The organism is Vibrio sp. LaRot3 (genome assembly GCF_027587025.1).
GTDB lineage: Bacteria > Pseudomonadota > Gammaproteobacteria > Enterobacterales > Vibrionaceae > Vibrio.
This window is the reverse complement of record NZ_JAPPTI010000005.1, coordinates 115,344-173,014: the sequence shown is the minus strand read 5'-3', so window position 1 is coordinate 173,014 and position 57,671 is coordinate 115,344. Positions and strand designations below refer to the sequence as shown.

General features: G+C 45.1%; 56 protein-coding genes, 1 other RNA gene and 2 pseudogenes (2 of these 59 cut by a window edge). 21 read left to right on the top strand and 38 right to left on the bottom strand.

What is annotated here, in order from left to right; translation table 11 throughout:
• A protein-coding gene (locus OH461_RS12675) for a uracil-xanthine permease family protein (RefSeq protein WP_270020979.1) crosses the window boundary here: on the top strand, positions 1-226 show its 3' portion. Its footprint begins 1,016 nt before the window's first position; 226 of the gene's 1,242 nt are visible here — the last part of the coding sequence; the start codon falls outside the window, past its left edge; its stop codon occupies positions 224-226.
• A 159-nt stretch (positions 227-385) separates the two neighbouring features.
• Here OH461_RS12675 and purL read toward each other — a convergent pair whose 3' ends face one another.
• Positions 386-4,282 carry a phosphoribosylformylglycinamidine synthase gene (gene purL / locus OH461_RS12670; RefSeq protein ID WP_270020978.1) on the bottom strand — a complete coding sequence of 1,299 codons (3,897 nt, stop codon included), beginning with the start codon at positions 4,280-4,282 and terminating at the stop codon, positions 386-388.
• A gap of 328 nt (positions 4,283-4,610) precedes the next feature.
• Here purL and mltF point away from each other — a divergent pair, with 328 nt between their 5' ends.
• Both mltF and OH461_RS12660 read left to right on the top strand, forming a co-directional pair.
• A complete protein-coding gene (mltF, locus tag OH461_RS12665) occupies positions 4,611-6,149 on the top strand; it encodes a membrane-bound lytic murein transglycosylase MltF (RefSeq protein WP_270020977.1) in 1,539 nt (512 codons plus the stop codon).
• A gap of 174 nt (positions 6,150-6,323) precedes the next feature.
• On the top strand, positions 6,324-6,458 hold the full coding sequence (locus tag OH461_RS12660) for a hypothetical protein (protein ID WP_270020976.1): 135 nt from the start codon (positions 6,324-6,326) through the stop codon (positions 6,456-6,458).
• A 38-nt stretch (positions 6,459-6,496) separates the two neighbouring features.
• Here OH461_RS12660 and tadA read toward each other — a convergent pair whose 3' ends face one another.
• The 7 genes from tadA to OH461_RS12625 all read right to left on the bottom strand — a co-directional run bounded on the left by tadA (position 6,497) and on the right by OH461_RS12625 (position 13,311).
• Complete coding sequence (gene tadA, locus OH461_RS12655; RefSeq protein WP_443088460.1) at positions 6,497-7,012, bottom strand: tRNA adenosine(34) deaminase TadA; 516 nt, start codon at positions 7,010-7,012, stop codon at positions 6,497-6,499.
• A gap of 108 nt (positions 7,013-7,120) precedes the next feature.
• The gene (locus tag OH461_RS12650) at positions 7,121-8,401 is read right to left on the bottom strand and encodes a hemolysin family protein (protein WP_270020974.1); all 1,281 of its coding nucleotides are present in this window, start codon (positions 8,399-8,401) and stop codon (positions 7,121-7,123) included.
• 233 nt (positions 8,402-8,634) lie between these two features.
• Positions 8,635-10,194 (bottom strand): AbgT family transporter, encoded by a 1,560-nt coding sequence (locus tag OH461_RS12645; RefSeq protein WP_270020973.1) that lies wholly within the window; start codon positions 10,192-10,194, stop codon positions 8,635-8,637.
• A gap of 338 nt (positions 10,195-10,532) precedes the next feature.
• A complete protein-coding gene (locus OH461_RS12640; protein ID WP_270020972.1) occupies positions 10,533-10,985 on the bottom strand; it encodes a prepilin-type N-terminal cleavage/methylation domain-containing protein in 453 nt (150 codons plus the stop codon).
• The gene (locus OH461_RS12635; RefSeq protein WP_270020971.1) at positions 10,975-12,216 is read right to left on the bottom strand and encodes a hypothetical protein; all 1,242 of its coding nucleotides are present in this window, start codon (positions 12,214-12,216) and stop codon (positions 10,975-10,977) included. Before OH461_RS12635 ends, OH461_RS12640 begins: the two co-directional genes overlap by 11 nt.
• Entirely contained in the window at positions 12,213-12,818 is a 606-nt protein-coding gene (locus OH461_RS12630; RefSeq protein ID WP_270020970.1) for a PulJ/GspJ family protein, read from the bottom strand. Before OH461_RS12630 ends, OH461_RS12635 begins: the two co-directional genes overlap by 4 nt.
• Positions 12,805-13,311 carry a GspH/FimT family pseudopilin gene (locus tag OH461_RS12625; protein WP_270020969.1) on the bottom strand — a complete coding sequence of 169 codons (507 nt, stop codon included), beginning with the start codon at positions 13,309-13,311 and terminating at the stop codon, positions 12,805-12,807. Before OH461_RS12625 ends, OH461_RS12630 begins: the two co-directional genes overlap by 14 nt.
• A 102-nt stretch (positions 13,312-13,413) precedes the next feature.
• On the opposite strand from OH461_RS12625, the gene OH461_RS12620 reads away from it, so the two are divergent.
• Positions 13,414-13,845: a type IV pilin protein gene (locus OH461_RS12620; RefSeq protein ID WP_270020968.1), complete on the top strand. Its 432-nt coding sequence runs from the start codon at positions 13,414-13,416 to the stop codon at positions 13,843-13,845.
• A gap of 77 nt (positions 13,846-13,922) precedes the next feature.
• Here OH461_RS12620 and dnaJ read toward each other — a convergent pair whose 3' ends face one another.
• The 4 genes from dnaJ to grpE form a co-directional block, all read right to left on the bottom strand.
• Complete coding sequence (gene dnaJ / locus OH461_RS12615; protein ID WP_270020967.1) at positions 13,923-15,074, bottom strand: molecular chaperone DnaJ; 1,152 nt, start codon at positions 15,072-15,074, stop codon at positions 13,923-13,925.
• Between the two features lie 247 nt (positions 15,075-15,321).
• Positions 15,322-17,238, bottom strand: coding sequence for a molecular chaperone DnaK (gene dnaK, locus OH461_RS12610; protein ID WP_260259638.1), 1,917 nt, complete (start codon positions 17,236-17,238; stop codon positions 15,322-15,324).
• Between the two features lie 313 nt (positions 17,239-17,551).
• Positions 17,552-18,829, bottom strand: a complete 1,278-nt coding sequence (locus OH461_RS12605) for a dicarboxylate/amino acid:cation symporter (protein WP_270020966.1) — start codon at positions 18,827-18,829, stop codon at positions 17,552-17,554.
• Positions 18,830-19,225: 396 nt separating this feature from the next.
• Positions 19,226-19,831 carry a nucleotide exchange factor GrpE gene (grpE, locus tag OH461_RS12600; protein WP_270020965.1) on the bottom strand — a complete coding sequence of 202 codons (606 nt, stop codon included), beginning with the start codon at positions 19,829-19,831 and terminating at the stop codon, positions 19,226-19,228.
• 144 nt (positions 19,832-19,975) lie between these two features.
• Here grpE and nadK point away from each other — a divergent pair, with 144 nt between their 5' ends.
• On the top strand, positions 19,976-20,860 hold the full coding sequence (gene nadK / locus OH461_RS12595) for an NAD(+) kinase (RefSeq protein WP_270020964.1): 885 nt from the start codon (positions 19,976-19,978) through the stop codon (positions 20,858-20,860).
• Between the two features lie 60 nt (positions 20,861-20,920).
• Here nadK and OH461_RS12590 read toward each other — a convergent pair whose 3' ends face one another.
• A complete protein-coding gene (locus OH461_RS12590) occupies positions 20,921-21,307 on the bottom strand; it encodes a YybH family protein (protein ID WP_270020963.1) in 387 nt (128 codons plus the stop codon).
• A 116-nt stretch (positions 21,308-21,423) separates the two neighbouring features.
• Between OH461_RS12590 and OH461_RS12585 the strand changes: the two genes are divergently transcribed.
• The 3 genes from OH461_RS12585 (at position 21,424) to bamE (ending at position 24,677) form a co-directional block, all read left to right on the top strand.
• Positions 21,424-22,293, top strand: a complete 870-nt coding sequence (locus OH461_RS12585) for a LysR family transcriptional regulator (protein ID WP_270020962.1) — start codon at positions 21,424-21,426, stop codon at positions 22,291-22,293.
• A gap of 192 nt (positions 22,294-22,485) precedes the next feature.
• The gene (gene recN / locus OH461_RS12580; protein WP_270020961.1) at positions 22,486-24,150 is read left to right on the top strand and encodes a DNA repair protein RecN; all 1,665 of its coding nucleotides are present in this window, start codon (positions 22,486-22,488) and stop codon (positions 24,148-24,150) included.
• 167 nt (positions 24,151-24,317) lie between these two features.
• On the top strand, positions 24,318-24,677 hold the full coding sequence (bamE, locus tag OH461_RS12575; protein WP_270020960.1) for an outer membrane protein assembly factor BamE: 360 nt from the start codon (positions 24,318-24,320) through the stop codon (positions 24,675-24,677).
• An 85-nt stretch (positions 24,678-24,762) separates the two neighbouring features.
• On the opposite strand, the gene OH461_RS12570 is transcribed toward bamE, so the two are convergent.
• Both OH461_RS12570 and OH461_RS12565 read right to left on the bottom strand, forming a co-directional pair.
• Entirely contained in the window at positions 24,763-25,071 is a 309-nt protein-coding gene (locus tag OH461_RS12570) for an RnfH family protein (RefSeq protein ID WP_270020959.1), read from the bottom strand.
• Positions 25,061-25,504 (bottom strand): SRPBCC family protein, encoded by a 444-nt coding sequence (locus OH461_RS12565; protein ID WP_270020958.1) that lies wholly within the window; start codon positions 25,502-25,504, stop codon positions 25,061-25,063. Before OH461_RS12565 ends, OH461_RS12570 begins: the two co-directional genes overlap by 11 nt.
• 118 nt (positions 25,505-25,622) lie before the next feature.
• Between OH461_RS12565 and smpB the strand changes: the two genes are divergently transcribed.
• The 3 genes from smpB (at position 25,623) to OH461_RS12550 (ending at position 27,946) form a co-directional block, all read left to right on the top strand.
• Positions 25,623-26,108, top strand: coding sequence for an SsrA-binding protein SmpB (gene smpB / locus OH461_RS12560; protein WP_270020957.1), 486 nt, complete (start codon positions 25,623-25,625; stop codon positions 26,106-26,108).
• Positions 26,109-26,174: 66 nt separating this feature from the next.
• Positions 26,175-26,542: a transfer-messenger RNA gene (gene ssrA, locus OH461_RS12555) on the top strand.
• A 165-nt stretch (positions 26,543-26,707) separates the two neighbouring features.
• The gene (locus tag OH461_RS12550) at positions 26,708-27,946 is read left to right on the top strand and encodes an integrase domain-containing protein (RefSeq protein ID WP_270020956.1); all 1,239 of its coding nucleotides are present in this window, start codon (positions 26,708-26,710) and stop codon (positions 27,944-27,946) included.
• Here OH461_RS12550 and OH461_RS12545 read toward each other — a convergent pair.
• The 10 genes from OH461_RS12545 to OH461_RS12500 all read right to left on the bottom strand — a co-directional run bounded on the left by OH461_RS12545 (position 27,943) and on the right by OH461_RS12500 (position 34,827).
• Complete coding sequence (locus OH461_RS12545) at positions 27,943-28,776, bottom strand: ATP F0F1 synthase synthase (RefSeq protein WP_270020955.1); 834 nt, start codon at positions 28,774-28,776, stop codon at positions 27,943-27,945. The genes OH461_RS12550 and OH461_RS12545 overlap by 4 nt on opposite strands.
• Entirely contained in the window at positions 28,751-29,326 is a 576-nt protein-coding gene (locus OH461_RS12540) for a hypothetical protein (RefSeq protein WP_054961245.1), read from the bottom strand. The genes OH461_RS12545 and OH461_RS12540 overlap by 26 nt, the downstream gene beginning before the upstream one ends.
• A gap of 209 nt (positions 29,327-29,535) precedes the next feature.
• Positions 29,536-29,847: a hypothetical protein gene (locus OH461_RS12535; RefSeq protein WP_270020954.1), complete on the bottom strand. Its 312-nt coding sequence runs from the start codon at positions 29,845-29,847 to the stop codon at positions 29,536-29,538.
• A 28-nt stretch (positions 29,848-29,875) separates the two neighbouring features.
• A complete protein-coding gene (locus OH461_RS12530; protein WP_270020953.1) occupies positions 29,876-30,442 on the bottom strand; it encodes a Mov34/MPN/PAD-1 family protein in 567 nt (188 codons plus the stop codon).
• Positions 30,439-31,065, bottom strand: coding sequence for a ubiquitin-conjugating enzyme E2 variant (locus OH461_RS12525; RefSeq protein WP_054961242.1), 627 nt, complete (start codon positions 31,063-31,065; stop codon positions 30,439-30,441). Before OH461_RS12525 ends, OH461_RS12530 begins: the two co-directional genes overlap by 4 nt.
• A gap of 6 nt (positions 31,066-31,071) precedes the next feature.
• Positions 31,072-31,323, bottom strand: a complete 252-nt coding sequence (locus OH461_RS12520; RefSeq protein WP_054961241.1) for a hypothetical protein — start codon at positions 31,321-31,323, stop codon at positions 31,072-31,074.
• Positions 31,323-32,447 carry a HesA/MoeB/ThiF family protein gene (locus OH461_RS12515; RefSeq protein ID WP_270020952.1) on the bottom strand — a complete coding sequence of 375 codons (1,125 nt, stop codon included), beginning with the start codon at positions 32,445-32,447 and terminating at the stop codon, positions 31,323-31,325. Before OH461_RS12515 ends, OH461_RS12520 begins: the two co-directional genes overlap by 1 nt.
• Complete coding sequence (locus OH461_RS12510) at positions 32,437-32,691, bottom strand: J domain-containing protein (RefSeq protein WP_171352580.1); 255 nt, start codon at positions 32,689-32,691, stop codon at positions 32,437-32,439. The genes OH461_RS12515 and OH461_RS12510 overlap by 11 nt, the downstream gene beginning before the upstream one ends.
• Positions 32,691-33,221 (bottom strand): hypothetical protein, encoded by a 531-nt coding sequence (locus tag OH461_RS12505; protein ID WP_270020951.1) that lies wholly within the window; start codon positions 33,219-33,221, stop codon positions 32,691-32,693. Before OH461_RS12505 ends, OH461_RS12510 begins: the two co-directional genes overlap by 1 nt.
• Before the next feature lie 592 nt (positions 33,222-33,813).
• Entirely contained in the window at positions 33,814-34,827 is a 1,014-nt protein-coding gene (locus OH461_RS12500) for a hypothetical protein (protein ID WP_270020950.1), read from the bottom strand.
• Between the two features lie 317 nt (positions 34,828-35,144).
• Between OH461_RS12500 and radC the strand changes: the two genes are divergently transcribed.
• From radC to OH461_RS12460, 8 genes are all read left to right on the top strand, one after another.
• Complete coding sequence (gene radC / locus OH461_RS12495) at positions 35,145-35,618, top strand: RadC family protein (RefSeq protein WP_270020949.1); 474 nt, start codon at positions 35,145-35,147, stop codon at positions 35,616-35,618.
• Positions 35,615-36,052: a DUF2787 domain-containing protein gene (locus tag OH461_RS12490; RefSeq protein ID WP_270020948.1), complete on the top strand. Its 438-nt coding sequence runs from the start codon at positions 35,615-35,617 to the stop codon at positions 36,050-36,052. The genes radC and OH461_RS12490 overlap by 4 nt, the downstream gene beginning before the upstream one ends.
• A 51-nt stretch (positions 36,053-36,103) precedes the next feature.
• A complete protein-coding gene (locus OH461_RS12485) occupies positions 36,104-36,547 on the top strand; it encodes a DUF2787 domain-containing protein (protein WP_270020947.1) in 444 nt (147 codons plus the stop codon).
• 3 nt (positions 36,548-36,550) lie between these two features.
• The gene (locus tag OH461_RS12480; RefSeq protein WP_038156520.1) at positions 36,551-36,727 is read left to right on the top strand and encodes a hypothetical protein; all 177 of its coding nucleotides are present in this window, start codon (positions 36,551-36,553) and stop codon (positions 36,725-36,727) included.
• A gap of 139 nt (positions 36,728-36,866) precedes the next feature.
• Complete coding sequence (locus OH461_RS12475; RefSeq protein ID WP_270020946.1) at positions 36,867-37,607, top strand: transcriptional regulator; 741 nt, start codon at positions 36,867-36,869, stop codon at positions 37,605-37,607.
• A 23-nt stretch (positions 37,608-37,630) separates the two neighbouring features.
• Positions 37,631-37,990: a hypothetical protein gene (locus OH461_RS12470; RefSeq protein WP_270020945.1), complete on the top strand. Its 360-nt coding sequence runs from the start codon at positions 37,631-37,633 to the stop codon at positions 37,988-37,990.
• Between the two features lie 55 nt (positions 37,991-38,045).
• Positions 38,046-38,306 (top strand): hypothetical protein, encoded by a 261-nt coding sequence (locus OH461_RS12465; protein ID WP_270020944.1) that lies wholly within the window; start codon positions 38,046-38,048, stop codon positions 38,304-38,306.
• A 27-nt stretch (positions 38,307-38,333) separates the two neighbouring features.
• Positions 38,334-38,570, top strand: coding sequence for a hypothetical protein (locus tag OH461_RS12460; RefSeq protein ID WP_270020943.1), 237 nt, complete (start codon positions 38,334-38,336; stop codon positions 38,568-38,570).
• Between the two features lie 89 nt (positions 38,571-38,659).
• Here the strand turns inward: OH461_RS12460 and OH461_RS12455 are convergent, their stop codons facing one another.
• Together OH461_RS12455 and OH461_RS12450 are read right to left on the bottom strand one after the other, a co-directional pair.
• Complete coding sequence (locus tag OH461_RS12455; RefSeq protein ID WP_270020942.1) at positions 38,660-39,070, bottom strand: hypothetical protein; 411 nt, start codon at positions 39,068-39,070, stop codon at positions 38,660-38,662.
• Positions 39,071-41,593, bottom strand: coding sequence for a T6SS effector antibacterial DNase (locus tag OH461_RS12450; protein ID WP_270020941.1), 2,523 nt, complete (start codon positions 41,591-41,593; stop codon positions 39,071-39,073).
• Positions 41,594-41,862: 269 nt separating this feature from the next.
• Here OH461_RS12450 and OH461_RS12445 point away from each other — a divergent pair, with 269 nt between their 5' ends.
• Positions 41,863-42,642, top strand: a complete 780-nt coding sequence (locus OH461_RS12445; protein ID WP_270020940.1) for an NYN domain-containing protein — start codon at positions 41,863-41,865, stop codon at positions 42,640-42,642.
• Positions 42,643-42,890: 248 nt separating this feature from the next.
• On the opposite strand, the gene OH461_RS12440 is transcribed toward OH461_RS12445, so the two are convergent.
• The 10 genes and pseudogenes from OH461_RS12440 to OH461_RS12395 all read right to left on the bottom strand — a co-directional run bounded on the left by OH461_RS12440 (position 42,891) and on the right by OH461_RS12395 (position 55,165).
• Complete coding sequence (locus tag OH461_RS12440) at positions 42,891-43,991, bottom strand: hypothetical protein (protein ID WP_270020939.1); 1,101 nt, start codon at positions 43,989-43,991, stop codon at positions 42,891-42,893.
• Positions 43,992-44,115: 124 nt separating this feature from the next.
• Positions 44,116-44,403 (bottom strand): annotated as a pseudogene (locus OH461_RS12435) (RNase H family protein); the annotation flags it as partial.
• A 411-nt stretch (positions 44,404-44,814) separates the two neighbouring features.
• Complete coding sequence (locus OH461_RS12430; RefSeq protein ID WP_270020938.1) at positions 44,815-45,384, bottom strand: DJ-1/PfpI family protein; 570 nt, start codon at positions 45,382-45,384, stop codon at positions 44,815-44,817.
• A gap of 6 nt (positions 45,385-45,390) precedes the next feature.
• Positions 45,391-46,026, bottom strand: coding sequence for a bifunctional 4-hydroxy-2-oxoglutarate aldolase/2-dehydro-3-deoxy-phosphogluconate aldolase (locus OH461_RS12425; protein ID WP_270020937.1), 636 nt, complete (start codon positions 46,024-46,026; stop codon positions 45,391-45,393).
• The gene (locus tag OH461_RS12420) at positions 46,016-47,008 is read right to left on the bottom strand and encodes a sugar kinase (protein ID WP_270020936.1); all 993 of its coding nucleotides are present in this window, start codon (positions 47,006-47,008) and stop codon (positions 46,016-46,018) included. The genes OH461_RS12425 and OH461_RS12420 overlap by 11 nt, the downstream gene beginning before the upstream one ends.
• A gap of 116 nt (positions 47,009-47,124) precedes the next feature.
• Complete coding sequence (locus OH461_RS12415) at positions 47,125-47,979, bottom strand: tagatose bisphosphate family class II aldolase (RefSeq protein WP_270020935.1); 855 nt, start codon at positions 47,977-47,979, stop codon at positions 47,125-47,127.
• A gap of 107 nt (positions 47,980-48,086) precedes the next feature.
• Positions 48,087-49,565, bottom strand: coding sequence for a DUF2264 domain-containing protein (locus tag OH461_RS12410; RefSeq protein WP_270020934.1), 1,479 nt, complete (start codon positions 49,563-49,565; stop codon positions 48,087-48,089).
• Between the two features lie 74 nt (positions 49,566-49,639).
• Complete coding sequence (locus tag OH461_RS12405) at positions 49,640-51,247, bottom strand: sulfatase family protein (RefSeq protein WP_270020933.1); 1,608 nt, start codon at positions 51,245-51,247, stop codon at positions 49,640-49,642.
• A gap of 71 nt (positions 51,248-51,318) precedes the next feature.
• Positions 51,319-52,566: an anaerobic sulfatase maturase gene (locus OH461_RS12400; protein ID WP_270020932.1), complete on the bottom strand. Its 1,248-nt coding sequence runs from the start codon at positions 52,564-52,566 to the stop codon at positions 51,319-51,321.
• Between the two features lie 238 nt (positions 52,567-52,804).
• Positions 52,805-55,165, bottom strand: coding sequence for a polysaccharide lyase 8 family protein (locus OH461_RS12395; RefSeq protein WP_270020931.1), 2,361 nt, complete (start codon positions 55,163-55,165; stop codon positions 52,805-52,807).
• A 400-nt stretch (positions 55,166-55,565) separates the two neighbouring features.
• Between OH461_RS12395 and OH461_RS20125 the strand changes: the two are divergent.
• Positions 55,566-56,521: pseudogene (locus tag OH461_RS20125) on the top strand (chondroitinase family protein).
• 71 nt (positions 56,522-56,592) lie between these two features.
• Here OH461_RS20125 and OH461_RS12380 read toward each other — a convergent pair.
• Positions 56,593-57,671, bottom strand: the 3' portion of a protein-coding gene (locus OH461_RS12380) for a sulfatase-like hydrolase/transferase (RefSeq protein WP_270020928.1). 529 nt of this gene lie beyond the right edge of the window; 1,079 of the gene's 1,608 nt are visible here — the last part of the coding sequence; its start codon lies off the right edge, out of view — the gene reads right to left on this strand; it ends in the stop codon at positions 56,593-56,595.

The window sequence follows — 57,671 nt, the reverse complement described above, 5'->3', positions numbered from 1 at the left end:
TACCCTAATCAAAAACAACGTAGATCTACACCAGTCACGTAACCTTGTCATTGTGGCAATTACCCTAGTATTTGGTATTGGCGGTATGGCATTTGGCGTAGGTGAGTTCAGCCTTCAAGGTGTGAGCCTATGTGGTATCGTAGCGATTCTACTTAACCTTGTGCTTCCTCGTGACCTTGGTGAGAACCACGTAGTGGATAACGCTCAGATGGAAGACGACAAGTAAGCGTCTTTACATCAATAATTTAATGATAAGGCCAGCTTAACGCTGGCCTTTTTATTGGTTTGCATTTTCCGTTTAGCACTAATTAAGCGAAGCGAACAAATACTACGCATAAAAAAGCCGCTCTATATGAGAGCGGCTTTGGCAAGTATAAGTAACTAATTAACCAATGTTCTTACGTGCGTTTTGGAACATGCGCATCCAAGCACCGTTCTCACCCCAACCTTCAGGAGACCATGAGTTCGCTACTGTGCGGAATACACGCTCAGGGTGCGGCATCATGATAGTTACGCGACCGTCTTGAGTCGTTAGACCTGTGATTGCGTTTGGTGAACCGTTCGGGTTGTTCGGGTATTGCTGAGTCGCGTTACCGTGGTTATCCACATAACGCACTGCAACTGTACCTGATGCTTCAATCGCTGCTAGGTGGTCTGCATCACGTACTTCTACGCGGCCCTCACCGTGAGATACTGCGATTGGCATACGTGAACCTGCCATGCCGTCGAAGAATACAGAATCAGACTTCTGAACTTCCACTAGGCTAAAGCGAGCTTCAAAACGCTCAGATTCGTTACGAACAAAGCGTGGCCACAGATCTGCACCTGGGATTAGCTCTTTCAAGTTCGATAGCATCTGACAGCCGTTACACACACCTAGAGAGAAGGTATCTTCGCGTTGGAAGAAGCCTTCAAACTGGTTACGAGCTTGCTCGTTGAACAGGATAGACTTCGCCCAACCTTCACCCGCACCTAGTACGTCACCATAAGAGAAACCACCACACGCCACAAGACCTTGGTACTCTTCTAACGCTGCTTGACCGGTTAGGATATCGCTCATGTGGATATCAGTCGCTTCAAAGCCTGCACGGTCGAAAGCTGCTGCCATCTCAACGTGAGAGTTAACACCCTGCTCACGCAGAATTGCCATCTTCGGCTTAGCACCTTTCGCAATATAAGGAGCAGCGATGTCTTCGTTCACATCGAAGCTTAGCTTAACGTTCAGACCTGGGTCAGAATTGTCTTTCTTCGCTTCGTGCTCTTGGTCAGCACATGCTGGGTTATCACGCAGACCTTGCATCTTATGCGTTGTCTCAGCCCAGATAGTGCGTAGTTCAGTACGGTTACGTGATAGCACTTCAGTAGCAGCCGAAGTAATCACCAACTCGTCTGAATCATTCACGCTACCAAGAACGTGTGAGCATGCTTCAAGGCCAAATGACGCTAACGTTGAAAGAACAACATCTAAATCTTCATCACGAACTTGAATAACCGCACCAAGCTCTTCGTTGAATAGCGCCGCTAGAGTATCGTCACCTAACGCTGCAACATCTGCTTTCACACCACAGTGACCCGCGAATGCCATCTCTGCAAGCGTAACGAATAGACCACCGTCACCCTTATCGTGGTAAGCCACCACTTGGTCGTTCGCAACCAGTGCCTGAACCGCTTCGTAGAAACCTTTTAGCTGCGCTGCGTTGTCTACGTCTGCTGGCTTATCACCAAGCTGCTTGTAAACCTGCGCTAGTGCTGTAGCACCTAGACGGTTTTGACCGTTACCTAGATCGATTAATACAAGGCTAGTATCACCTTTGTCTGTGCGTAATTGCGGAGTAATTGTCTTACGAACATCTTCAACACGAGCAAACGCTGTGATGATTAGAGATAGTGGCGAAGTTACTTCTTTCTGCTCACCGTTCTCTTCCCACTTGGTCTTCATCGACATTGAATCTTTACCGACTGGGATAGTTAGGCCAAGTGCAGGACATAGCTCTTCACCAACCGCTTTCACCGCTTCGTAAAGACCTGCATCTTCACCCGGGTGACCCGCTGGAGACATCCAGTTTGCAGACAGTTTAATGTGTTTGATATCACCGATATTTGTCGCAGCAATGTTGGTGATTGCTTCACCCACCGCTAGACGAGCTGAAGCACCGAAGTCTAGTAGAGCAACTGGTGTACGCTCACCCATTGACATCGCTTCACCGTGGTAAGTGTCGTAACTTGCAGCGGTCACTGCACAGTTAGCTACTGGAACCTGCCATGGACCAACCATTTGGTCACGCGCAACAAGACCTGTCACCGTGCGGTCACCGATAGTGATAAGGAATGTTTTTTCTGCAACCGTCGGAAGACGTAGCACGCGATCCACGGCTTCGTTTAGCTCGATGCCGTCTCGGTTAACCGCTGGATTGTTCGCTTTTAGCGTTTTCGCATCGCGGTGCATCTTAGGCGTCTTACCTAGAAGCACATCCATTGGCATATCGATTGGCGTGTTGTCGAAGTGTGAATCTTCAAGTTTCAGTTCACGCTCTTCTGTTGCGATACCAACAACTGCGTATGGTGCACGTTCACGCTTACAGATTGCATCGAATACTTCCATATTCTCTGGTGCAACTGCCATTACGTAGCGCTCTTGGGATTCGTTACACCAGATCTCAAGTGGGCTCATGCCCGGCTCGTCGTTTGGTACATCACGCAGTTGGAAGATACCACCGCGCTCACCATCGTCTACAAGCTCTGGAAGTGCGTTAGAGATACCGCCCGCGCCCACATCGTGGATAAATGCGATAGGGTTAGCATCACCAAGTTGCCAACAACGGTCGATCACTTCCTGACAGCGGCGTTCCATCTCTGGGTTTTCACGCTGTACTGAAGCGAAATCTAGGTCTTCGGCTGATTGACCCGATGCCATTGAAGAAGCTGCACCACCGCCAAGACCGATGTTCATTGCAGGACCACCCAGTACGATTAGGCTTGCACCTACTGGGATCTCTTTCTTCTGAACGTGCTCGTCACGAATGTTACCCATACCACCAGCAATCATGATTGGCTTGTGGTAACCACGAACCTCTTCACCTGCGTGAGAGTTCACTTTTTCTTCGTAAGTACGGAAGTAACCCAGTAGGTTTGGACGACCAAATTCGTTGTTAAACGCTGCGCCGCCAAGTGGACCTTCTAGCATGATATCTAGAGCATTGACGATACGACCCGGCTTACCAAAGTCCGTTTCCCATGGCTGTTCAAAACCAGGAATGCGTAGGTTAGAGGTTGTGAAACCAACAAGACCTGCTTTTGGCTTACCACCAATACCTGTTGCGCCTTCGTCGCGGATTTCACCACCAGAACCTGTTGATGCGCCCGGCCATGGAGAGATTGCGGTTGGGTGGTTGTGCGTTTCCACCTTCATTAGGATGTGCGCTTTCTCTTGGTTGTAACCGTACTGGCGAGTTTCTGGGTTCGGGAAGAAACGACCCACATCAGAACCTACCATTACTGCTGCGTTATCTTTGTATGCAGACAGTACGTTTTCTGGCGTTGTCTCGAATGTGTTCTTGATCATCTTGAACAAAGACTTCTCTTGCTTAACGCCGTCGATAGTCCAGTCTGCGTTGAAAATCTTGTGGCGACAGTGCTCTGAGTTCGCTTGTGCAAACATCATTAGTTCGATGTCAGTTGGGTTGCGATCTAGCTTGTTTACGAACGCATCGTAAAGGTATTCGATTTCATCATCTGCAAGTGCAAGACCAAGGGTAACGTTTGCGTTTTCAAGCGCAGCGCGACCGCCTTTTAATAGGTCAACGTCAGCGACTGGCGCAGGCTCTGCCACTTGGAAAAGCGCTGCTGCAGATTCGAAGTCTGTGAAGATAACTTCCATCATGCGATCGTGCAGGATAGCTTTTAACTCAACCAGTTGAAGTTCAGAAAGCTCTGCCGATGATTCGATGTAGTAAGCGGTACCGCGCTCAAGACGAGCAATCTTATCTAAACCACAATTGTTTGCGATATCCGTTGATTTTGAAGACCAAGGCGAGATAGTGCCCGGACGTGGCGTCGCAAGTAGAAGAAGACCTTCTGGTGCGTGTTCCTCAATAGTAGGACCGTAAGTTAGGAGCTTTTCTAGTTTCTTAACTTCTTGATCATCTAGATCTGCTGTTAGGTCAGCAAAGTGCGCAAATTCAGCGTAGATGCCAGTAACAGGCAGGCCAAGTTCACGACAAAGCTCTAAAAGCTTGTTTACACGAAATTCAGATAGAGCTGGGGAGCCACGAAAAATTCTCATGTGCTTAGGTCTCTTATGCTATAGGTTAAGGTGATATTGGAATAAATTCAGTGGGTTAAACTGTTTTCTTCGAAGCTATTCCCGAAAGTACATCCCGAAGGTTTCGCAAACCTATGCCGATCCCACCTCTCCTATGCGGGCGCATTATATAGCAATTAATTTTGTGATGTAACACCAAAAGCAAACGTTTGCTTAATTTTTTTCGTCAATTTTGAATTACAGCAAAATTGCTCAAAAAGACCACGGCTATCTCGATAGTTTCGCCAGATTCTTGCCTTGTCTGATTACTTTGATATAAAGGCTCTACGCATATATGAGAAACCTATCAATGAATAGACACATTTTGTCCCGAGCAAAGTCTTTTGTTTTACTTTGTTTTACAGCCGTACTGCTTTCAGGCTGTCAAATTGAATCAGAGCCTAAGAGCACCTTAGATCAAATTCGTGAACGTGGCGTGCTTCGCGTGGGCACACTCAATAACCAACTCTCTTACTATATCGGCCCTGATGGCCCGACAGGTTTAGACTACGAAATTGCGCGTCAGTTTGCTGATGAACTGGGGGTTCGCCTTGAAATGAAGCCTGCTTATCGAATTTCCAACCTCTACCCTGCGTTAGAGAATGGCGAAATCGATCTTATTGCAGCAGGTCTAACACAATCTCCAGAACGTTTAGAACGCTTCAGAGCAGGCCCTGCTTACTACTACGTCAGCCAGCAACTGGTGTATAAAAAAGGCGCTTGGCGACCACGAAAACTGAGCTTGTTACTAAAAAAACAAGCCGAGTTAATTGAAAAGAATAATGGTCTGCCAGTTGTCACTATTGTTGGTGACTCGCACTTTAATAAGACACTATCAGCCATCAAGCAGCAGCATCCTGAATTTGAGTTCACCATTGACCCTGACTCTGATGTTAACGACCTACTGAAAGCCGTCTCTCGCGGTGAAATACCTTTCACTATCGCCGATTCGGTAGAAATTTCACTTTCTCAACGCATCTACCCTGAAGTTGCAACGGCCTTTGACTTAACAGAAGACCAACCTGTTTCATGGTTCTTACGTCAATCTGAAGATGAAAGCTTATACGCACTACTGATTGAGTTTTTCGGCAACCTAAAACAATCAGGCCATTTAGCCGCGTTGGAAGAGAAATACATCGGTCATATTAATAGCTTTGACTACGTCGATACCCGCGCCTTTATTCGTGCGCTCGATTCAAAGCTACCGAAATGGCAACCTCTATTCCAAAAATACTCTGAAGAATTCGACTGGCGTTTGATTGCGGCGCTGGCTTACCAAGAATCTCACTGGAACCCAAATGCGCGCTCTCCTACTGGTGTGCGTGGCATGATGATGCTGACCCTTCCGACCGCAAAAATCGTAAAGGTTTCGAACCGTCTTGACCCTGAGCAGTCTGTTCGAGGTGGTGTGGAATACCTGCGACGCATGGTCGCGCGAATTCCAGACTCCATTGATGAGCATGAAAAGATCTGGTTTGCACTGGCTTCATATAACGTAGGCTTTGGTCATGTGATGGATGCTCGTCGTCTAACGAAGCGCCAAGGGGGTAACCCAGACGCATGGTCTGACGTGAAAGACCGTTTACCTTTGCTACGCCAAGCCAAATACCACAGCCAAACTCGCTACGGTTACGCGCGTGGTGATGAAGCGAAGAAATACGTCGAAAATATCCGTCGTTATTACCAAAGCATCATTGGCCATATTGAGCAACAAGCCCCCGATGAAGGTGATGTAGACATTAACGAATTAACCGTCATTGAAGTTGACCCCGGCTTACTCTCCGGTGCGACAGCAAGCCAATCAGCCGCGCAACCGGCCGAAGTAAGCGCAGCGTCAACCAGCCAATAAACTTTACTTAGATCAATACAACTAGGGGTAACTCATTTTTTGATGAGTTACCCCTTGAATTTTGAGCTAGAAATCATAGATACTCTGTGGCCCGCTTATTACATGAAAACGCACATAAGCGTCACTTTAAAGCGGGATATACAAGTAACATTAAAATAAGCAGGAGGTTGTTTTATGAGCAGACGTAGAATGCAGTCAAAACGCCTTAATAAAACTGTTGCAGCTAACCGACGTAAACGTAGGCTAAGTAATAACAAGAAAAAAGTTATCGCTCGCCATCGTGCATTTATGCAGTTAATTAGCGACTAGTGAGAAAGTTAGCAAACATGGTTAACAATGTTTGCTAACTAAATTCCTGTTTTATCCTGTTCCGATGATGGCTCCGCCACCTCATTCTGATCTAACTTTTGCTTTAATCGCTTCGCTTTAATCTCTTTACGACGTCGACGGAAAAAATCCTGTAGCTGAGCTCGGCATTCGTCTTCCAGCAAACCTTGTTCAATTGTCGCGTAATGATACGCCGCTTGATGTTCAAACAGATTCAATACCGTCCCTGCCGCTCCTGCTTTTAAATCCGGAGCCCCAAACACGATACGTTTCACTCGGCTATGCAGCAGCGCACCTGCACACATAGGACATGGTTCTAAAGTGACGTACAAGGTTGTATCAAGCAGGCGATAGTTTTCTAAAACTTGGCCTGCTTTACGTAAGGTTTGAACTTCGGCATGCGCAGTGGCATCGTGAGCGCCGATAGATTGGTTCCAACCCTCTGCGATTATCTCACCATCTTTAACTAATACTGCGCCTACAGGCACCTCCCCTTCTTGCTCGGCTTGTTCAGCAAGCACCATAGCACGGCGCATGAAAAGTTCATCTTGCTGGGTGAACTGAGGTTTAGACAAAGGAGACTCCTGATCGTATTAAATTGAACTGCGAAGCATACCGAATCTTAATCTTAGTAGCTAACGTTGTTACGGGTTTGAGGAGGCTAATGGCGAAACTTGCACCTCAACAATGCGATTGCTGTCCACTTTCAAAGCTTCAAACTGCCACTGCTGATATTCCATCACCTCACCTTCATTAGGTAGACGGCCCAAACGCCACGTCAGCATACCATTTAGAGTTTGGAATCCCTCTTCCTCACCCTCAATTTCGCTTAGCTCTAGACGGTTCTTTAGCTCACTGATTGGAATCAAAGCATCCATCACTATACAGCCATCTTCAAGCGTCTCTGCCCACAGATCTTCTTTATCGGTAGACAACTCTCCAGCAATCGCTTCCAACACGTCATAGTGAGTCACAAGGCCTTGAATGTCCCCATACTCATCAACAATAAACGCCATCTCAGAGCCAGACTGCTTGAAGTGCGTCAGTAGCTTCAGCCCTTTCATCGATTCAGGGACATACACTGGCTGCTTAGCCATACCCACCACAGATTGCACGGTTAAATTGCTGCCGTAGCTCAGAAGAGCTTTCGATGAGACGGTACCAATCACTTTGTCCAACCCACCACGGCACAGCGGAAAGACACTGTGTTTGGTCGCACGTATTTGCTTTTGAATCGTTTCAATCGGTTGGTCAATATCAAGATAGTCAATATCTCTACGTGGCGTCATCAAAGAGCTAACTAAGCGGTCATCAAGCTGCAATATATTGCGAATCATCTCTTGCTCGCCACGTTCAATCGCACCAGATTCAGAACCTTCTTTTACAATGGCATGAATATCATCTTCAGTGACTTGGTCATTTTGATTACTTTGCCCCATCAACTTGAGCAAACCTTCAGTCGACACCGACAGGGCGACGACGAATGGTCTAGTAATGCGTGATAACCAGTAGATCGGCATGGCAACCAAGACCGCGATGTTCTCAGCGCGGGATTGAGCGAATCGTTTTGGTACAAGCTCACCAACCACAATGGCAAAGTAAGTAATACCAATCACCACAATTAACGTGGAGAGCAGCTCTGCGCTGCCAGTGTCCATCCCGCTTGCGATTAAACTTTGTGCGAGTGGCGCTGATAACGTGGCTTCACCAACGATACCACTTAGCAAACCAATAACAGTAATGCCAATCTGGATGGTGGAAAGAAAACGGGTGGGTTCATCTTTTAGTTGAAGCGCAATCTGAGCCGAACGATGCTTTTCAGCCAGACGTTTTAGCCGACTTGTTTTGGCTGCCACCAGCGCGATCTCAGACATCGCAAATAGGCCATTCAAAACAATCAAGCCAACCAATAAGAGCACTTTCATTAATTCATTTCTCGTAACAGCACACATGTGCCGATCGCGAATATAGCTGTGAATGAGAAAATAATAAACAAAAAAAGAGCCGACTCACTGAGCCGGCTCCCAAACATTAACAACTAAATAATTGGGGTTCTAGCTAGGCGACAAGTAAATCCAGCCCTATGAGCATAGGTTCCCTATGTGATTAGGGGGGATTTACGTAGTCAACAACGCTAGAACAGCAAGAATGACGTTGTTTACATTGTGTAAGTGTATGGCGCTTGAATACCTAGAGGAATACCAATCATCCAGTAAGCGATTAGGAAGATTGACCAACCAATTAGCATCGCGATAGAGAATGGCATCATTAACGATGCTAGCGTACCGATACCTGTCGACTTAACGTAACGTTGACAGTAAACCACGACTAATGGGAAGAATACCATTAGCGGTGAGATGATGTTCGATACTGAGTCACCTACACGGTATGCCGCTTGCGATAGCTCTGGTGAGATACCAACTGCCATAAGCATTGGCACAAGAATTGGACCAATCAGTGCCCATTTCGCTGATGCTGAACCAATTAGAAGGTTAACAGCAGCGGTTAGAAGAATCATACCTACGATGGTCGCTTGACCTGGAAGGTTCATCGCTTTAAGACCTTCTGCACCGTATAGCGCCAGCATTGTACCAATGTTTGATTGAGCAAATGCAGATAGGAACTGTGCACAGAAGAACGACATTACGATGTAAGCACCCATGGTAGACATGGTGTCTGCCATTGCTTTGATGATGTCGTTACTGGTTTTGAACGTACCTGAAACTTTACCGTAAACGTAACCTGGAATGATGAACAGGATGAAGATCAACGGTACGATAGATTTCATGATCGGCGCTGAGAACGCTGTTAGTTCACCCTCTGGAGAACGTAGCGCTGAGTTTTCTGGCCAAAGCGCAGCAACTAGCAGACCAATACCAGCAAGCATTGCAAAACCTGCATAACGGAATGCTTTCGATTCTAGCTCCGTGAAAGAACCAAGATCCGGAGCTTTCTCTGCATCTTCATCGATAGGTGTCTTCTGTAGACGCGGTTCGATGATTTTCTCTGTTACATACCAACCAATCGCCACGATGATGATTGAAGATAGACCAGTGAAGTAAATGTTCGCTAGAGGGTTAATCACATACTCAGGGTCAAGTACGTTAGCCGCTGTTTGAGTAAAACCAGCAAGTAGTGGGTCGATACCCGATGGGATGAAGTTCGCAGAGAAACCGCCTGATACACCAGCAAATGCTGCTGCAATACCCGCAAGAGGGTGACGGCCTGCCGCGTGGAAAATGATACCACCAAGAGGAATAACCAGAACGTAGCCAGCATCAGCCGCTGTGTGCGAGATGATAGCAACCAAGATTAGCATTGGAGTTAGAAGTTTTGCTGGCGTGAAGTTCAGCATCTTCTTTAGACCAGTCGTGATGAAGCCTGATGAATCAGCCACACCCACACCTAGCATTGCGACTAGCACGATGCCCAGCGGAGCAAAACCAGTGAAGGTTTTCACCATGTTTGCTAGGAAGTTAGCTAATGCTTCGCCAGTTAGAAGGTTATTGATAACTAGGGCATCACCTGAACGTGGGTTAATAAGGTCAAACGATACGTTTGATAAAAGTGCTGATGCTACCCAAGTAATAACTAGAGCCCAGAAGAATAGGATTGCTGGGTCTGGAATTTTGTTGCCTGCGCGTTCGATAAAGTTTAAAAAGCGATCCATGCCACTCGGCTTAGGCTCTGGTGCTTTGTTGATTGCTTGATTACTCATGGTAATTCCGTCTGTGATGTTGTTGCTTGTGACCTATTTATATAATTATAGGGGTCGTTACTCAGTGGAGCATTTTATTAAATCTGGCTTACAAAAGCACATAATTCCGTCGTAATTTGCATATTTGGAGACATATTTTGCAAATTTCGAATAATACAATAACAAATAAAAAACAAAACCGAACACAATGCGAAAACATCATTGAAACTAAATTGAAACTTTTACGTGCTAGAAGACAATAAAGTAAAATATCACGAACCAATTTGGCGCAAAAAAGATAGGAAATGAACGAGGATCACAGCAAAAGAAATGATGTATTAATAAAAACACCTATAGCGTTAATCAAACTCGCTGTATCTAGAAAGATAAGAGGTTAAAGAGACGGCATAAGAAGGGGCATATTCGGCACTGTCTGCGACCCTTTTATTCCACCATACGGTGACTGTGAGCTCTTTTAAGTCCCCAGAGAGGCTTCCGGTAACATCCTGAACGTTACAGACCAAGTTGTAACCGCTACTCACCATATCTGCCATACCAGCGCCACAGTGGGCGGCGTTCCCAAGCTGATCAAAAGCGATCACACCTAGAGCGCCACTGACATTGTTTACACGAGTACGATATAGCTCCATTTGTCTTTCTGCATAGTGAAGAGCCTCAATACTTTGCAGTGCGTAATCGGCTTTCTGTTCCACAGTCGCTTGCAACTTCATCAAGCCAAGACTGGCCAAGCCGATAATGGCAAAAGAAATCATAACTTCAAAAAGACTGAAACCACGTTGTTTAGAGATCATTCCAAGAGCCTTTTCGCCAACTAAAGTAATTCGTTCCGCCGCTACCACTGGCCTTTGCACTCGGATCGTATTTAAAAACCATCGAGTTAAAGAAATAGCTCTTCTTATAAGGTATATCGAGAATCAAACCTCCCGTTGAGACAAACGAACCCGCTTGGTAATGCGCTACATCCTTACGGTCTGACGCCCCTAACGTGCCGCTACTCGGCATCAAAGCCCAACGGCTTGAAAAATCTGTACTTGCTGGCTCAGTATTCAAATGATACATAGCACCATAAAATAGCACTGCAGAATAAACTCCAAACAAACCATTCTCTATTACAAGAGTCCTCGGCGAATCAGGTAAAGTCGTAAAGCCATAACCACTTCCAATATCACAATCTCCAACCACCCAAACCCTATCTGTAGATGCAAATTCATTCGCAATTTTTTGGTCACAGTTAGTTGTTGTACCAGTGATCACCTTGTATTCAGATCTGACACTACTAATTTCACTTCTCGGTTTTTGGAAAAACTGTTCAAATGGATCTAAAGATGCGTCTTTAACAAAATCTTCTTTAAAAAAGGCTTTCACTGGATCTTGGCTAGTCGATTTAGAAAAGTTTAAAGAGGTAACAGTTGAAGAATGACATTTGGCGTTTGCAACTGGTGTCGACATCTTAGGCTTAACTGCATTAGTTTCTAGCTTCGCCGTTGGCCCTCCGGAATGAATATAATCTACCTCCTTTGCGTAAGTGACCGACACACACTCCTCATCACCATCAATTTGATTACCAGTTACATCAGGCCAAATCTCAATTGCACCATTAATAACAAAGTGCCCCGTAGCCAAAATAGCGCCATCACCACCACTAGAAGATGATTCCACAGATTTACTTAATACTTCCACATTATCCACTTGGTAAACTAATCGATAAACATTGGCAGCAGTCAATTCTGCGAACAGTTCTTCCGAGGCTGGGATATCCAAACACATACTCTGTAATGCACTGTAGTCTGAATGTGAGCTCCCTTTCGTTAAGTCAGATGCGTGCACTTTTCCAGTTTTCAAAAACGAATAAAAACACTCTAAGGCCCCCTCTCCCGACCAATGTGCACTCCGTGATCGAAGTTCGTTTTGAGCCACTTTAATTTGATGAAAGGTCGTTTTGTAACTGCCCAGTACGAGTAATAATGTTACCGACAACAAGAGTGCGGTCGTCAGCAAAGTCATTGCACCTTTTTGCCTCATTGCCAGTTCCTTTGTTTGATATCCACTTTAAGTGTTTGCGAATGCAGACCATCTTTAGTCACTGCAATAATAAATAGGTGCCAAAGCGAAGAGTGGGTAGAGGAGCTAGAGAGTGGAGTCGAAGAAATAGCAAATGAAGTAACGTCAACAACACCATCATCTAATAAAGAGCGACAATTACCGACACTATTCAAGGTTAGCAGTGTATTTTTGCTAGTAGAACTTTGTTCGCAAACTTGAAGCTTGTTGTCAATCAGTCGATAGCGAACATTGCGAAAATCTGTCAGTCCCACTTCATCCCTATAGTAAGCCATACCAAATTCACTCGCACCGCTGACCTGAATCACATCAGCAGCAGCAGATAGCTTTAGTACTGCACCTAAACCACCATCATATCCAGCCCTTTGAATGTCCTCTTCAACGATTTGAAACGTACTGGTCAAAGACTGCAAAAGATAAAGCTGTTGGCTTTTTTCGTGCGCGACTCTCTGCGCTGAGATGAACACACTGCCAATCAAAACTAAAGAGACTCCCCCCAAGCCAGCAGCTACTAAAAATTCAATTAAAGAGAACCCTACTGTTTTACTATTAGCACTTCTCATAGTCATATACTCCTATGGTTGTGCCACATACCTTTATGCGACCCGGAGGGTTAGCAATAATAACGCTAAGCTGATTGATTGAAGTACCTTTAGGGTGAAATAGCATTGTTCCGCCATTAGGCCGCCCTCTAACTGGATCGAAAGTAATATATTGCGAAGGGTAATTATGTTCGAAAGCGATTTGTTCAAACCCTGAACCATCGAGATAAAGAATGCTCTGCCCTAAAGCACCACTATTGTCGGTAAGCTCTATATACCATTGGCTATCTGGCGCTGGAACAGACTGTGGGAAAGAAAAATGGGCATAAAGCTTTTTATTTCGAGTAACCGCTTCAGACTTCGCTTGAATTAAAAAGCCGTTCAACTCACTGGCTAAACGCTGCATTCTGACCGTTTCCATCACTGACTGGAAACTTGGCACGGCAACCAGCAACATCACCACCAAAAACATCAGTGTGATGACAAACTCTAGTAATGTGAACCCGCGAGTCATTTCCCAATTTCCTCTGCAATTGACTTTGCGAACGCCATTCCGCTTGCAATCATGCTAGCAGCTATTAAAAATGAGCCAATCGGGTTCAAGGAACTACTCGCAATGTCTCTTAAATTAATTTGTAAACCAGGTAAAAAAAAATTAGAGGCGATGACACTGATCGAGTTATTAATCGTGGTTGCCATCGTTGGGATACTGGCCACTTTTGCATATCCAAGCTTTCAATCCCACATTATTAATGCCAACCGAACTGTGGCGATGAGTGACTTGAGTAAAATTCAGCTCTATCTTGAGAATGGCTATGACGGAAGCTATGTTAGCGCTGCAAATTCAGTGATGGCAGGAGGAAGTTGTGGCATTTGCGAATCAGATAGCAATGATTATTCGATAAGTATTAGCGCCGGTACAAGCTCTTACACAATCGAGGCAAAGCCACTTAACCAACAAACAAAAGACACCTGTTTAAGCACGCCAAATGATGTGATTACGTTGAAGCAGACAGGGAAAGGCCAGCCATTGGATTGCTGGGGGTAGATATTAAATACCCAAAGTATGAAACCAACAAAAAAGCCAGCTTAGATAAGCTGGCTTTCGTATTTCTTGTTTGTAAATTAGCTGGTCAAATCATCAAAGAATTTTTTCACACCGTTGAAGAAACCTTCAGATTTCGGCTTGTGCTTAGTGGCTGCTTCACCACCGCAAGATTCTTCAAACTCTTTTAGCAATTCTTTCTGGCGTGAGCTTAGGTTAACCGGAGTTTCCACCACTAACTTAACAATTAAGTCACCGATACCACCACCGCGAACACCTTTCACACCTTTACCACGCATACGGAACATACGGCCTGTTTGCGTTTCTGTCGGTACTTTAAGGTTAACACGGCCATCCAGTGTTGGAACTTCAACTTCACCGCCCAGTGCTGCCATAGCGAAACTTACTGGTACTTCACAGTACAAGTTGTTGCCGTCACGTTCAAAGATATGGTGCTCTTTTACGTGTACTTGTACATACAAGTCACCTGCTGGTGCGCCCATTTCTCCGGCTTCGCCTTCACCTGATAGACGAATGCGATCGCCAGTATCAACGCCTGCAGGGATCTTAACGTTAAGTGTCTTCGTTTTTTGCTTACGGCCTTGGCCGTGACATGAACCACACTTCTCTTTAATGATCTTACCTGAGCCATGACATGTAGGACACGTCTGCTGAACAGCAAAGAAACCTTGGCGCATTTGCACTTGGCCGTGACCATGACACGTACCACACGTATCTGCTGAAGTGCCTTTCTTCGCACCACTACCATCACAGCTATCACAGTGAACAAGCGTAGGTACTTCAATTTCTTTTTCTACACCACGAACTGCTTCTTCTAAAGTCAGCTCCATGTTGTAACGCAGGTCTGCACCACGCTGTGCTCGGTGACCACCACCGCCACCACGACGACCGCCACCAAAAATATCACCAAACACATCACCGAAGATGTCGCCGAAATCAGCACCGCCGCCACCAAAGCCGCCACCGCCGAAGCCGCCGCCACCTTGTTCAAATGCTGCGTGACCGTATTGGTCATACGCCGCTTTCTTCTGCGGATCGAGAAGAATTTCGTACGCTTCTTTTACTTCTTTAAACTTTTCAGCTGCTGTGTCGTCACCCTGATTACGGTCCGGGTGGAATTTCATTGCAAGGCGCTTGTACGCTTTCTTGATATCGCGCTCTGATGCATCACGGCTAACGCCTAATACTTCGTAAAAATCACGTTTTGACATGCTTTAGTCACCAATTTATTACTGCAAACGGGCCATTATCAGCTCCGCTTGGTGTTTTTATATCGTTCTAGCTAAAAGCTTTTCGCTCAATATTCACACTTAAGCGACGCAAAGTACTTAGCTAGAAAGACAGTTTCTACTTACAAACATACGGGCGTTAGAGTTGCCTCCGACGCCCGCATTTAAGTTCTCTTACAAAACTTATTCTCTTTTGATAGGAGAGCCTTAGCCCTCCTAATTACGAGAATTATTTTTTGTCGTCTTTAACTTCTTCGAACTCAGCATCTACAACGTCGTCATCTTGAGACTGTTGTTGACCAGCATCAGCGCCTTCAGCTTGTTGAGCTTGAGCTTGCTGTTGAGCGATTTCCATTAGTTTTTGAGCTGCTGCCATTAGCGCTTGAACTTTTGCGTCGATAGCTTCTTTGTCGTCGCCTTTCTTCGCTTCTTCAAGTTCTTTGATTGCTGCTTCAATCTTCTCTTTCTCGTCAGCTGGAAGAGCGTCACCCGCTTCTTCAACTTGCTTTTGAGTACCGTGAATCATTTGGTCAGCTTGGTTACGTGCAGTTGCTAGCTCTTCGAACTTCTTGTCCGCTTCTTTGTTAGCTTCTGCTTCTTGTACCATTTTCTCGATATCTTCATCGCTTAGGCCGCCAGAAGCTTGGATAGTGATCTTCTGCTCTTTACCTGTCTGCTTGTCTTTAGCAGAAACGTGTAGAATACCGTCAGCATCTAGGTCGAATGTTACTTCGATTTGTGGCATACCACGTGGTGCAGCTTGGATGCCTTCTAGGTTGAATTGACCTAGAGACTTGTTGTAAGACGCTTGCTTACGCTCACCTTGCAGTACGTGGATTGTTACCGCGCTTTGGTTGTCTTCTGCTGTAGAGAAAACTTGGTTCGCTTTTGTTGGGATAGTCGTGTTCTTCTCAACTAGTTTAGTCATTACACCGCCCATAGTCTCGATACCTAGAGACAGAGGAGTAACGTCTAGTAGAAGTACGTCTTTCACATCACCCGCTAGTACACCACCTTGAACTGCAGCACCCATTGCTACTGCTTCATCAGGGTTTACATCGCGACGAGCTTCTTTACCAAAGAATTCAGCAACTTTTGCTTGAACCATAGGCATACGTGTTTGACCACCAACTAGGATTACGTCGTTGATGTCGCTTACTGATAGGTCAGCGTCAGCTAGAGCAACTTTTAGTGGCTCAAGAGAACGTTGAACTAGGTCTTCAACTAGAGATTCTAGTTTCGCACGCGTTACTTTAACGTTCATGTGCTTAGGACCAGTCGCGTCAGCAGTAACGTAAGGTAGGTTTACGTCAGTCTGTTGAGCTGAAGACAGCTCGATCTTCGCTTTCTCAGCTGCTTCTTTAACACGTTGCATTGCTAGTGGGTCGTTCTTAAGGTTGATACCTTGCTCTTTCTCAAACTCACCTACTAGGTAGTTGATTAGACGTGTATCGAAATCTTCACCACCAAGGTGAGTATCACCGTTAGTTGCTAGAACTTCGAAAGTTTTCTCGCCTTCAACTTCATCGATTTCGATGATAGAGATATCGAATGTACCACCACCAAGGTCGTAAACTGCGATAGTGCGGTCGCCGCCTTTCTTATCAAGACCGTATGCAAGCGCTGCTGCAGTTGGTTCGTTGATGATACGTTTAACTTCTAGACCTGCGATACGGCCAGCATCTTTAGTTGCTTGACGCTGTGCATCGTTAAAGTAAGCAGGAACTGTGATAACTGCGCCAGTTACTTCCTCACCTAGGAAGTCTTCAGCAGTTTTCTTCATTTTCTTAAGTACTTCAGCAGAAACCTGAGGAGCCGCCATTTTTTGGCCTTGCGCTTCAACCCAAGCATCACCGTTATCAGCTTTCACGATGTTGAAAGGCATGATTTCGATGTCACGTTGTACTTCTTCGTCTTCGAAACGACGACCGATTAGACGCTTAATTGCAAATAGCGTGTTAGTAGGGTTTGTAACCGCTTGACGTTTAGCAGGTTGACCAACCAGAGTCTCACCATCTGTATATGCGATTACTGATGCCGTTGTACGCTCACCTTCCGCGTTCTCAATTACGCGTGGTTTGTCGCCATCTAAAACAGCAACACAAGAGTTAGTAGTACCTAAGTCAATACCAATGATTTTACCCATCAGGCTATCTCCGAATAAATTCTATTTTCGTTTTGCTATATCCCCTATGTGGGGATGGAGAATAGGGATTCAACCCTTGCTCACAAACAAAAATAATTATGTTTGCTTCTCTATGCCCCTTAGATAAGGGCTGCAAAATACTTTTCAAGGGTCACCACTAAAAAAAATCCATTTTTCTTTGGTTATTTACCCAAGTGACGGCGGATTGCGAATCACTTTCAACAAGCTCTGAAAAGCTGAACTCTTTATCTCAAATTTGAAGCACAAAAAAGCGAGGCCTAATGCCTCGCTTTGAATGCTAAATAAACTTCAGTTAAGCGTTAGCTTGTGCAGGCTGAGCCGGTACTTCTTCAGCTTCTACACCAATAGCACCTTCTGACTTCGCTACGATAGTGTTAACTGCTGTATCGCCTACAACGTTTGATGAAGTACAGAACATATCATTGATACGGTCTACTGCTGCAACAATCGCTAAACCTTCTGGCGGTAAACCTAGTTGGTGCAAGATAACACCGACCATAACCACACCACCACCAGGAACACCACCCGCGCCAATCGACAATAGAAGAACGGTGAAGCCAAGAGTCACTAGGTCTGACACAGCGATTGGGTGACCAAATGCGTTAGCACAGAAAACCGCAGCAATCGCAATGTAGATGGACGCGCCGGCCATATTCATAGTCGCACCTAGAGGTACACCAAAACCGGCTACCGATTTAGACACACCAATTTTGTCGGTCAAAGTACGCATTGTTACTGGAATAGTCGCGTTTGAGCTTGCTGTCGATAGCGAGAATAAAACTTGCTCACGAGTTTTACGAGAGAACTCACGCGCAGAGATACCGGTAAATAACTGCACCGCTACTGGGTACACCACAAAGATCCACAGCACTAGCATTGCAACGACTAAGGCCACATAACCTGCAACCGATGCTAAAGTACCGGCATTTAAAGTCGCACCAAGTTGAATCATAAGCGCAAACACACCGTATGGCGCTAGGCTCATTACAAGACCAATCAGCTTCATCATGATGTCATTAGCAACTTTGAAGGTACGAATTGCTGGGCCACCTTTTGCATCAAGCGCTTGAATGGCTAGACCTGTCAAAATAGCCATAAAGATGATTTGTAGCATGTCGCCATTTGCAAATGCTTGAACTGGGTTGCTAGGAACGATGTTCACAACCATTGAGAAAATGTCAGGAGTTTCGGTTGATTTAAGTGCAACAGAATCAGAAATTGTTCCCGCTAGATTCGCGCCAGCACCCGGTTGGACAATCATTGCCACAGTAAGAGCTGCAATGATCGCGATGACGGTATTCAAAATGTATAAGGTAAAAGTTTTACCGCCTAAACGACCAAATGAGCGAATATCTTTCAGTTCCACAATTCCACATACGATAGAAACGTAAACTAAAGGAACGACTAACAGTTTAATCAAAGATACAAACATGCCACCAATGCCTTCTGCGGCACCAAGCAAGTAGGTATCAAAAATCGCAATACCGATAAATAAGTACTGAATGGCCGTACCGAGCAATAAGCCCGCAAACAGACCGATAAAAATCTTACTAGAAAGCGATTTATCCATTATAAATCTCCCGAGATGTTGTGTGTGCAATTAATATTTTTATTATTTATTTCACCACTAAATGCGGCGAATGACGCAAATAATACACATCAAAGCAACAAAAGAAAGATTTAATTTACAAAGTTGTTAACAAGAACTTCACAGCAACATATAGCAAACTCGTCACATAAAACAGCATAAACGTTCAAAAAACACACATTTATTCCGAACTCTCTCTAAGTTTGCTACCGCTAAGTCCCTTAGCTGACAGCAATAAGCCCAACCTAGCCACAAAAACAGCGATCTGCGGTTATTCAATTTATCCTCATGGATTGCGTCAGATCCAACCAGATCAATAAACCAAAAAAAACGCCCTTAGCTAAGCTAAGGGCGTTTTATCAATAATGTTACGTTGGCTTATTTAGCCACCATCACCATTGCAGGGCGAACAACACGGCCATTTAGCTCGTAGCCTTTCTGCATCACAAACATCACTGTGTTAGATTCGTGGTCTGGACTTTCTTGAATCGACATCGCTTGATGGAACTCAGGATTAAACGCTTCGCCTTCAGGGTTGATCTCTTTAAGACCAAACTTAGCAACCGTATCTACAAACGTTTTGTGAGTCAGCTCTACACCTTCAAGAATTGGTTTAACCGCTTCGTTTTCAGTATCAGCTGCTTGAATAGCGCGCTCTAGGTTGTCGATCACTGGTAGCAACTCTTCAGCAAACTTGTTTAAAGCGTATTTACGCGCTTTATCAATTTCTTGCTCAGTACGACGACGCATGTTTTCTACTTCTGCTTTCGCACGTAGCACATCATCTTGCTGCTCTTTTACTTTTGCTTCACTAGAAAGAAGTGCCGCTTCTAACTGAGCAATTTTCGCTTCTTGCTCATCTAGCTCAGTTTCTTCATTCCATTCGATATCTGCTTCAGAACCTACCGCTTCAACGTCAGACTCTGTTGCACCAGCTTGCTGCTGCAGTTCTTCTTCTTGGATGTTTTTTTCTTCGTTGCTCATGATATCTCCAGAATTCAACGGTATATGCATCTAATGCGTCACGATTATCGCTTTAAGATACACAAAAATTCGCATATTTAGCTAACTTGCCATTATTATGGGGACGAAGATTGTCGAATCAAGCCTATTTCGGTCGGAAAACTCATGAAAAAACCTTTTGAAGTGATCGCCATCATTGGAAAACCTAGAGATCAGCAAGCAATTCAAACACATAAAGAGCTGTATCTGTGGTTAACCGAACAAGGTTACCAAGTATTCATTGATGATAGATTGAGCGAAATTCTGAGCGATATCCCATCCGAGCATTTCGCTAGTCTAATCCAACTAGGGAAAATCGCCGATCTCGCCATCGTAGTTGGCGGTGATGGCAACATGCTTGGCGCCGCTCGCGTGCTCTCTCGTTTCGATATTTCAGTCATCGGAGTCAACCGAGGCAACCTTGGCTTCTTAACCGATCTTGACCCTGATGATTTTCAAACGGCGCTGAAAGATGTGCTCGCTGGCGAATTTATTGAAGAAGAGCGTTTCTTACTTGAAGCGGAAATACACCGACATAAACAAATAAAGAGCCATAATACGGCACTAAACGAAGCTGTGCTTCACCCGGGCCAAGTAGCTCATATGATCGAGTTTGAAGTGTACATTGATGACAGCTTCGCTTTCTCTCAACGGTCTGATGGCTTAATTATCTCCACCCCAACCGGTTCAACCGCTTATTCTTTATCTGGTGGTGGTCCAATCTTGTCACCAAGCCTCAATGCCATTTCGCTAGTGCCAATGTTCCCGCACACTTTATCTAGCCGGCCGTTGGTAGTCGATAGCAAGCGCCACATTAAATTAGTAATTTCTCCGGATAACCGTGGCACACAAGAAGTGAGCTGCGATGGTCAAGTTTCTTTACCGGTGTCGCCGGGGGACGAAATCCACATTTATCAAAGCCCGAATGTACTCAAGCTCATTCATCCAAAAGATTACAGCTATTACCACGTACTACGGAATAAACTCGGTTGGTCGAGCAAATTGTTTTAATCATTTACCGAATAAAGAAAAGGCTGATGAAATCTCATCAGCCTTTGCTTTATCTGCGGTTTATCGCTCGCCTAGCACTTCAAAATCATCGCTAACCAAACGTGCTTTACCATCTTCCTGCACTTGCCACACTTCTTTGTGAACCACACCAAATGCTTGATTCATCGTCCACTTCGCCGACAAGATGTATGAGCGCTCGTCCAGTGGTTGCCACTCCACGTCACTGTACTCAACGTCTTTAAAACCTTTATCCATGATATCTTGCCAGAAAGCTTGAATCGCCTCTTGGCCTTCAAATTCACCAAATGGGCGAGCATGCATAACACAATCAACCTGATACTGCGCCGCGCAGCCTTTGGCATCTTGATTGTTAAAAGCCGTCTTCCATGCTTCGATTGCTTGTTTACAAGCGTCTAGTACTGTTTGTTCAACGTTGGTCACTGACATAGTAATTTCTCTTCGCTAAGTATTTTCGACAGGCATAGATTACAAAATACGATTAGAATGAAATACAAAGACAATGAAAAACACTGTTTAACTAAAGCAAACAATAGAGGGTCACTATGAACCGATTGAGACAAATGTCTATCTTCGCGCATATTGTTGAGCAAGGATCGGTTTCTGCAGCCGCAGACAAACTCGACCTCTCTAAATCAGTGGTAAGCCAACATCTCAAAGCCTTAGAGCAAGAGCTAGGAGCAACACTCCTCAAGCGCACCACTCGCCGTCAAAGCCTGACAGATCTTGGCGAGCAGTTTTACGCTAGCTGTAAAAATATTAATTTGGTCGCAGAACAAGCATGGCAAAGTGCGATTAACCAACAGAGTGAACCGTCAGGCAGAATTCGTATCACCGCGCCTCACGCTTTGATGGATACCCTCATTGCGCCAATTATTGCCGAACTCATTAAGCGCTACCCCAAACTTCGACCAGAGCTTATCAATGACGACAAGCACCTCGATTTCATGGCCCATGATATTGATCTTGCGATTCGAGTCGGTAACTCACCCGATAGCAACTTAAAACAAAAACGTATCGGCAGTTTTCGAGATGTATTGTGCGGCACTCCTAACATGGCTCAGCAACCTTTAGAAAGCCTGCCCTACATCGCTAACGCTTGGCAGGGCAAACAATATACACACTCTCTCACTAACCAGCACGGTGATAGCAGCACCTTTACCAGCCACGCCACTTGCATGACCAACTCTTTTCACAGCACTTTGGCACTGATTAGATCTGGGGCTGGTATTGGGATCATTCCAGATTTCTGCTTGAATGCTCAATCAGACAGCCGTGAACTCATCCACCTAAATCCAGAATTTCACCTACCAACGAATACCGTTTACGCACTGACTTCCTTTACTCAATCGCCGCCTATTGCCGTTAGCTATTGTATCGAAATGTTGGAACAACGCTTATCAGGGCATGAATGAATATATAGTTAACCACATGATTTAACATCAATAACCCCCTCGCCTTACAGCAAGAGTTAGCAAATAAGAGACAAAGAAGCCACAGATTAACTCTACTTTGCTCACAAATTTCACTCAGCCTCTTTACTGTATAAAGAAACAGTATATACTGTTTTCTTATACAGTATTGTTCATTTCAACAGGTATCTAAAAATGCTGGCTCATTTGAGTGTGAATAATTTCGCTATCGTTAAATCTTTACAGCTTGAACTTTCAAAAGGGATGACCACGATCACCGGTGAAACCGGTGCAGGTAAATCCATTGCTATTGATGCACTAGGTCTTTGCCTTGGTGGTCGGGCTGAAGCAAACATGGTGCGCCAAGGTGAAGAAAAAACCGAGGTTAGCGCTGCATTTGCTCTCGACAATAATGTGCATGCTACTCGTTGGTTAGAAGACAACGACCTATTGGATGGCAACGACTGTATATTGCGCCGAACGATCACCAAAGAAGGCCGCTCTCGCGCCTTTATCAATGGCAGCCCCGTTCCCCTTTCACAATTAAAAAATCTTGGGCAACTGCTGATCAATATTCATGGCCAACACGCACACCATCAGTTGATGAAAAGTGACTACCAATTGGCCATGCTTGACCAATATGCAGGTCATTTAAACTTACTTAAATCTACACGTAATGCTTACCAAACTTGGCGTCAAGCAGATAACCATTTAAAGCAGTTACGTGAGAACAGCGCACAAAACCAAGCGCAAAAGCAGCTACTTGAATACCAAATCAAAGAGCTAAATGAACTCTCTCTTGGCGAGGAAGAATATGAACAACTCGAACAAGAACACAAACGACTTTCAAACAGTGGCGAACTTGCCTCAACCTGTCAGCAAGCCATCGAACTTATTTACGAAGGCGAAGAAGTTAATGCGCTTGGTATTTTGCAATCAGCCAATCACTCCTTAATTCAACTCGCAGAGCTAGATGAAAAGTTAGCTGAGCTACCAAATATGCTGGCCGAAGCCATCATTCAAATTGAAGAAGCTAACTGCGAGCTGCGCCATTACTTAGACAGTATCGATGTTGATCCTGCGCGCATGGCTTTTGTTGAAGAACGCTTCTCGAAAGTGATGTCGATATCGCGTAAGCATCATGTGTTGCCTGATGAGCTATACCAACATCACCAAGATCTTCTGGCACAAATTGAGCAGCTGGATTGCTCTGATGAAAAGCTGGATGAATTAGCTCAAGATGTCGAAAGTAAGTATCAAGCTTTCCATAGCAGCGCGGAAAAGTTACACAAGTCGCGTGCTCGTTACGCTAAAGAGCTCAACAAGCTTATTTCAGCCAGCATGCACGAACTAAGCATGGAGAAAGCAAAGTTCTGCATTGATGTAACAACAGAAGGCGCTCACCCGTCACCGCTTGGCCTTGATAGCGTGTGCTTCTTAGTTTCAACCAACCCGGGGCAACCAATGCAGCCGATCGCTAAAGTGGCATCCGGTGGTGAGCTTTCTCGTATCTCATTAGCCATCCAAGTGATTACTGCACAAAAAGTAGATACTCCTAGCCTAATCTTCGATGAGGTGGATGTCGGTATCAGCGGCCCTACGGCTGCCGTAGTCGGTAAAATGCTACGCAAGCTAGGTGAATCAACTCAGGTACTATGTGTTACTCACTTACCTCAAGTCGCAGGTTGTGGTCACCAACAACTGTTTGTCGCGAAACAAACCAAATCCGGTAAAACAGAAACGCAAATGAATCAATTGGGTTCAGAGCAGCGCGTTGAAGAACTTGCACGCTTACTTGGCGGTAGCGAAATTACGGAATCCACACTAGCAAATGCGCGTGAACTCTTAATCGCCGCTTAAAAAAAGTGCAATTAAGGCGATTTTTGTCAGATTTATGCCTCGACTTTGCAACCAAATTCAAAAATCATGGTCTGAAACAATTCAAAACAAGAAGAGCTTTTTACATTAGCCTTAAGCTTGTTTATCATCAGCCCAGTTATTAAATGGATAGTTACAAGAATTTGAGTATGCAATTGAAAAAGTGGCTTATCGCTGTACCACTCGCAATGACAATGCTAACAGGTTGTTCTCTTTTAGAGAGATTGGTTTATCGTATCGATATCAATCAAGGCAACTACGTTGAGCAAGAAGCGGTTAACCAATTAAAGTTTGGTATGAGCAAGGAACAAGTACGCTACGTATTGGGATCTCCAATGCTGATTGAAAATGGATACCCAGACACTTGGTATTACATTTATCACCACACTGAAGGCCATCACTTCTCGGAACAGAAAGACCTGATTGTAGATTTCAACGATCAAGGTTTGCTGACAGAAATCAGCGGTGATTTCCCTGCAAGTAAAGACTTCTTCGAGAGCATCAACTAAACGCTCTTAAATCGCAGATATCAAAAAGGCTCGCATTGCGAGCCTTTTACTTTTTGTCTAACCATTTGTCAGACCATACAAGAGCTTAACTCTTACCCGCCTCTTTCGCTTGCTCTGCTCGCTTACGACGAATCTCTTTTGGGTCCGCCAATAATGGGCGATAAATTTCAACGCGGTCTTTATCACGAACTGTTGCGCTTAGTTTTACGTTGCGGCTAAACACCCCAACTTTGTTAACCTTCAAATCAATCTCAGGGTAAAGCTCTAACACGCCAGATTGGACGATGATCTCTTCAACAGTCATCGCCTTGTTAACCACTAAAGTGAACACTCGTTGCTCATTTGGCAACGCATAGACCACTTCAACATGAATCATGTCTGACTCAATACTCATAACACGTGTACACCTGTTTCGCGCGCTTGGTAAACGCATTCACCATATTGCTAGTGAGCTCGTTAAAAACCTTACCAAACGCAAGTTCAATCATCTTACTTGAAAACTCGAACTCCAACTTCAACTCAACTTTACATGCACTCTCGTCTAACGCAGTAAAAAACCAGCCGCCTTTTAGGGTTTTAAATGGACCATCAACCAAGTTCATCAAAATCGCTTCACCTGATACCAATTCATTTGAGGTGGTGAAAGTTTTGCTAATACCGGCTTTCGAGACATCTACAGAAGCAACCATGGCCGATTCGCTCGCTTCAATCACACGCGAGCCCGAGCACCCCGGTAAAAACTCAGGATAGCTGGCCACATCGTTAACCAGATCAAACATCTGCTCTGCACTAAACGAAACCAATGCAGAACGACTGACTTGCTTCATATTCTCTCCTCGATCATCTCGCTCGAAACTCAAGCTAGCTACAATTTTACTTTTATTTGCTGTTAGCGCAAATAAAGGGATTTGCTAACCCTTCGACTGGTCGTATAATGCAACCATTATGGCAAAGAAAAAAACCAAACAAAAAGCGGGTAGTAACACTATCGCGCTAAACAAGAAAGCTCGCCACGAATACTTCATTGATGATGAAATTGAAGCTGGCTTGGAGCTACAAGGCTGGGAAGTCAAAGCCCTTCGCCAAGGCAAAGCCAATATCGCTGAAAGCTATGTGTTTATGCGAGACGGAGAAGCCTTTGTCAGCGGCATGACGATTACTCCTCTTAATCAAGCATCTACCCACGTTGTCGCTAACCCGACACGCGTGCGTAAACTACTTATGAGCCGTCGTGAGCTCGATAACCTATTTGGCCGCATCAACCGTGAAGGTATGACGCTAGCCGCGCTATCACTATATTGGTCTCGCTCTTGGGTGAAGATGAAAATCGGTGTCGCAAAAGGTAAGAAACTGCACGACAAACGTACTGATCTAAAAGAAAAAGATTGGGCAAGAGAGAAAGCACGCGTAATGAAGAGCGCGCTGCGTTAATCTTAACCACTTAGACGCAGAGTACTAGACAGCCTTGGCTTTTCTGATACTATGCTTCAACACCCTGGGGCTGATTTAGGATTCGACGGGAATTCAGAAGTCTGAGGTGCATGCCGAGGTGCGGTAGGCCTCGTTAATAAACCGCAAAAAAATAGTCGCAAACGACGAAAACTACGCACTAGCAGCTTAATAACCTGCTCAGAGCTCTCTCGCCCTAGCTTCCGCACGTAAGACGGGGAATAACGAGAGATCAAACCCAAACGCGCTAGTCCGGATTCTCCCGCCTGAGAGATGAACGACGAATTATAATTCAGGATAGTCATTCATTAGCGTGTCGGTTCGCAGGTGGATGGTGAATTTAAAGATCGACTAAGCATGTAGTACCAATGATGAAAGGTTTTCGGACGCGGGTTCAACTCCCGCCAGCTCCACCAATTCAACATCTAAAGACGTCTCAGGACGTCTTTTTTTGTGCCAGAGACAACGTAAAATCAATAACTTAACGTACTTCGACATCCACTTACGTCCAAAGACATCTTTGATTTTTAGGTACATCAAAAGGTACACTGATATTAGTGTATCAATTTGGTGTACCAATTATGGCAAGAACAACTACTAGACTAACGGACAAAGAGCTCAAATCAGCCAAACCAAAAGAGAAAGAGTATGCGCTTTCCGATGGCGATGGACTCCGTTTGAGAGTAAAAACTAACGGCTCCAAGCTTTGGTTACTCAACTACACTCACCCAACCAAGAAGCGGCGAACTAATTTGAGTTTGGGTAAGTATCCTGACCTTTCTCTTGCTAATGCACGTAAGAGTGCAATGGAGGCTAAAGAGCTACTAGCACAAGGAATTGATCCTTTAGAAGAACGAAAACGTCAAGACCTTGCTCATAGAGAAGTTTACGAACATACCTTTGCTAAAGTCTCTGAAGATTGGTTTGACCTCAAAAAATATGAAGTCACTCCAGACTATGCTGTTGATATCTGGCGCTCTCTGGAACTTCATGTACTTCCGCAAATAGCGAATACACCGGTAAAAGATATTGATGCTCCTCTCATTATTAATCTCTTAAGGCCCATCGAAGCAAAAGGCAGTTTGGAGACAGTCAAGCGTCTCTCTCAACGACTCAATGAGATCATGAACTATGCAGCTAACTGCGGATTAATTAAAGCGAACCCATTGACTGGTATCCGTGCTGCTTTCAAAAAACCGAAAAAAGAAAATATGCTTACGTTAACTCCCGCCGAGTTACCGAAACTAATGGCAGCTATCGCTAATGCCAGCATAAAGCGTACTACTCGTTGCTTACTTGAGTGGCAATTACACACAATGACTCGTCCTAGCGAGGCATCTGGTGCTAAATGGGATGAGATTGATTGGGAGAATAACATCTGGATTATCCCTGCTGAGAGAATGAAAAAAAGGAGAGAGCACCGCATACCGCTCACAGAGCAGATGTTGGCGCTTTTGGAAGTAATCAGGCCAATTAGCGGTCATAGAGAGTTTATCTTCCCCTCAGACCGAGATCCAAAAAAACCGTGTAACAGCCAAACGGCAAATATGGCACTAAAACGTATGGGGTTCAGAAATAGGCTTGTTAGTCACGGCTTACGCTCGCTAGCGAGTACCACACTCAATGAGCAAGGCTTTGACCGTGACTTAATCGAAGCATCATTGGCCCACGTTGACGATAACCAAGTACGCAGTGCCTATAACCGCACAGACTACCTAGAACGCAGAAAGCCAATGATGTGCTGGTGGAGTGGGCATATAGAAGAGGCCGCCAAAGGCAGCCTCTCCGTTACTGGAACTAAACAATTGAAAGTAATTTAATCCATCGACTGAACTGAGTTTGCTAAACGCCTTTCTTTACTGAGAGGCGTTGTGTAAAAACGCTGTTCAATACCGTAAAGTAGATATTTCAACTCATCATCCGTTTTGATTTCAAATTTCCCATTATCAGTATCAAAACGTAGCTTTTGGTCACAGTAGCTGTGAATATATGAAAGCATCTGGTCACGCTCTTCTGTTTCCATTGCGTTCAATGTATCCATTGCTAGAGCAATACGCTTTCTATTCGGCTTTGATACCTTAGCCAAGTTATAATCGTCAGCTAACTCAATGAAGTCTTCTTCTAAAAACTGCTCAACCTCTTGATCCGTAGCTTCTTTATAAAGGACATCAATTCCCTTAAAAATGCTAGAAATCGTCGCGAGGTTGGTAAAAATGAGCGTATCTGATTGAGTAAGATAAACTGCGTCAGGTTCGGAGTTGATAACCAAACGATTTGCATCCTCCTCAATTGTTGCTGCTTCACCAAAGACAAGTGTTTTGCGACGAATAAATAGGGATGGCGTAACCTTCTGAAAGTAAAAGTCTCCACCTTGAATAGCAAAAACAAAACCAATCTTCCCAAACTGCTCTTTTTTCAGATCGTCATAATCCTTGGAGTCAAATTGAGATTTTAGCAAATCAAGACAAAATGTTTTTTGGCTAAATCCTTCAACACTGAACCAAGCATCTTCATCCAAGTTATGATCTGGGTCGTAAGGTACACAAGTAGCAGCGTCTACTTGAACCGCATCAAACAAGCTATTATTGGATATAAGCTTAAAATAAGGCTTCTTACGTAAACCTTTAACCTTCGCCAACACGTGATCCATTGCTACCTCGCTCGATAAACGTGTAATTGTTAATTCGGTTTGCCACTGGGACATCCACCTCAACAGGCTTCTTATATTTATATTTGCTTATCAAGAAGATAGACGTCCCATTTCTAGTATTGATATTGTAGAACTCAAAACCAAAAAGCAAGAACAACGGGTTGAAATACAAAGCTTGCGATAGAAATGTGAACACAAACAATACTCCATACACAAACCATAGTGTTTCCCAATTGCTCACACTCAGCGCCACAAAAAAGTATCCGAGATAACTTGGAAGGAAGCTATTATTTGCATGCTCAATGCTACTAATTTCTTGTGGTTTAAAATCATCCTGACCGAGTAAAGAGCTCAGTAAGATACTAAATCCCGTCAATAAAACAGGAACCAAAAAATACCCAACATATGACACAAAATTAGGCATCTCAGCTAAAAATGGACATTGGGGATAAAAATGTCCCAAGGTATACGTTTTCTGTACTAAGAAGATTATCACTAACAATGACGTAGCATTGAACGTCAACAACAGGCGATATATTGTATTTATCATTATCAATCCTTAGTTTTGTTGTTGAAGACGACATGCATATAATTTTCCATTAGCTTTATGTTTACTGCTTCATCGTTTTTTACGCTAACAAGCGGTCATTTGGATTAAAGACTAAGGAGTATATAAAAAGAGACCGCAATGAAGCAGTATCTAGCGTAAAAAAGCAACTAAAACGTTGACTGCCTAACAACAGTTTTGCCAGTAAGACATTAAGCACTCAAGCAATGCTGATTGCCAAGGACCTTCTCTGCGATAGCAATTTTCCATGTTGTGAGCTGCTGCTTTCTCTTATTCCAAGAATGAACACCTTCAATTACCTGATCAGTATTTCTCGCTTGCTCATACTTGTTTAACCAATGCACTGTTGCAAGAAGCTCTAGATCCTGAGGTGACTCAAAGCCGTCCACCAATCTAGATACCTTTTCAAATGCTCGCCCGACTATTGGCGCATAGCTGACACCAATCCAATCCAATCCAATCCAATCCACTACAAGCTCAAAGGAGTAAAGTGCCACACTCACCGAATATTACTTCGTCCACCTAAATGACTTAAGCTAATAACTCGCTGTAACCACTCCAAACATGGGTGAGAGGTACTGGAGAAGACTCACCGCTAACAAACCAACATTCTTCATCTCGTATCGGATCAATAACAAGCCCGAGATGATAACTTTTATTGAAAAATGCTGCCTGAGTTTGACGGTCTGTACCACTAAAAAAAGCACCTAAGTTAGGGTGACTGTGATACCACCCCACTACGAAATTGCTCTTTGTGGCATGCCGTCGAGCGGTATCCCACACCGCCGTTCCCATACATAAAGAGACACTCGTAGCATCAAAATCTTCGCTCGGAACCGATTTTGTTACGTGTACAGCAACTACACCTGACTCTAAATTATCTACGCTTAGTACTTCTCCAAGAAGCAACCCTCCCGACTCAGTTTCGTTTTCAGTTATATGTTCGATAATTTGTTTTTTAACCGTATCCGAAATGAAGACATGTGGGGCTTCTATGCTACTAGACAATATCTCCAATAGTGATAGCACAGGTACTTCAGAAAAGGCCTGTGTTATTGGCTTTGCATAGATATCAGGTTTTTTATCTGTCCATTTCATGTCTCAACATAGAATCCTTTTCTACAACGAGGGCAATTAACATTTCCTTTCTGACCACTTGGTAAGCGCAAAGATGTTTCACAATGTGTGCAATTAACCACTACTTTTGTTTCGACGTTATTCCATGACATTGTCTTCTTCGCCTGTTGCTCATAGCCTAACTTAGTTGTAGGGAAACTATTCGGGTATTGAGCTACGGCGATGCGATACCAGCTCAATGCTGCTCCGTTGGCAGGAGAAGACTCATTTAGAATACTCTCATCAAAAGTAATTATTTTAATTATGCGCTTCACCAACAAGTCTAGACTTTGAGAGGGCAACCACTTGGTGCCAAAACAGATCTGTCCTGATGTGTACACATTTGGGTGGTAGATTGGCGTAGTAATTTTTGCACTCGGCTCTTGGAAAGGATATCGGCTTAAAAGCTCAATCTTAACAGTCGTCCTGTGTTGGACTGTACTTGGGAAACTACTAGAACCTGCCGTAGGGTATGCGAGCTCAATAAGAAGCTCTCTTACAGGGCTTCCCGTTTTCGATACAACTTTTACTTTTCCGCCCGTTTCGCGACTTAAAACGTCTAACTTTCTTAGGTCCTCCTGAACCCTTGTAGCAAATGCACTCATTCTTCATCACCCTGCAACTAAAACTGGTTGAACCTCTAGAATATCTCCATCCTTAATTTCAGCACTACTAAGTGTCGATGATGGTGTAAGTGTCTTGCCGCTGTTAGTGCTTACTAAGCTATAATCAGTATCAACAGGAAGTGACCAATTATCTACAGACGCTTGGATAACATCAGCTCCAGTGTTAGATAAATCTAGTACAACTTCCGCTTTGCGAGTTTGATCTGCGGTTCGGATGATTACTTTAACTTCAGACATTAATTGTCCCTCAATTCAATAACTACTGTTTTCCCATGAACTTGCATTTGTACAAATTTCCCTGGGAAAGATTTATTAAGGTAATTTTCTTTTAGCTCCTGTATCGTAAAGTGGTCTTTGATATCAACTAAGACAGACTCTGCTTTGCAGTCTGCACACCACATAAGACTAGAATCAGAGTCAGCAGCCCTTGTGAATACTACTGAATTGTTTTTCAAACCACATAGCGAACATTCAGCTGATACAATAATTGGTTCGCTACTTGTCACCAATGCGTCATAATTGGCTCCCAAATTACCGCCCAATTTTAGAATACTCCTCCCGCTTGAAGTTATGTGCGGAATATCTGAAACTTCTGAGCAGCATGGACAATGATCACTTCTCTGCAAAGTTGATAAAGATGAATGTCCAGTTGTAGAGTTTTGAAGTATACGTGTAGCGTTGCAGTTAAAATCACCTTTGATGAAACTCATCGCTAAAGAAGCGGCAAAACTACCAGTTATACTCGACGTTAAAATTGTCGTAGGTATCTTTTTCTCTTCAAAAGCGACTTTCTTCAACCAACCACAAGAATACCTTTCCTGCACTCTTTCATAGACTGACAGTGGTAAAGAGCACTCATAGCATGCATTTTGGTTATCCTTTCCGAAAGGATACGCCTCAATTTGGCAGTATTTACTATCTATGCCCGTATTAATCAGTGGTGTGCCAGAAAGTAAGCATAACTGGTTAAGTTTGATTCTGGCCTCAAAGTTATCGACACAACACAAGACACACGAATAGCTTTCTAATTGCGCGAAACGCAATAGTTCCCATGCATCTCCGTGAAAAGCATTCACAGAAAGATTTGGTTCTAGTTCTATGAGCCTTTTTCTAGCAACGGTAACCTTTTCCTCTCCAACGTCCTCCTCTCGAAAAAGAACGCTTTTTGTTAGGTTATGGATTTCTATGGTGTCGAAATCATACAAGTCAATGTGACCTACTCCCAACAACGCCAAGTTCTTAGCAACTTCGTTTCCGACAGCCCCACAACCAACTACTGCAACTTTAGCCTCATGTACTGCTTGCTGAGGGAACCAATCAATCAACTCATGCCTTTGATACCTTCCACTTTTACTTTCCATGTGCCTTTTTGATCCTTTTTATCGCATCATTTAATAGCTTCACCACTTCTGAACTGTATTGAGACATAAAATCATCGGTACGGTCAGGGTGATATAGCTTCACTTTTTCTTTATATGCTTTCTTAGCTTCACTTAAAGTTGCAGTTGTTGAAATTCCTAAACGTTCATGGGGAGTTTGGCCTTCGAGAACCTCTAACTCACCTCTATAACCGCTTTGTGTCGTGCTTATATCTGTCCACTTCATCAACGTGCTCCCAATATCATTGATTTTTCAGATACAATAATCTGATAGCCATATTTAGGATGATTTACGACTAAACCTCGCACTTTGACAGTCTTACCACCTAAGCTAGAAATATAAGGTTTACCACCCACTTTTGTTAGTGCTCTGCGGAAAAATACGAGTTTAAAACCTTGGGTCCATGACTTGCGCTCGAACATCACAGCAAAATCACTTCCTCGACGACTCTCCTTCACTTCAATAACCTTCGCTTCAAACGTTACTACAGAGCCTACGTGCTCCCTGTAATTACTTAACGTAATGACTTCAGGAGTGTAATCTCGACCAGACTTTTTCTCTTGCCCAACATTAACAACTCGGATTTGTGTAGATGGACATGCTACACATTGACCAGCATTCGCCTCTTTAAGAACTGTAACACTCTCAGAGTGATAAAATACCTTACAACGCTGACACTGGTGCAGTCCCAAGTTTTTGTCTAATGGGGCTCCTGTGAATGCATCATGCAATCCGGAGAGATCGACGTTGACCACTCCAGAGCTACTACTGTTTAAACTCGTACTAGCAACATCAAAACCGCTCGACCCTTCCGAAAATCTGATAGCAGGCCTATTTGTAACAGAAGACGTTCTTGCTGTCGGTCTATAAGACTGAGGGGGAGTACTTGGCTTCTTTTGTAATGGGGTCGAGGTGGTATCTCGATGAGAAGAGTTACGTGTATTTCTAGTATTCCTTGTGGAGTTAGCTGTTGATGAGCTAGATTTAGTCCCACTAAATAGCTTGGAAAGCAACCAACAAACACCAATAAAAATCAAAAACTCCAAAGCGACACCATTCCTCGCAAAAAACAAACCTTTAATTAGGGTGTAGAGTTTAAGATAGGAAGGTATCGATTACTTATTGTTTGATCAAGTTTCAGTAAACTAAAGTTCATATTTCTGATGATTTAAGTTGCCAGTAGAACAACTATGTCTATTTGACCAAAATGAAAGGCACATTAATGATTATTCGCAAAAGTCAGCGCTTACTTTTTATATTGTAGCCCTAGCTTTCAGGTCATGGGTTCAGGTTAAGCGTAATAATTCCAAAGAGCTCATAAACCTATTTGAGCTCTATACACTGTATTTAAACATACAACTGCGTGGTTTTTGCCACTATAGCCCGCACAACTTCAGACGCAATTTTTGCACTTTCTTTATCTGGGTAGCTGGCTTCCTTAATCTGTTTCGAGGGATGTATTAAGTTTCGAGCATCTCGCAACACATTCCCATACCCAGCTAATGTGTTATCGATAATGCCAATGCAGTTAGCAACCTTTAGCATATCATCCAGCCTCCACCGCTCTATCGGAGTTCTTCTTTTTGGTGAATGACTGGAGGCATATGCATCCTCTTCTCTCGCTTGTAAAACAGAAATCAACACTGTTTCCAAAATTGAACCATACATAGTTGTGGCAGATAACCAAGCAGCTGCATCTCTGCATTTTTCTGCCTCATTCCAACGATAGACTAAGTTTTCCGCATAATCACCAGTGAAAGCTGGAGGCTCAACACAATCCGGCACCGCGCTTAAAATAGTACGAGGAGATGATATATTGAGAAGACCTGTAACTGATTTCGCATAATACCTACGGCCTTTAGCTGTGAGGTGATGGTAATTCCCATCATAAAAGCCAAACGCTTCCTTCTCTATAAATTGATTATCTAATAAGTACTTAACCGCCGAATCAATCTCTTTCTCAGACAGTTTCCACAAGTAAATATTAACTGCATTCAAGTCAAATTCTGTATACTCTAATACCTCAATTCCTATTCTTTCATTGCTCGACATTAGTGCGATAATCATGTCCGAAATACTATCTGTTTGAGATTGTAGAACAGGATGACGCAGCCCTCTCTCTTGGTAACTTTTCTCTCGGGCAATGAGTCCTTGTTTCGTTGCCTGAAAACATTCATGATCCCCATCTTTTCTTATCAAGCCTTCCATTTCAAGGCTCTTGATTTCATCGTAAAACTCGTCGTCTTCGAAATCCCAAGTTTCTTCTATTTGTCGTATATGACTAGAACCGTAACTACAACTAGAACTTACATTAGAAGCAAGAAACATTTCATGGCAAAAGATACTTTCTCTCAAGTTCATATGTCACTCTAAACCTTATATCGATACACTCGAAAACGAATGTATATGCGTCTGAGTCGTCAATTTAGAGACATACTACCACGCAGAATCAGCCTTTCACTTGTCCAAGCGCCCATATCCAATATATTGTGTAAAAAGACTCGTAAGGAATCCAAGGACTTAGCCATGATTGAATAGAGTAGCCTCACCGAGCACTCGAAATGTCCACCTTACATCCAGCTAAACAACCTTTCTTTACAACCAACATGAAATCCAAAAGTTTTCAGGCATATGTCATCAATGTGAAATCCCATCATTGAGTCCGACAGGAGCCTGAAATGAATCCCAAAACTTCCAATTACCAAAAGCAGCAACGCTATCAGGAAAATGAAATCCTAGAGCATGCCGCTGAGATACTCGCAACACGCTACGTGCGTGGTGATGCCCTAACTAAACCTGAAGCCACTAAAGAGTACGTTCGCTGCAAGCTAGGCAGCTATGAACGTGAAGTGTTTGCCTTATTGCTGCTGGATAACCAAAACCGACTAATTGAATTTAAAGAGCTGTTTCATGGCACCGTAGATGCGGCCAGCGTCTATCCACGTGAAGTGGTGAAAGCGGTATTAGAAATGAATGCAGCAGCGGTGATATTTGCGCATAACCATCCATCTGGAGACTCAACGCCCTCCCAAGCTGATAGACGGATAACCGAAAGACTTAAAGATGCTTTAGCGCTGGTGGATGTACGAGTTCTCGACCATATCGTGACAGGCGATACCTGCACCTCGTTTGCTGAAAGGGGGTGGTTATGATTAAACAACATTACGGAGAGCTGTGCATTGATGATGCGTTACATGCGTCACTGGAAGCACTTCTGAATAAATACACTCTGCCAGAGAACGCTGAACGACTCGTGCTGAACTGCCGTCAGATGAGTTACTACCGACATCGTCAAGGTTTACATCCGATAGAGGTACAGTTTAAACGCGAGTCAACCTCAAGCCCTTGGCTGGTGGTGTTCTTTGCCAGCTTCTCTTATCCCGACGACCACAGCACATCCGTTGAGCCTGAGTTGTACTTTCACCTTGCTAATCGTTGGTGCTATCAACCCGATGTGGGGAGCACGGATTTATCACACCCTGACGTCCAAGAGCTACTCTCAGTATGGATGAAAGCCTTTGCTCGCCACCTTTCCAGAAACGTCTTTGATGACGTGCAACTGACGATGGTCGGTACGTTCAACTAAATTCTAACTCTCTCATTTCTTATTTGAATCCTGAAACAAGGAGGACTCACTATGTCCAAATTAAACTTCACAGCATCCTTACTACCTGTATCAAAGAAACTGCATAAGTTGCTAAGTGAACAGTTCACCGCTCATTTGCTGAGTAATGAAGCACTGACCACCAGCCGTTATCTGGTGTTTAACTTTCGCGATAAAAGTTACAGCGCGGATGAAGGCGGTTTTCATCCGGTTGAGATGGCGATTTGCCAAACCTCGACAGGAGAATGGAGTATTGAGTACATCACTGACTTTGCTTATATGGGCAACTACTACCCAGAGCTAGAGCGAAACTTAGACTTTGATTTTCGGGTTGGACAGTTCTTTGTGGCTTATCGAGGCTGGCTACCCATGCAGGGTAGCCGTGATGCCAAAGAGTTGTATCGTTTATGGGAGAGTAACTTTCTTGCCTACGTCGATATGGACGCTTACAACGAAATAGCCGTCACCCCGCAATAACTCATGACTTCCCTTCTCCTTAACACCATCAAGCTTGTCACTGCTCTTATTACCTTGTTTACCCTCTCTCCTTTCTTTGGCGCTATCGGAACTCTGACGACGTTAGGTTTTCTGGTGGTGCTGTTGATTGGATTACTGGCAGCGATTGCCGAGTTCAGTGATAAGCATAAGCCTCGTTAATGTTAATCGGCTCACGCTTTCGTGTTGCCGATTGATGCTGTTTTCACCGTTGGACATTATGTGTCTGACTCACCTCTACTCTCCCGACATTAAATGTCCACCTCCGGTCTTGGAGCTTTGATGTATTGAGAGTGTAGTCATGAGCAATAAAACCAGCATTGAAGGGTTATCCGCTTTGCTGCACACGCTGATGCTTATTCCTCAACACCGATGGATTACCGTTAGGGAGTTGCAGCAGCAGTTAGCCCTACTCGATATCCACCGTACCACTCGCAGCATTAAACGCTATCTCGATGAAATCATTGTGGACGTGTTTAACGTGGAGTGTGATTCGATGAGCATGCCTCATGTTTATCGGAAAACTTCAGAGCAATTACTGAAGCTCAACAAGCAGGAAATGCTTTATTGGCAACTGACGAATAAGTACTTACTGCCGCTTGTTCCTGATGCACTGAATTATGGGCAAGGTCGCTCCTCGGAGAGAGACAAACCCTTACCTCACAAGGGTTCAGCGCATTCAAAAGAGCAAGCATGGTTAGCCAAAATCCATGTAGCACTGCCCAATATTCGTGAGTGGAGTAATGAGCAGCGGCAAGTACTGAATGCGGTACACACGGCATTACTGAACAACCGTATGCTCAAGATATCGAGTCAAGTTTTGCAGCAAGAGAAAGCGCTCATCGAACCACTGGGACTCTCAGTTCAATGTGACGCGCTCTTGCTGCTTTTTCGATTATCCAGTCAACCCACGATACGCACCCTAGCCTTGCCTTTGATTGATGAGGCCAGTGTATCGACGTTTTCTTTTACCTATCCCACTGATTTCAATCTAGAGCTGTTCATGCGTGAACACGCTGAAATCCGTGCATCCCAAATTTAACTCACCACTACGGAGAGATACCTATGAATACCTTAATTCGAACCATGATGATGAGCATGCTGATTCTCGGAGTCACCGCTTGCAGCGAACAGGAAGCTGCGCAAACCGTCACCGCCAATATTGAAGTATCTATATCCACCAACCCTCATTGGGGAACACTGGTCTTTGATATTCAAGCTATCACTGACAGCACAGTCGTAAGCAATATCGTTATCAACAGAGGCAACTGCCGTCTACCCGCAGGCACAACCTCAGAGCTCTCTAGAAACGTTTCGTTGAAATTCGGTGAAACCTACACCGGATACAGTAACAACTGCACCGTAGACAGCGTGAAAGAAATCGAAGTCACGTCAAACGCTGGCACCTTTGTCTACACCTTCTAACCCTCGGCAATACAACTTTCATAATCCCCAACTTTCTATTCAATAAGGAAACATCATGAATCTAAACCGACTCTTTTTTGCAGCTCTAGTCGCTGCCTCAATGACTACTTCACCTATAGCCATCGCTGCACTCGGAGGTGCACCTAACGTCTCAAAGGAATATTTAGAAAAGCAGTGGAATGGTAAACAAGGACCACAATCCACCCTCGTTGCTGGCGCATTGCTTCACTGGACTGCCAATGTGTGCGGCAAGTTGAACGGACAAGTTTCTGATGCCACTCAGTGCCAGCCTAAAACCAAGTCAACCCCTGATTAATCTGAAAATCACTAGGAGATACACACCATGAGTCACACTACAACGAACATTCTCGTTCTACTTGCAATCCTAATCGCACCTTTTGTTTTCGCTCAGGGAGGGGGAGCATTAGGAGGTAACCCATCTGTAGAAACAGGCGCAGTCAACGTCAGCGTTGGAAAATGTACTCAATACAAAATAGATGTAAAAACAGCACAAGAGGCAGGTAAGGACGCATCGACCATTACAGTCCCTAAGGGCTGTGAAGCAATCAAAGAACAGTAGTGCCACCAGCCAAAGCTAAAAATGACAATGGGGAACAATTACGCTCCCCATTCTTTTTTTGTCTCAACGAATCGGTTTGAAAGTATATGTTATCTGTAAAAAACACTCTTAACCTTGGTAGAACCAACTTCATACAAGACTTGAATCGTATGACCATTCGCAGATTCGTACTTGTCCCAAGCTCCGACAACTCCAAGTACTGGTACTTTTTTCTCTCTCATCGACTCAACAGGCTTACCCATTATCTGATGAACTAATTCCTTGGATGATATATTCTTTAAATCGCCCATAAAGTAATTGGGATTCGTAGCAACGATTAATTTCAGCACGTAGCTATTTGCGTCAAATTGAAATTCCATCCCGCTCTCAAAAGCTCGAATGTAAAACTCATCAGTATAATCGTCCATCGTCGATGGCACATTACCTGTTATTAATGCTGCAAACTTGGGGTTCTTAACAAGTTCTTGATAAGTACAGCCTATAAAATCTAAATAGTTCATCTAATACCATCCATTTGCTCTATTTAAGCGGTGGAGCTCTTCTCTAGCACCCTCGAGTTGCTCATCAGTGTAGCCATTTTCTTTTAAACATGTCTTAATCGCATCAAAATTCGAATTTACTGCCGCCTCTAGATCACCTGCATCAACTTGCTGCTTTTCGAGTTTATTTCTTCCGCCATATGTTTCACTACACTTTTGATGTATCTCTCGCGGGATTGCAACCCCAGCCCCTGATTTAATAATTTCTTTCTTTTCATCAGCAGTTAAAGGGCGTCCAAGCATTTCTTCCGCAGCCCTTAGCAGTGCCGCCTGAGATGGAATATGATCTATATCCATTCCATCCTTTTTGCTTCTTGGCGCTAAGTCTCCATAAGTGTCCACTTCCAATGGTTTTACCTTAGTAATTCCAGCACCACGCTTATTAAATACTAAGTACAAGGGCGACAGTCCCGCATCAGCAGGAAAAGTCACAATATACTCGGCAAGATCTTCCTCTGGATAGAGAACCGCGCCGATCTCTTGTTCATGCGCTTCAATCGGGCGGACCCAGATATTGTGAACATCAAGCTGATCATTTTCGGGTAATACAGTATCAGGTGTCAGCACATCCGTTGAACCATCGGGCGTCCACGTTATAGTAATACCGCTGTCTAACTCCGCAACAAAGTTTTGTCCTTGTTGCACAGCCTGACGCTTCATCACTAGATCGCCATATGGACTGCCTTCGCCCGTTTTGATCCCGACCACTTGCTGTTTGCCATTTTCGTCCGTGTACATATTGAAGCGTACGCGCATCGCTGTGGTGTCATTAGTAGAAACATTAGGATTGCCCTCTAAGGTTCCATCCCCAAGCTGAGAAGGCCATAAGGCCGCAACTAGAAAGCCGCCCATTCGAGCAAAGCCCGCTAATGCTTCTCCTGAAATCGACCACGTCCCGATAGTATTGGGCGTACTAGCACTCAGAATGCCAAGGTTCGTCGTCGCTGTATACGCTGGAATCGCAAGCAATGCTGCTTTACCAAAATCCGTAGCTTTAGAATCGGTTGTGATGGTCGTTAAGTTCGTAACGGGCAATTCTTTCGCGAATAGATTTTCACTGTTTATTGCCTTAAATGACGTTCCTACTAAGAGAGAACCCGAGTAAGCATAATGAGTATTCGCCACACAACTATAAGTACAAGGAGAAAGCGGAGGTAACGACGTTTCTTTTTCTGGAAAATTCTGCCCTTGCTTCGTTCGTTGAACAACAAGTGAATCACCAACCTTCAATGTCATCGGGTCAGCATTGTACTGAGGATTCAAATCAAGTAGTTGTTTAGCCGACAAACCATACTGCTCTGCAATTGCCCCCCATAACTCACGTTGATGGGTGCTTGAGTCTGTAGCAACGATATGCGTCTCTGGTTTGCTCTCTGATTTATCCGTTTTCACAGGCAGAGTGGTTTGCCTTTCCGCGACAGGCTGTTTAGGTGCTGCGAGCAGTTCGTCGATATCAAGCTTAATACCGTGTTCAACCAACCAGTCATCATTCAGGTTATCAAGCTCTTCTCGGGTAATTTGCTTTTCTAAGTAAATCAGATGTTGGTTTTCAATCTCTTTACCTTCGAGCTTCCAGTAAACCAGAATGGCACTTTGGTAGACGTTGTAACCCTGCTCATCATTCAATCGTTCATGAGTGGAGCATGTGGCATAGAACGCCCACTTGCCCTCACCAAGCAGCCTGTATTCTTGAACTAATCGGTCGTTATGAAAGTGGTAATAGTAACCTTCCGTTGGCAGCCCTAAACGCTCCCCTAGCTGCACTGATGGGATGACTGGAATAAAAGCCTCCCTCACTACACCTGAGTCTATCGGCTTGACCTGCACACTTTCAGGCACACTGATACCCATTGAGCTGTCTGCCACTTTAACAAACAATTTTTTCGGCTCATCAAAGGCGGTATGAGCGATGTATTTAGTACCGTTTTCCGTGGGCTCCGTCTGCCAGCGACCAATCATAGCTTCTTGCTTAGTCTTGCCCAGTTGAAATGCACAGCCCACGCTTTTTCTTAACGTCTCATCCGAGCAAGCGACCTCAAAACAATATTCATATTTGAGCTTAGGTGGTGCATCAGAGGTATCCGGCTTAACAGGCTCTGGAACATAAGTTTCGTCAATGTTGGACGCATAACCAGCGGGACTTCGGCTTGGGGCAGAACCACCAGCTACTCCACCAGACATCTTCGCTCTAGAGAGAAAGGCATTTTTTGCCTCCGGTGACAGTGCCTCTTGTCCTTCAGCAGACAAGCTCCACGATTTACTCATTCCATCTCTGAGCATCACTGGCTTAGATGGTGTGTCCGTCAACAGGGCCAATTCACCACTTTTGAGTTTGTCCATAAAGCGAGAGAAACTCATGCCATGAGGGATTGCAGAACTCAGTGCCCTTTCCGTTAACCTTTCTATATCCCCTTCGACTTGACTGAACTCATGCGTCATCAGCTCCGTTAGCCGTACCACTCTATAACTCACTGTTAATTCCACCGCCACTTTTTAATGAGGCATATTCCACTCAATCCATAAAGGAAGCAGGACTGATAACCTCTATTTGTTCTCAGCAATGCGCTAGAGTGTGACCGTTGTTCCTTCAGCCTCTTATGTTAGTAACTCACTCATCAATAGGTTTTATCTCTTTCGTGCATCAACACTCAAATAGATAACTCTGTAGCTGTACTCGTTGCTTCCCGGCCTTACACGCAGCATCATTGAACTACACCTAGGTGCTCTCACCTTTAGCTCATAAGGACATGGATTTGATTGATATAGACTCTGAAAAGAAAATTGCCGTCTTAATCGACGCAGAAAACGCACAATATGCAGTTTTAGATTTTGTGCTCAAAGAGCTCTCTAAACACGGACATATTCTGGTAAAAAAAGCGTATGGTGACTGGAGTTCAGAATGTTTAAAGAACTGGAAACAACCACTCAATGAGTTGGCAATCAATCCTATTCAGCAGTTTTCGTACACTCAGGGCAAAAACTCCTCTGATGCTGCCATGATCATTGATGCCATGGACTTGCTCTACTCAAATAAGTATGACGCTTTTGCTCTCATCAGTAGCGACAGTGATTTCACCAAGTTGGCTTCACGCCTCAAAGAGTCTCAAATTTATGTCTTTGGTGTCGGTGAGAAGAAAACACCACTCGCCTTTCGTAATGCGTGTGATGACTTTATTTACACTGAAGTCCTTAAAGAGCGATACGCGCCAAAAGAAGAAGTCACTGCTGTCATTTCAGAGAAACCCAAGAAAGCAGAGCCTCGTGAGACTCGCAATAAACTACGAGGTGATACGAAGCTGTTGAATATCCTACGAGGCGCTGCCAGTGAATACCAAGACGAGGACGGCTGGTCTTTTCTGGGCCAATGTGGTGGCCTAATCAAAAGACAATACCCTGACTTCAGTTCAAAAAACTACGGCTTCAACACTCTGAGTCAGCTCATTGAGGCGACTGAACTGTTTGAAATAGACAGAAGGCATACTCAAGCAGGGGCGGTACACATCTACATTAGAGATCAACGAAAAAGCACTTAGTCACTCCCAGTAACTTTCGCTCTTTCCCCCCTCCCTATGGCTCTCCATATTCATGCATGATGGTTGTCGACGAATATTCGTCAGCAACCTCAACGAAAAGGAGCAACCCATGGGAAATAAACAACAATCAGGAAACAACGCCCCGCTATGGCCGACTAAAAACGGCACCTCGAATCCATCAGGTGGAGGTCGCACCAATAACCCACCAAGCAAAAAGTAAAAGCGGACCTAGGCTGCTTTAGTGCAGCCTAGTATGCATGGTGTTGGTAGTAACGCTGGTAACGATTTGTCGTATAGATATCCGGTAACGCACAGCCTCCCTCCTTATCAAGCGCTCTCATAAACAGTGCGTATATCAGTAAATCCGTACCTTGACGCCCTACATCCATGTTGTCAAAAAACGTACTCAAGGCTTTTACAGAGGAGAGGGTTTTTCCGCTACGCCACTCTTTGAAGCGTTCTTGTTGAACATCGCGCTTTAGTACACCATTTCGCTCATGCTCACTAAAAGGTAAGGCAACATACTCCGATAGCTGAGCGTAAGTCTGATTAGTCTGCTCTTTTAATAGGCCAAAAAACTTGCCAAGGAATGTGCTCTCTTCTCGCTTAAAAACCTGACCGAACACCCCGTATTGTCGGGCATAAGAACTAGGAGTGAACTCTGCATAGTGTTTATCCCAATCTTCAAGAAACATTGCATCAATGACCGACATTAAGGACAACCAAAAATCATGCTTGAAACACAGCATAGCCTGCTCAGTTTCTTGTGAGGCAGATTTACTTGGCGATTTGAGCCAGCTTTTCACAAGCGCCTTTTCTTGCTCACTGAGCAACGTAAAATCGAGAACGGGTAGGTAATAGCCTGAGATTAGCTCACTTTGGTTGCCCTCACTAACATCAGGAGCATCCTGAATAAAAGCCAACTGTTTTTGATAGGCGGCGCAACGTCCATCGATATGGCTGACCAAGAGACCGACATTTATCTCACTAGAAGCCGAAGACAACCCTTTTTGAATGCCTTTAAGAGTGTGAGACCACCAAAAAGATAAGTCTGCTTTATGAATACCGCCAGTGGAGAGAGATACGTTGAAGGTCAACCCTTTTCGAACAAATACTTTCGCTAATTGCCAAGCAAACTGACGTATCGATGCCCATCGTATTCCATCCTTGCTAATGTTATCCAGCGTACGGTCTGTCGGCAGGGTACTCTTTACCACTGACGCATTTAACCACTTTATTTTTTCTCTGGGCGAGACAGGAAGCCCCAGAAATTCTGAGACTTCATCAGGCGAAGGTAGAAACGGGTTACCCAGTTTGATGATAGGTATTTTAAACTTTTCATTGGCCATTAGAAGTCATTAGGTCATCAGGAAATACCTGCACGTTAAGAGAAGTCATCGGCATCATCAATACTAAAAACAAATGAGTATAGCAGCTTGTGGAGTACATCCCACAAGCTGCGCTTCATTGGCGTTATAGGGTAGCGGCTTCAACCGCTAACAAGTCTGCTCTCTCGTTTCCTTCAATGCCAGAGTGTGCTTTGACTTTAAGTACCTCGACATACTTCCTAGAACTCAACTCATCTACTTGTTGCCACAGATGACGGTTCTTGACGGGTTTCTTATCCGCTCGACGCCAACCTCGGTCTTTCCAATCGTCCATCCAAATATTGAAACCTTTCACACAGTAATCACTGTCCGAATAGATAACATCCTCATCTTCTGCGTATTCCAACACTTCGATTAAGGCCAGTAGCAGTAGTAGCTAGGTGTTGTATTGAACTATGAGTGCAGTCGTAATTACTAAATCACTAAACGACGAGGGCTATCTCGGTTAATCAAAGCTTGGTTGTACTGCTCCCTGTGATCAATTTCATGGCGAGGTTTTGGCTTGGTTCTGCATGAAGTAAAGAATGTAGCTAACCAGATCGTAATTTCCTGATTTAGTACCGTAAAATTACGCAACAAAACCCCAAAAGGAGTGTAAGGAACCCTTGATCGACTCAGTTTTTAGTGGGCAAAACCATTGGCTTTTCCAAATCAGAAAAATGCACGATAAGGTGGTCGCCCCTTAATTGAACGCGCTCTCTTCCAGTAAGTTATTTCATTGGCATCACGACCATAAATGATTTAGAAACACCCCCCAAACCGTTAATTGGGTTGTAACATATTATTAACGATCGAAGTAAATATGTCTTGCTTGCCAGTCGACTTTTTCTTGCTCATCGGTTAGCAGCGCTTTAGCGACACTAAAGGCAAACTCGAAGCTTACGCCTAGACCTTTTCCGCTAATAAACTTTCCGTCAATCACCACTTTCTTATCGAGAAAACTTCCATCGGTGAACTTCTTCTCTAAGCCTCCACCAGTGGTGTAATTGCGCCCTTGAAGTAAGTGGTTGGCTGCCAAGACCTTAGCGCCGGATGAGCACAGCGCACAGATATACTTATCCGCTTCAATATGCCGTTTAAGGAACTCAATCACCATAGGGTTTGCGGATAAGTTATCTGTCCCTTTTGGCCCGCCGGGCATCATCACTGCATCGTAATACTGATGGCAATGGTTGCTTAGCGTATCATCGGCGCTAATGCGGGTTTCAAAGTAACTTTGCAGCTTGGTCGTTTCCATGCACGAGAGTACATCTACTTCAATATCTAAACGGCGCATGATGTCGATGAAGACCACAGCTTCGCCCTCTTCAAACCCATCGGCTAATAGAACCGCAACTTGTTTTGTCATCTTCAAACTCTCCTACTGACCAATCAGTTTGCACGTTTCGCGTACGTTGTTAGTAATGGTTTGCCAATCGTGGTTTCGAATGGCTTCGGTTGGTGCGATCCAAGTACCGCCGCAAGCCACTACTTGAGGAATGGCCAAATAGTCGAGTAAGTTATTTGGCTTCACTCCACCAGTCGGCATAAGCTGAATATTGCCGTAAGGACCAGTAAGAGACTTGAGCATATTGATACCGCCTGAAGCTTCTGCCGGGAAAAACTTAAGCGTATTGAGCCCCATTTCAAGCGCTTGCTCGACCTGGCTTGGGTTGTTAACGCCGGGAATAATGGTAATGTCATTGGCTAAGCAGTGTTTAACCGTATTGGGATTAAACCCTGGGCTCACCACAAAATCGGCGCCTGCGGCCAGCGCAAGATCCGCTTGCTCCGCGGTGAGGACCGTGCCTGCACATAAAATGATTTCAGGATACGCGCGGCGAATACGGGAGATCGCCATCGCCGCAGCCGAAGTTCTAAAAGTGATCTCGGCGGCCGGCAAGCCATTTTCTAATAGCACTCTCGCCAATGGCTCTGCATCATCGGCATCTTCAATTTGGATCACTGGCATCACGCGCAAACGGCGCAACTGTTCAGTCCATGGATTACTGTTCATTTTGTTCACTCATTAAAGTAGAAATAAGACGGGTTGATTGCTTGGCGATAATGGCGCCTTTAAATTGGATAACTTGTGCGGCGAGTTTGTTGCCCCAATGACAGCACTCGGCCATCGACATCCCACTGCACCATGCGGCTAAATAGGCACCATTGAACGAATCGCCCGCGGCGGTGGTATCGACCACTTGGCTAACTCGGTTCCCCACTACATATCCGCGCTGCCCAGCATGAGACCACATCGCGCCCTTCGCTCCGAGCTTGACCACCACTTGCTCAACCCCCAACAGGTGCAGACGCTCAGCAATAAGCTCTGCGGGGGTATCTTCAAGACCTAATAACAGTTCTTCATCCTCGCCCGTGACCAACGCAATATCACTTAAGCGGTATAGCTGCTCGAGCCAATTGCGCGCTTCAAAACGGTTACGCCATAAACGTGGACGGTAGTTCGAATCAACGGCTACCTTAACCCCGAGCTGCTTAAGGCGGGCTAAAGCACCAAGCAAGATGGCTTTGTTGTCATCGGCTAAGATAGCCAGCGAGATCCCAGATAAATAAATCAAGTCCATCTGCTTGAGCTGCTCCGCCAACTGCTCAAACTGGGGCTGTTCACACAAGTAGCGCGCGGCGGAGTCACTACGCCAGTAATGAAAGCTACGCTCCCCTTGGTCATCGATTTGGATCGAATAGAGGCCCGGTAGCTTATCTTCGACATTCACCACCAATGAGGTGTTGATCCCTTCTTGCTGCCAACTCTGTTTCATCAACTGGCTGTAGCTATCACAGCCAAGCCCAGTAACGTAATACGGAGTTAGGCCTTCTTGCAGGCGAGATAAGTAAACCGCGGTGTTAAGCGTATCTCCGCCAAAACTTTGGGTTTGGAGCTGAAATGGCTGACCGCTTAATTCGATCATGCATTCACCAATGATGGCGATTTTCTTTTGCGAGACGTTTTTTTGAGGTGCTGCGTGACACTCGTTCATTGTTTATCGGCCTAACGATTTTGATTAAAAAAAGGGCTATGCCATTAGCGACGGGGGAATGCTAATTGACATAGCCAGGAGCACTAACAATAGTGTTTCATTACCTATAGGATGGGTTAAATCTTTCCTTCACTACCACAAACACGGATTTTATCTTGCACCACTTGTTTCATAGCCTGCTTACCCGGAACGATGTAGTGACGAGGGTCATTGGCGGTAGGGTTTTCAATAAAAAACTGTTTAACGGCATCGGAAAACGCGATCTTAAGCTCTGTGGCCACGTTCACCTTGGTGATGCCAAGCTCGATACAGCGGCGAACGTCTTGGTCTGGCACACCAGAAGCGCCATGCAGCACCAAAGGCACATCAGTTTTTCCACGAATAATGCCTAAACGATCAAAATCTAAACGTGGTTCTTCTTTATACATGCCATGCGCGGTACCAATGGCAATAGCGAGCGAGTCAATGCCGGTTTTTTGGATAAACTCAATCGCGTTGTCTGGGTCGGTGTAGAGCGCATCTTTCGCGTCGACGATAAGATCATCTTCCTGGCCACCTAAACGACCCAGCTCAGCTTCAACGCTGCAATCCCAACGATGGCAGAACTGCACTACTTTTTTCACCACCGCGATGTTTTCCTCAAATGGCAAATGAGAGCCATCAATCATCGCCGACTTAATACCAGCTTGCACCTTCTGGCAAATGTCCGAGTAAGACTCATGGTGATCTAAGTGCAGTGCGATCGGCATTTCATAACGTTTCGCCGCTTCTTTACAGATACCGACTAAGTAATCCGTACCCGCGTAAGCATAAGTGCCCGGCGTACCAGCCAAGATCACTGGCGAACGCATTTCTGCAGCCGTCTCGACCACCACTTGCACGGTTTCCAGATTATGAATATTAAATGCGGGCACAGCGTAACCGCCTAACTGCGCTTTGTGCAGCATTTCACGAGATGAAACCAAAAACATATAAAAACCTCAAAACCTTCGTTACCTTTCGCTTTTATGCTATTCGAAAATCAAAGAAAGTAAATAGATCACGATCACATTTCTTTTCGAAACGAAAGCATATGAAATCAAAAGAAATGACTCATTTTCGATGAATAGCAGGTAATCCCCTTACGTAACAAGTTGTTTTTTGGCCGAGCCGCTCGTCCTGTGAGCAGCTCTAAACACTTATATTTCAAGCTTTGACGGCTTAATTGACGGGATATTGGGCTTTGCTTATCGGTGTAGTCGGACTGAAACAAAACTGTGACCTCTTTCGTTTTGAAAGTTCCGATCACACGCGCTTCAATGGCGCTGAGGGTGAAATCAAAGTCGCCTTTTTCGATTTCAAGCGGAGTTTCTTGTGCCTCCCATAGCCCGATCCGCTGGGCAGAGTAAAGCGCAATATTTAACGCCCGCAGAGACCAAAAACTGCTGGCAGGGCCGCTGTAGTTATCCACCAATCGGCCATCATCGCCAAACACCCCTTGCGTCGGAGCGCCGTTTTTCAGTGCACCATTGGCGATAAAGTACTGTAAGTTGGTGCGAAATGCGCGCTTGGCTTCACCGAGCTCAATCGCACTCGAGTGTTGATCTACCGCGGCTAACAAAGGCGCAGACGCAGATAAGCGATAGCACGCGCTGCGGCCAAACAGCGGCAAACCTTGCGGGGTAAAAAAGTAACGATAACCCGCGACAAAATCGCTCATGGCTTGCTGAATAAACGGCCGATCAAAGCTTGGATCAATTTGATCAAGCCAATAAAGAGAGTAAAAGAATCCCCAAGCGTTGTAATAATCGTAGTTACCGTTCGCACCATCACGGAACCAACCGTCACCGACGTAGAACTCTTTTATCCGCTCATACTTATCCCTATCTACCCGCTCTTCTTCGGTAAGATCTTTCAACACAAACTGCACGGTAAGAATAAAAAGGTGCCAGTTGTTATCGACCGTATTGAGCTGGTTCACTTGCTTAAACCAAGTGCTCACTTGCTGCTTTTGGCGGGCATCGAACTGGGCCCAGACCTGCTTTTTACTCAGCCAAAGCACCAAAGCCAAATCAGCACTTTCACAAATGCGCTGATCGTAGTCGTGCAGTTCGCCCCAATAACCTTGATGACTCGGATCGGTACCCGCTAACAAGGCGGAGCAAATGATCGCGACCACATCCATCGGCTTACCGTTTAATCCCAATAGCGGAGTGCCTTCTGGATGAGCATGTAGCCAAGCCGCTAAGGTTGGCAGTACACGACTGACCCCTTCCATCGCATCAGTGCGCGCCGTTTGCTGGCTCGGCCGGCCAGGGTAATAAGCATGGCTGCAATCCCAAACCGCATAGTGTTCAAATGCCTCTGCGGTATAGCTGACCCAGGTTTCACACAAGCACTTTAACGACTCGCCCTCACGGCTAAAAAGCGCCTGAATCATGTCATCGTGACGCGAATAGGCACGTTTTTTATGCCTTAAGCGGATCAGGTTCTCTTTAAACAGTTTGCAATACATTGCGGCGTCAGGATGTTCATAAGGAATGGTGGGGCGAGGGGTGGAGGCAATCGTCTTACGCATAGTACTTCTCTTTTGCTAGCAGGGAATGCATCAATAAAGGCCTCCGAAGAGGCCTATGCTGTGTTACTCAACGCTTACTTGGCTGAGTCGGTTAAGATCTGATAACGATCTTGCCCCCAGGCGATAGGGGCAGGCTTGGTTTTCACCCAGTCATAAAACGCCATTTTTAGCGCTTTTACTTTGTCCGGGTACTGCTTAGCTAAGTTGACCGATTCCGCTGGATCTTTGGCGTAGTGATATAACTCGAACTCGCCTTTGCCATCATCGTAGTAGTGCAGCGACCACTCTTGATCTTTAATCGCCCACTCGCCTTTCGAGTGCTTTTCGATATATGGACTTGGGATAAACTCATTGGTTTCGAAGGTGATCCACTTCCAGTAATTGCTCCAAAATCCGGTGTTAGTGGCGTCATAATGAAGCGCACGTGGGCCAGCCCAGTACAGGTAAGGGTGCGGCTGTTGTTTTTTGCCATTTAGCAGAGGCATGATGTCTTTGCCATCCACTTTCATTTCAGCTGGAATATCAATCTTGGCGGCTGCCAGTGCGGTCGGCAGGATATCCATCGCTGAGATCATGGTGTTATCCACTCGCCCTTCAGGAAGCTTACCTTTCCAGTGCGCAACAAACGGCACATGGACACCGCCACGGTAGCGTTGGCCTTTAAAGGCGCGGTTCATGCCGTTCATCGGCATTGGCGACTCGTGCACCGCGCCATTGTCTGAAAGGAAGAAGATCAGGGTGTTCTCATACTCACCCATCTCTTTGAGTTTAGCGATGATCTTGCCAATACCTTCATCGGATGCGTTGACGTGTGCGTAATATTTATCAACTTCCACATTACCGGTATTAAAGCGTTCCATATATTTAGCCGGTGCCGGCTGTTCTAGCGGAATATGCGGCACGCTGTAAGCTAAGTTGATGAAAAACGGTTTGTCGGTTTTGTCCGCTTTTTCAATAAACTCAATGGTCTCATTGGTAAGGTTATGGGTTAGATAACCTGGCGCTGGAATGTTCTCGCCATTTCTAAACACGGTTGGCGAGTTGTACAGCGCGGCGCCTGAGACATAATAGCTGTAAGAGTAGTCAAAGCCTCGCTCTTCAGGGCCATAACCCGGTTCCGCGATGGAGATTTGGTTATCGTGGTAGTCACGGCTCTGCTCATCTTTTGGCTTAAACACTTTACGTACTTTTGCATTATGGTATTTACCGATGTTCGCCGTGGTATAACCATTTTCGTGCATCAGCGCAGGCAAGAGTTTAATGTCTAGCGGAATACCAAGCTTCGCATCATCGTTACTGTATGTACCAAAGCTGTGGGGGAATCGACCTGTCATCATCCCTGCGCGAGAAGGCCCACATACTGGGGTTGCCACGTAGGCGTTGGTCATTCGCACCCCTTCATTGGCAAGCTTAGTAATGTTGGGCATAGAGCGTTTGGCCGCATCATACAATTGGTCAAAGTCGCCATCGTAACGCTCAGGAACTTTACGTTTTGCCAGTTCCTGCTTGTTAATGTTATCTAGGGCAAAGTCCAGCTGCGCCGTGCCGAGATCGTCCATCACAATCAATAACACGTTAGGTTGTTCCACCTTCTGGGCTGCCTGACTCATTAACGGGGTAACGGTGCAAGCCGCCGCAATCAAACCGGCGAGGGCGGTTTTTCTCGGCAATAACAGGTTCATTCTCCACTCCTTTATTTTGGATATCACTGTTGGTTGTATTGGATTAACTCATTCGATGCTGCGAGGGTTGGTTATAAGTGCCTCAGCATCGGCATCACACTGGCGGCCACGCCGCCCGCTTGGATTTCTTGGCTCATTAAGTGCATCGCAGGCGCGGTATGATTGAAGATCCGCTGATAGGAAGCGCACAAATAGTTGTGCTTATGTTTTTCCCCTTGAATGGCCTCAATGCGATGTTTTGGGCAGCCGCCATAACAGAGTGCTTGTAGCTCACACTGTTGGCATATTGAAGTCAGCTTACTGTGCTTGGCCTTACCAAATCGTTGTTGCTGTTTGCCAGTCGCAAGCTGCGCTATGTTAGTCTGGCTGATATTGCCGAGCTTATTGGCGGGATAAACGTAGTGATCACACGAATAGACATCACCATTTGACTCTAAGATCATCGCCTGGCCACACTGCTTCGATTGCACGCATACAGACGCGGGATAGCCCATCCAAGTGGCAAGAATGCTGTCAAACATGCGCACATAAACCGTACCAATGTCCTCTTTGACCCACTCGTCAAATACATCAGTCATAAACTGACCGTAACCATGGGCAGGCACCGAAAAATGGGTGAGTTTCGCGTTGGCGCTAGGGGAGTAATGACCATTTAGCCCTTGCTGGCAATGGGCCTCGACTTCCACAATTGGGATAAACTGCATGAACTGACTACCGAGCTGCTTAAGCGCGTGGTAGGTTTCTTTACCGTATTGCCAGTTTTGATCATTGATCACCGTGAGAGTATTAAACTCAACCTGGTACTCTTTGAGCAGATCAATGGCCTGTTTAACTCGGGCGAACGTGGGTTTACCATTGACTGAAATGCGATATTTATCATGCACCTCTGCAAGCCCATCAATCGACACACCAATTAAGAAGTTGTGCTTGGCAAAAAACTCGGCCCATTGACGGTTAATCGCAATCGCGTTGGTTTGAAAACTGTTGGTAATGGTTTTGCCATCGGCGTATTGCGCCTGATACCTCACCAGCTTTTTATAGAAGTCTAGCCCGGCTAGAGTCGGCTCCCCGCCCTGCCAAGCAAAATCCACACTGTCACTGTCTTGCGAGCGAATGTAGTCACGTACGTAGCGTTTGAGCAAGGTATCCGACATGTTTTCCGATGGATTGGAAGCCTGTGGGCTCTTCCCCTCGCCTAACGATTCACCTTGAAGTAAGGTCTCTTTTTCTAAATAAAAGCAGTAGTCACACTTTAAGTTACAGCGATAACTCGCCGGTTTTGCCATCATGTGAAAACGCGCCTGAGGCGTTTGATTCATCGCAATATCCATCGTTCATATCGAAGAAGTTTGAAAATACTACGAAAGAAAACGAAAAAATAAAATGACAAGGCTCACAATAACAACCAACCCAAAAGCAATTGAAAGCTAAAATCGTCAATTTGATATAGCAATCGAAAACGAAAGAAAAAAGCGAGCATAAACGAAAATAGCCTAACCCGATAAAAAAGCCGACGGTCAAAACCGTCGGCTGAGCAAAATCAGAAGGGTTAACTAATTAGCGCACTGAAAAGTGATAGCTTTGTCCTTTCAGCCCACTCACATCCACCACCAGTTCATGCTGTGCATTAATTTGTACTCGGTTTTGCGGATCATCCACCAGCGTCATATGCTTATGCAACTTGAAACGCAGCGTGGTTTGCAGTTGAGTCGGTTCAGAAATGGCGACTTGATAGAGCCCAGCCTCTTGCTGAACCATTATCGCCATCGGGTCGAACGTGGTGAGTTGATCGTTAACCCTAACTTCGCCCCCTTCCCAGACATTGGCGGCGAGCAAGTTGAGCGTTTTATCGTAAACCGCATGCGCCAAGGCATCTTTGCGCACAATTGAAAGTATAGGTTTGGCCACATAAGCCTGCACCTCTTGCGCGTTGGCATTCGGTAGCAAGGCATACGCATAATCCGATTGGCTTGCGTCATGGGCGAGCTGCGCGGAAACAAATTCCCCCTTCACCAATCCGGTGCGGGTGCCAATTTCAGACCAATTTCCGCTGCGCTGCTCGCGCTTAACCGCTACTTCGCTCGGAGCAAAAAAGACATAGCTCAAATCACTGTTGGTGAGCTGATCATTGCGAATACTTATCGAACGAACATCGCGGCTTACGCCATTAAGGCCGTCCCATGCCGAGCCATTCAGTAACACCTTTGTGCTGCCCTTTGCTGCCACCTTTCTATTCGCGAGCACGGTGGTCACAGGTGAGGCTGTGGCAGAGAGGATATCCGAGCCGAGCATCACCACTTCATCGTCCAACATAAACCAGGATTTCTTCGCTGAAAGTGTGTCGTTCCAGTTAGTAAACGTCATCCCTGCCACGCCATAATTGGCCAGTTTTACCGATCCAACCCAATGCATGGTGGATTTACGCCCACCTTTGATCTGATTGCGCTGCCCCTTACACTCTTGCATCTGCTCAGCATCAACAGTGGTGCCTGCAAGTCGATGGCTATCGACCACGGGCCAGTAATCGGTGTAGTGGTCTTGCTGGCCGTTGTACAAGTAGGTCATGCCATCACCGGTAAACCAGCCTTTACGGTTTTCTTTGTTCATGCATTCAAAGTTACCCAACCGGCTAGAGTGCATCGCTAGTGCAAACACCCAACCAGGACGTCGGTGCACACTGCGATCCATGGCGGGGAAATTAAAGTGGCCGATCAGCTCAGACCTTGGCGTCACCGCTGCATCGTCCACCAACGCGCGCGCTTTCTGATAGTTAGCAATATTCGACGCCGAGGCGAAGAAGTCTTTATAATTATCTTCTAAAATCAGCGTCTTAACCATCGAGCGTAAGTGCGACTTATATTGACTTGGCGCGCCATCAATATAGTGCAAAATGGAGCTCATCACCTGATGGCCAACATTGTGGTTCTGCTCTTTGTTACGTGAAATGGCTCGGCCATTGACAAAGTCCAGCATCATGCCTTGATAAAGTAATGGCTCATAGCTTTTAAGGATAATGGGATAGATCTGTTGGAGCGCCGGGGAGTCTGCGGGCCACTTAGAGCCCGCCATTAAATTGATTTGCAAGCCAAGCCCACCCAGTAGCACGTTGCCATAAGTGCCGTTGTAAGCAATGTCGCCATGTTGAATAAAGGAGCCATCTTGGTAAAAACCATCTTTCTCAGTCACGTATTGCAAAACAGCAGGTAGCCCAGCGATCGCCGCTTCGACTTCATTTTCATTATGCGACAATATGCCACGCAGCAGTACCACCTGAGTATTGTCGGTACGATTGCCTCCTGTCGACACTCGGTATCTCGGGTTCGACGACCATTTCGCTCCAGGCCCCGCGCCAAGATGGGTTGCCTCTGGGGTAAAGTAACGCGTCGCTGCCAAGTGATCGGTTATCACCTGTTGCTCCACGTCATCATAAATCAGCGCCAAGGTGTTATGAATATCTCGGGGAATGGCCAGCTCCCAATGCCACCAGTTGCCCCACTCTTTGCCCCCAACCTGATAGTAGTGCTGGTTAAGGAAAGTCATACCATCGACAATCGCCGCCAGCAGTTGCGGGTTACCTTGCAGATTCCCATCTCGAAGGCGGTAGGCTTTCGCCATCATAAATAAGCGCTGATAAGAAGTACGAATTGCAGCGCCGAGCTTTTTCTGCCCTTCTGGCGTGATCTTATCCAACACCACGTCGTCCCACAAACTTAAGCGCCCGGCATCGGTGTTCATCGCTGACCACTGTTTTTGCGCGTTGTTGTTGGTACTCACGACCATTTTCTTTAGCGTCGCGTCAAAAGGGGCACTCGGGTCACCGAGAAAGTTTTCCGCCCAGCGGGTACGCAGACGGACAAACTCCTGTGCAACCTCTGCATCACTCATCAACGCTGAGATCGACACTGAACTGGTGGACATTTCGGCCATCACCCACCCGGGCGTTGCAAGCAATGCGACCGATAAGGCAGCCGTGATTGGGGAGAGTTTTATCATTTTTAGCTCCGTTTGTTTTCGTTTATTGGCGAAGCCACCGTACCAAAAGTAGATTAATGAAAAGATATCACGATCAAATAAACAAAAATTGGCAAAAACAAACCATCAAACGTGTGCAAAATATCACCAACGAAAGTAATTAAGCGGTAAAAACGAAAGACAGCCCCTGTAGTGAAAGATTTTGAAATGTGATGCACAACCAAACAGTCAAAATGAAAGCAGTCGAAAGCCAGCTGTTAATAGTCACTGTGATCCTGTTCAATAAATCACCAAGCAACTTTCATTACCCTTCAACAACCAATAAACGAAAATAAGGGAAAAGCAAATGAACATCATGCGACAGTGTAAACCAAGCTATCTAGCCATGAGTTTGGTCATCGCCTTAACCGCTTGTAATACCGATGAGCTGAATAGCTACCAAGGAGAAGGAGGAAAAATCGAGCCCGGCGGCTTCATGTATTTCTTTGAGAATGGACTGCCCTCTTCTATCACGACCACATCGTCAAACCCGCTCACCATTAGCAATACACACTATAAAGATGGTCAAAACGCGCTGAAATGGCGCTTTACGCCACATAGTGAACTGGTCTTCAGCCAAGATATCGGCTACAAAACCGACGACAGTGAGATCACCCCCTACACCTTTATGGCTTGGGTCTACAATGAGATCCCATCCGATCAGTCCCTGACCTTCCAATTTGGCCATGGTGACAGCCCTCAAAGTCAGTTCAAATATGGCTTAAATTTTACCGGCTGGCGGGAATTTCAGTCCCATTTAGAGACATGGATGGCACACCAAGTGCTGGCATGAACCGTTTAACCATTACCGCTCCCGATACCAGTGGCACGCTCTATTTTGACCAAACCATGATGGCGGTGCCGGTCGATAACCGCTGGCCAACCGCCGATATCCAGCAGCCTTTCGTCAACCCCGATGTGGTCAATATGGCGAGTAAGAACTGGACAGCGCTACTTATGTACGATCAAATGCTACGCGCAGAGCAGCCAAGTTTTAACTATGATCTTACCTTCGATGATAGCCATGGCAAAGCGCCAAGCAATGGCGAGTATGAATACGCGATAAAAATTGCCGCTCAAGATGCGCTTAAACCTGTCTATAGCGTGCTACAAAAAGACACCAAGCTCCATGCCATCAAAGGTGAATGGCAATTGAATGGCCCGAACGACCAAGTCACGCTCACTCAAACTGCAGGCAATACTCAGATCCGCGTCACCACCACCGACGCTAAGCCTGAGCAGTTCGAACTCAGGAGAAAGTAGCTCTAAGTGACTAAAAAAAACCAGCCACTCTATTGAGCGGCTGGTTTTATTTGTTAAAGTGACAGGCCACCTTACGCTTTACAATAAGAAGCTCTCGCTTTGACGATAACCTCTTGCTTGGCTTTTTCAATCGCCGAGTAATCTTTTTGCTTCTCTAACGGCCGGATATTGCGCAAGTAGAGGTCAATCGATGAATCACCTTTATGATGCTTATAACCCACAGGGTGAGCACGCCAACGCTTATCAATAATGGCCTCTTGGGTGAGGAAAGGATCAACTTGCTCCGCCAGATAAGATTTAAACTGACTGCGCATTTGACTTAATAACGGATAAAACTCATTCATTTTACTTAAGTTTTTCTTTTCACCGGGATCATTAAGCAAATCATACAACTCTTCGTCATTGTCTTCTTGGTAGACGATGTACTTATACCGCTGAGTGCGCATCATTCGCCCCGGCTGAATGGTCATTTCCCGATTAGTATGCCACTGAGAGATCACTTCGGTGCGCCAGCTGTCGACTTTTTCACCCCGTAATAACGGCATTAATGAACGACCATACAACTGAGTGGGCGACTCAATGCCAACGTAATCACATAGGGTTGGTAACAAGTCACACAGCGAAACCAACTCATTGTGCGTTTGCTTCTGGCTGATACCCGGGCCTGAAAAGACCAGCGGCACATTGGTGGTTTCTTGATAGAACCAGTTCATTTTGGTTACTAAGCGATGCGCGCCCATCGAGTCGCCATGGTCGGCAAAAAACACCACTAAGGTGTCATCTTCCAGCCCTTTTGCGCGCAGCGTCGCCAATACCTGGCCAATGCATTCATCCGCCAGTTGCGTGTAATGATAATAAGCTTTTAAATACTGCCTGAAATTCAACGCGTTCCACTGCGTCGACTGACGTGTTCGGTTATGAGTACAACACGAATACTGCACCGATTTAGAGCGCGTCATCAAGTCTGCGTCTGTATCAAAGTTATCTGGTAATGGGGGTAGCTCCCCTATCCCTTCAATATCACCATGTTCGCCTTCAAACGCGCCGACCCAGCCACAAATGTTATGAGGATTATTGAACTCGACGGCCATCAAAAATGGTTTTTGACCATCGTACTCGTTCAGATACTTCACACTCTCTTCAAGACAGT

Bases quoted from the DNA above. Each gene is read 5' to 3' on its own strand.
- OH461_RS12440 (WP_270020939.1), bottom strand. From the start codon at position 43,991: ATGGCCAATGAAAAGTTTAAAATACCTATCATCAAACTGGGTAACCCG.
- mltF (WP_270020977.1), top strand. From the start codon at position 4,611: ATGAATAGACACATTTTGTCCCGAGCAAAGTCTTTTGTTTTACTTTGT.
- grpE (WP_270020965.1), bottom strand. From the start codon at position 19,831: ATGAGCAACGAAGAAAAAAACATCCAAGAAGAAGAACTGCAGCAGCAA.
- radC (WP_270020949.1), top strand. From the start codon at position 35,145: ATGAATCCCAAAACTTCCAATTACCAAAAGCAGCAACGCTATCAGGAA.
- smpB (WP_270020957.1), top strand. From the start codon at position 25,623: ATGGCAAAGAAAAAAACCAAACAAAAAGCGGGTAGTAACACTATCGCG.
- OH461_RS12410 (WP_270020934.1), bottom strand. From the start codon at position 49,565: ATGCGTAAGACGATTGCCTCCACCCCTCGCCCCACCATTCCTTATGAA.
- OH461_RS12490 (WP_270020948.1), top strand. From the start codon at position 35,615: ATGATTAAACAACATTACGGAGAGCTGTGCATTGATGATGCGTTACAT.
- recN (WP_270020961.1), top strand. From the start codon at position 22,486: ATGCTGGCTCATTTGAGTGTGAATAATTTCGCTATCGTTAAATCTTTA.
- OH461_RS12515 (WP_270020952.1), bottom strand. From the start codon at position 32,447: ATGGAAAGTAAAAGTGGAAGGTATCAAAGGCATGAGTTGATTGATTGG.
- OH461_RS12625 (WP_270020969.1), bottom strand. From the start codon at position 13,311: ATGACTCGCGGGTTCACATTACTAGAGTTTGTCATCACACTGATGTTT.
- OH461_RS12570 (WP_270020959.1), bottom strand. From the start codon at position 25,071: ATGAGTATTGAGTCAGACATGATTCATGTTGAAGTGGTCTATGCGTTG.
- OH461_RS12590 (WP_270020963.1), bottom strand. From the start codon at position 21,307: ATGTCAGTGACCAACGTTGAACAAACAGTACTAGACGCTTGTAAACAA.
- OH461_RS12480 (WP_038156520.1), top strand. From the start codon at position 36,551: ATGACTTCCCTTCTCCTTAACACCATCAAGCTTGTCACTGCTCTTATT.
- OH461_RS12500 (WP_270020950.1), bottom strand. From the start codon at position 34,827: ATGAACTTGAGAGAAAGTATCTTTTGCCATGAAATGTTTCTTGCTTCT.
- tadA (WP_443088460.1), bottom strand. From the start codon at position 7,012: ATGCGCCGTGCTATGGTGCTTGCTGAACAAGCCGAGCAAGAAGGGGAG.
- OH461_RS12550 (WP_270020956.1), top strand. From the start codon at position 26,708: ATGGCAAGAACAACTACTAGACTAACGGACAAAGAGCTCAAATCAGCC.
- OH461_RS12545 (WP_270020955.1), bottom strand. From the start codon at position 28,776: ATGGATCACGTGTTGGCGAAGGTTAAAGGTTTACGTAAGAAGCCTTAT.
- OH461_RS12485 (WP_270020947.1), top strand. From the start codon at position 36,104: ATGTCCAAATTAAACTTCACAGCATCCTTACTACCTGTATCAAAGAAA.
- OH461_RS12395 (WP_270020931.1), bottom strand. From the start codon at position 55,165: ATGTCCACCAGTTCAGTGTCGATCTCAGCGTTGATGAGTGATGCAGAG.
- OH461_RS12400 (WP_270020932.1), bottom strand. From the start codon at position 52,566: ATGAATCAAACGCCTCAGGCGCGTTTTCACATGATGGCAAAACCGGCG.
- OH461_RS12640 (WP_270020972.1), bottom strand. From the start codon at position 10,985: ATGATCTCTAAACAACGTGGTTTCAGTCTTTTTGAAGTTATGATTTCT.
- OH461_RS12650 (WP_270020974.1), bottom strand. From the start codon at position 8,401: ATGAAAGTGCTCTTATTGGTTGGCTTGATTGTTTTGAATGGCCTATTT.
- dnaK (WP_260259638.1), bottom strand. From the start codon at position 17,238: ATGGGTAAAATCATTGGTATTGACTTAGGTACTACTAACTCTTGTGTT.
- OH461_RS12530 (WP_270020953.1), bottom strand. From the start codon at position 30,442: ATGAAATGGACAGATAAAAAACCTGATATCTATGCAAAGCCAATAACA.
- OH461_RS12645 (WP_270020973.1), bottom strand. From the start codon at position 10,194: ATGAGTAATCAAGCAATCAACAAAGCACCAGAGCCTAAGCCGAGTGGC.
- purL (WP_270020978.1), bottom strand. From the start codon at position 4,282: ATGAGAATTTTTCGTGGCTCCCCAGCTCTATCTGAATTTCGTGTAAAC.
- OH461_RS12415 (WP_270020935.1), bottom strand. From the start codon at position 47,979: ATGTTTTTGGTTTCATCTCGTGAAATGCTGCACAAAGCGCAGTTAGGC.
- OH461_RS12420 (WP_270020936.1), bottom strand. From the start codon at position 47,008: ATGAACGAGTGTCACGCAGCACCTCAAAAAAACGTCTCGCAAAAGAAA.
- OH461_RS12635 (WP_270020971.1), bottom strand. From the start codon at position 12,216: ATGAGGCAAAAAGGTGCAATGACTTTGCTGACGACCGCACTCTTGTTG.
- OH461_RS12620 (WP_270020968.1), top strand. From the start codon at position 13,414: ATGTCTCTTAAATTAATTTGTAAACCAGGTAAAAAAAAATTAGAGGCG.
- OH461_RS12470 (WP_270020945.1), top strand. From the start codon at position 37,631: ATGAATACCTTAATTCGAACCATGATGATGAGCATGCTGATTCTCGGA.
- OH461_RS12630 (WP_270020970.1), bottom strand. From the start codon at position 12,818: ATGAGAAGTGCTAATAGTAAAACAGTAGGGTTCTCTTTAATTGAATTT.
- dnaJ (WP_270020967.1), bottom strand. From the start codon at position 15,074: ATGTCAAAACGTGATTTTTACGAAGTATTAGGCGTTAGCCGTGATGCA.
- OH461_RS12425 (WP_270020937.1), bottom strand. From the start codon at position 46,026: ATGAACAGTAATCCATGGACTGAACAGTTGCGCCGTTTGCGCGTGATG.
- OH461_RS12520 (WP_054961241.1), bottom strand. From the start codon at position 31,323: ATGTCTGAAGTTAAAGTAATCATCCGAACCGCAGATCAAACTCGCAAA.
- OH461_RS12585 (WP_270020962.1), top strand. From the start codon at position 21,424: ATGAACCGATTGAGACAAATGTCTATCTTCGCGCATATTGTTGAGCAA.
- OH461_RS12525 (WP_054961242.1), bottom strand. From the start codon at position 31,065: ATGAGTGCATTTGCTACAAGGGTTCAGGAGGACCTAAGAAAGTTAGAC.
- OH461_RS12465 (WP_270020944.1), top strand. From the start codon at position 38,046: ATGAATCTAAACCGACTCTTTTTTGCAGCTCTAGTCGCTGCCTCAATG.
- OH461_RS12660 (WP_270020976.1), top strand. From the start codon at position 6,324: ATGAGCAGACGTAGAATGCAGTCAAAACGCCTTAATAAAACTGTTGCA.
- nadK (WP_270020964.1), top strand. From the start codon at position 19,976: ATGAAAAAACCTTTTGAAGTGATCGCCATCATTGGAAAACCTAGAGAT.
- OH461_RS12510 (WP_171352580.1), bottom strand. From the start codon at position 32,691: ATGAAGTGGACAGATATAAGCACGACACAAAGCGGTTATAGAGGTGAG.
- OH461_RS12540 (WP_054961245.1), bottom strand. From the start codon at position 29,326: ATGATAAATACAATATATCGCCTGTTGTTGACGTTCAATGCTACGTCA.
- OH461_RS12405 (WP_270020933.1), bottom strand. From the start codon at position 51,247: ATGAACCTGTTATTGCCGAGAAAAACCGCCCTCGCCGGTTTGATTGCG.
- bamE (WP_270020960.1), top strand. From the start codon at position 24,318: ATGCAATTGAAAAAGTGGCTTATCGCTGTACCACTCGCAATGACAATG.
- OH461_RS12605 (WP_270020966.1), bottom strand. From the start codon at position 18,829: ATGGATAAATCGCTTTCTAGTAAGATTTTTATCGGTCTGTTTGCGGGC.
- OH461_RS12475 (WP_270020946.1), top strand. From the start codon at position 36,867: ATGAGCAATAAAACCAGCATTGAAGGGTTATCCGCTTTGCTGCACACG.
- OH461_RS12565 (WP_270020958.1), bottom strand. From the start codon at position 25,504: ATGAAGCAAGTCAGTCGTTCTGCATTGGTTTCGTTTAGTGCAGAGCAG.
- OH461_RS12460 (WP_270020943.1), top strand. From the start codon at position 38,334: ATGAGTCACACTACAACGAACATTCTCGTTCTACTTGCAATCCTAATC.
- OH461_RS12455 (WP_270020942.1), bottom strand. From the start codon at position 39,070: ATGAACTATTTAGATTTTATAGGCTGTACTTATCAAGAACTTGTTAAG.